Annotated in this window: 51 protein-coding genes and 3 pseudogenes; 25 read left to right on the plus strand and 29 right to left on the minus strand. The window is 67.9% G+C overall.

Annotation, left to right across the window (positions count from 1 at the left end; all coding sequences use genetic code 11):
* Positions 1-1,006: S8 family serine peptidase (locus ABH933_RS43655; RefSeq protein WP_429455305.1), on the minus strand; the 1,006-nt coding region annotated here is incomplete at its 3' end.
* A gap of 7 nt (positions 1,007-1,013) precedes the next feature.
* A complete protein-coding gene (eccD, locus tag ABH933_RS43660; RefSeq protein ID WP_429421871.1) occupies positions 1,014-2,480 on the minus strand; it encodes a type VII secretion integral membrane protein EccD in 1,467 nt (488 codons plus the stop codon).
* A 173-nt stretch (positions 2,481-2,653) separates the two neighbouring features.
* Here eccD and eccCa point away from each other — a divergent pair, with 173 nt between their 5' ends.
* Both eccCa and ABH933_RS43670 read left to right on the plus strand, forming a co-directional pair.
* Positions 2,654-6,685, plus strand: coding sequence for a type VII secretion protein EccCa (gene eccCa / locus ABH933_RS43665; RefSeq protein ID WP_429421873.1), 4,032 nt, complete (start codon positions 2,654-2,656; stop codon positions 6,683-6,685).
* Positions 6,685-8,115: a type VII secretion-associated protein gene (locus ABH933_RS43670; RefSeq protein ID WP_429421875.1), complete on the plus strand. Its 1,431-nt coding sequence runs from the start codon at positions 6,685-6,687 to the stop codon at positions 8,113-8,115. The genes eccCa and ABH933_RS43670 overlap by 1 nt, the downstream gene beginning before the upstream one ends.
* A gap of 10 nt (positions 8,116-8,125) precedes the next feature.
* Here the strand turns inward: ABH933_RS43670 and ABH933_RS43675 are convergent, their stop codons facing one another.
* The 3 genes from ABH933_RS43675 to ABH933_RS43685 all read right to left on the minus strand — a co-directional run bounded on the left by ABH933_RS43675 (position 8,126) and on the right by ABH933_RS43685 (position 10,912).
* On the minus strand, positions 8,126-8,470 hold the full coding sequence (locus tag ABH933_RS43675) for a hypothetical protein (protein WP_429421877.1): 345 nt from the start codon (positions 8,468-8,470) through the stop codon (positions 8,126-8,128).
* Between the two features lie 18 nt (positions 8,471-8,488).
* Entirely contained in the window at positions 8,489-9,778 is a 1,290-nt protein-coding gene (locus ABH933_RS43680) for an amidase domain-containing protein (RefSeq protein WP_429421879.1), read from the minus strand.
* Positions 9,779-9,991: 213 nt separating this feature from the next.
* A complete protein-coding gene (locus tag ABH933_RS43685; protein WP_429421881.1) occupies positions 9,992-10,912 on the minus strand; it encodes an NADP-dependent oxidoreductase in 921 nt (306 codons plus the stop codon).
* A gap of 78 nt (positions 10,913-10,990) precedes the next feature.
* On the opposite strand from ABH933_RS43685, the gene ABH933_RS43690 reads away from it, so the two are divergent.
* Complete coding sequence (locus tag ABH933_RS43690; RefSeq protein WP_429421883.1) at positions 10,991-11,599, plus strand: TetR family transcriptional regulator; 609 nt, start codon at positions 10,991-10,993, stop codon at positions 11,597-11,599.
* Here ABH933_RS43690 and ABH933_RS43695 read toward each other — a convergent pair.
* Positions 11,596-11,769, minus strand: a complete 174-nt coding sequence (locus ABH933_RS43695) for a hypothetical protein (protein WP_429421885.1) — start codon at positions 11,767-11,769, stop codon at positions 11,596-11,598. The genes ABH933_RS43690 and ABH933_RS43695 overlap by 4 nt on opposite strands.
* A gap of 95 nt (positions 11,770-11,864) precedes the next feature.
* Here ABH933_RS43695 and ABH933_RS43700 point away from each other — a divergent pair, with 95 nt between their 5' ends.
* Entirely contained in the window at positions 11,865-13,691 is a 1,827-nt protein-coding gene (locus ABH933_RS43700; RefSeq protein ID WP_429421887.1) for an ArnT family glycosyltransferase, read from the plus strand.
* Between the two features lie 49 nt (positions 13,692-13,740).
* Here the strand turns inward: ABH933_RS43700 and ABH933_RS43705 are convergent, their stop codons facing one another.
* From ABH933_RS43705 to ABH933_RS43720, 4 genes are all read right to left on the minus strand, one after another.
* The gene (locus tag ABH933_RS43705) at positions 13,741-15,663 is read right to left on the minus strand and encodes an ATP-binding cassette domain-containing protein (RefSeq protein WP_429421889.1); all 1,923 of its coding nucleotides are present in this window, start codon (positions 15,661-15,663) and stop codon (positions 13,741-13,743) included.
* Positions 15,664-15,697: 34 nt separating this feature from the next.
* On the minus strand, positions 15,698-16,900 hold the full coding sequence (locus tag ABH933_RS43710; protein ID WP_429421969.1) for a type III polyketide synthase: 1,203 nt from the start codon (positions 16,898-16,900) through the stop codon (positions 15,698-15,700).
* A 91-nt stretch (positions 16,901-16,991) separates the two neighbouring features.
* The gene (locus ABH933_RS43715) at positions 16,992-18,458 is read right to left on the minus strand and encodes a fatty acid desaturase (RefSeq protein ID WP_429421891.1); all 1,467 of its coding nucleotides are present in this window, start codon (positions 18,456-18,458) and stop codon (positions 16,992-16,994) included.
* Between the two features lie 322 nt (positions 18,459-18,780).
* On the minus strand, positions 18,781-19,560 hold the full coding sequence (locus tag ABH933_RS43720; RefSeq protein WP_429421971.1) for an LppX_LprAFG lipoprotein: 780 nt from the start codon (positions 19,558-19,560) through the stop codon (positions 18,781-18,783).
* Positions 19,561-20,015: 455 nt separating this feature from the next.
* On the opposite strand from ABH933_RS43720, the gene ABH933_RS43725 reads away from it, so the two are divergent.
* Positions 20,016-22,346 (plus strand): MFS transporter, encoded by a 2,331-nt coding sequence (locus ABH933_RS43725; protein WP_429421893.1) that lies wholly within the window; start codon positions 20,016-20,018, stop codon positions 22,344-22,346.
* 19 nt (positions 22,347-22,365) lie between these two features.
* On the opposite strand, the gene ABH933_RS43730 is transcribed toward ABH933_RS43725, so the two are convergent.
* Both ABH933_RS43730 and ABH933_RS43735 read right to left on the minus strand, forming a co-directional pair.
* Positions 22,366-22,650, minus strand: coding sequence for a hypothetical protein (locus tag ABH933_RS43730; protein ID WP_429421895.1), 285 nt, complete (start codon positions 22,648-22,650; stop codon positions 22,366-22,368).
* A gap of 45 nt (positions 22,651-22,695) precedes the next feature.
* Entirely contained in the window at positions 22,696-23,538 is an 843-nt protein-coding gene (locus ABH933_RS43735; RefSeq protein ID WP_429421897.1) for an alpha/beta fold hydrolase, read from the minus strand.
* A gap of 95 nt (positions 23,539-23,633) precedes the next feature.
* On the opposite strand from ABH933_RS43735, the gene ABH933_RS43740 reads away from it, so the two are divergent.
* Positions 23,634-24,035 (plus strand): winged helix-turn-helix transcriptional regulator, encoded by a 402-nt coding sequence (locus tag ABH933_RS43740; protein ID WP_429421899.1) that lies wholly within the window; start codon positions 23,634-23,636, stop codon positions 24,033-24,035.
* 42 nt (positions 24,036-24,077) lie between these two features.
* Here the strand turns inward: ABH933_RS43740 and ABH933_RS43745 are convergent, their stop codons facing one another.
* Positions 24,078-24,950 (minus strand): PaaX family transcriptional regulator, encoded by an 873-nt coding sequence (locus ABH933_RS43745; protein WP_429421900.1) that lies wholly within the window; start codon positions 24,948-24,950, stop codon positions 24,078-24,080.
* A gap of 246 nt (positions 24,951-25,196) precedes the next feature.
* Here ABH933_RS43745 and boxC point away from each other — a divergent pair, with 246 nt between their 5' ends.
* From boxC to ABH933_RS43760, 3 genes are read left to right on the plus strand one after another with little or no spacing between them, the layout of a single operon-like run.
* Entirely contained in the window at positions 25,197-26,915 is a 1,719-nt protein-coding gene (gene boxC, locus ABH933_RS43750) for a 2,3-epoxybenzoyl-CoA dihydrolase (protein WP_215923160.1), read from the plus strand.
* Positions 26,916-26,920: 5 nt separating this feature from the next.
* Complete coding sequence (gene boxB / locus ABH933_RS43755) at positions 26,921-28,342, plus strand: benzoyl-CoA 2,3-epoxidase subunit BoxB (protein WP_429421973.1); 1,422 nt, start codon at positions 26,921-26,923, stop codon at positions 28,340-28,342.
* Between the two features lie 11 nt (positions 28,343-28,353).
* Positions 28,354-29,931, plus strand: a complete 1,578-nt coding sequence (locus ABH933_RS43760; RefSeq protein WP_429421902.1) for a benzoate-CoA ligase family protein — start codon at positions 28,354-28,356, stop codon at positions 29,929-29,931.
* On the opposite strand, the gene ABH933_RS43765 is transcribed toward ABH933_RS43760, so the two are convergent.
* A complete protein-coding gene (locus ABH933_RS43765) occupies positions 29,922-30,212 on the minus strand; it encodes a hypothetical protein (RefSeq protein ID WP_429421904.1) in 291 nt (96 codons plus the stop codon). The genes ABH933_RS43760 and ABH933_RS43765 overlap by 10 nt on opposite strands.
* Positions 30,213-30,428: 216 nt before the next feature.
* On the opposite strand from ABH933_RS43765, the gene ABH933_RS43770 reads away from it, so the two are divergent.
* On the plus strand, positions 30,429-31,151 hold the full coding sequence (locus tag ABH933_RS43770) for an SDR family NAD(P)-dependent oxidoreductase (RefSeq protein ID WP_429421906.1): 723 nt from the start codon (positions 30,429-30,431) through the stop codon (positions 31,149-31,151).
* A gap of 59 nt (positions 31,152-31,210) precedes the next feature.
* Here the strand turns inward: ABH933_RS43770 and ABH933_RS43775 are convergent, their stop codons facing one another.
* The gene (locus ABH933_RS43775) at positions 31,211-32,572 is read right to left on the minus strand and encodes a DUF2252 domain-containing protein (protein ID WP_429421908.1); all 1,362 of its coding nucleotides are present in this window, start codon (positions 32,570-32,572) and stop codon (positions 31,211-31,213) included.
* 68 nt (positions 32,573-32,640) lie between these two features.
* Entirely contained in the window at positions 32,641-32,901 is a 261-nt protein-coding gene (locus ABH933_RS43780; protein WP_215923156.1) for a metal-sensitive transcriptional regulator, read from the minus strand.
* Positions 32,902-33,053: 152 nt separating this feature from the next.
* Here ABH933_RS43780 and ABH933_RS43785 point away from each other — a divergent pair, with 152 nt between their 5' ends.
* The 3 genes from ABH933_RS43785 to ABH933_RS43795 all read left to right on the plus strand — a co-directional run bounded on the left by ABH933_RS43785 (position 33,054) and on the right by ABH933_RS43795 (position 34,754).
* Positions 33,054-33,461, plus strand: coding sequence for a carboxymuconolactone decarboxylase family protein (locus ABH933_RS43785; protein ID WP_429421975.1), 408 nt, complete (start codon positions 33,054-33,056; stop codon positions 33,459-33,461).
* Between the two features lie 170 nt (positions 33,462-33,631).
* Positions 33,632-34,051 (plus strand): DUF302 domain-containing protein, encoded by a 420-nt coding sequence (locus ABH933_RS43790; RefSeq protein ID WP_429421910.1) that lies wholly within the window; start codon positions 33,632-33,634, stop codon positions 34,049-34,051.
* Between the two features lie 91 nt (positions 34,052-34,142).
* Positions 34,143-34,754 (plus strand): TetR/AcrR family transcriptional regulator, encoded by a 612-nt coding sequence (locus tag ABH933_RS43795; RefSeq protein ID WP_429421912.1) that lies wholly within the window; start codon positions 34,143-34,145, stop codon positions 34,752-34,754.
* A 70-nt stretch (positions 34,755-34,824) separates the two neighbouring features.
* Here the strand turns inward: ABH933_RS43795 and ABH933_RS43800 are convergent, their stop codons facing one another.
* From ABH933_RS43800 to ABH933_RS43825, 6 genes are all read right to left on the minus strand, one after another.
* Positions 34,825-36,105, minus strand: a complete 1,281-nt coding sequence (locus ABH933_RS43800) for an oxygenase MpaB family protein (RefSeq protein ID WP_429421914.1) — start codon at positions 36,103-36,105, stop codon at positions 34,825-34,827.
* Positions 36,106-36,251: 146 nt separating this feature from the next.
* Complete coding sequence (locus ABH933_RS43805) at positions 36,252-36,443, minus strand: hypothetical protein (protein WP_429421916.1); 192 nt, start codon at positions 36,441-36,443, stop codon at positions 36,252-36,254.
* 23 nt (positions 36,444-36,466) lie between these two features.
* Positions 36,467-37,333 (minus strand): N-acyl homoserine lactonase family protein, encoded by an 867-nt coding sequence (locus tag ABH933_RS43810; RefSeq protein ID WP_429421918.1) that lies wholly within the window; start codon positions 37,331-37,333, stop codon positions 36,467-36,469.
* On the minus strand, positions 37,330-38,799 hold the full coding sequence (locus ABH933_RS43815) for an MFS transporter (protein ID WP_429421920.1): 1,470 nt from the start codon (positions 38,797-38,799) through the stop codon (positions 37,330-37,332). Before ABH933_RS43815 ends, ABH933_RS43810 begins: the two co-directional genes overlap by 4 nt.
* Positions 38,800-38,882: 83 nt before the next feature.
* On the minus strand, positions 38,883-39,188 hold the full coding sequence (locus tag ABH933_RS43820) for a hypothetical protein (protein WP_429421922.1): 306 nt from the start codon (positions 39,186-39,188) through the stop codon (positions 38,883-38,885).
* Positions 39,185-40,195, minus strand: a complete 1,011-nt coding sequence (locus ABH933_RS43825; protein WP_429421924.1) for an RNA polymerase subunit sigma-70 — start codon at positions 40,193-40,195, stop codon at positions 39,185-39,187. Before ABH933_RS43825 ends, ABH933_RS43820 begins: the two co-directional genes overlap by 4 nt.
* A 196-nt stretch (positions 40,196-40,391) precedes the next feature.
* Here ABH933_RS43825 and ABH933_RS43830 point away from each other — a divergent pair, with 196 nt between their 5' ends.
* Positions 40,392-41,138, plus strand: a complete 747-nt coding sequence (locus ABH933_RS43830; protein WP_429421926.1) for an SDR family NAD(P)-dependent oxidoreductase — start codon at positions 40,392-40,394, stop codon at positions 41,136-41,138.
* Between the two features lie 385 nt (positions 41,139-41,523).
* Complete coding sequence (locus tag ABH933_RS43835) at positions 41,524-42,981, plus strand: alpha/beta fold hydrolase (RefSeq protein ID WP_429421928.1); 1,458 nt, start codon at positions 41,524-41,526, stop codon at positions 42,979-42,981.
* A gap of 104 nt (positions 42,982-43,085) precedes the next feature.
* Here ABH933_RS43835 and ABH933_RS43840 read toward each other — a convergent pair whose 3' ends face one another.
* Entirely contained in the window at positions 43,086-43,319 is a 234-nt protein-coding gene (locus tag ABH933_RS43840; protein WP_429455307.1) for a hypothetical protein, read from the minus strand.
* Positions 43,320-43,351: 32 nt separating this feature from the next.
* Here ABH933_RS43840 and ABH933_RS43845 point away from each other — a divergent pair, with 32 nt between their 5' ends.
* The 3 genes from ABH933_RS43845 to ABH933_RS43855 all read left to right on the plus strand — a co-directional run bounded on the left by ABH933_RS43845 (position 43,352) and on the right by ABH933_RS43855 (position 44,483).
* Positions 43,352-43,864: a hypothetical protein gene (locus tag ABH933_RS43845; protein WP_429421929.1), complete on the plus strand. Its 513-nt coding sequence runs from the start codon at positions 43,352-43,354 to the stop codon at positions 43,862-43,864.
* 98 nt (positions 43,865-43,962) lie between these two features.
* Positions 43,963-44,304 carry a DUF3467 domain-containing protein gene (locus ABH933_RS43850; RefSeq protein ID WP_429421931.1) on the plus strand — a complete coding sequence of 114 codons (342 nt, stop codon included), beginning with the start codon at positions 43,963-43,965 and terminating at the stop codon, positions 44,302-44,304.
* Positions 44,305-44,321: 17 nt separating this feature from the next.
* Positions 44,322-44,483 (plus strand): hypothetical protein, encoded by a 162-nt coding sequence (locus ABH933_RS43855; protein WP_215923140.1) that lies wholly within the window; start codon positions 44,322-44,324, stop codon positions 44,481-44,483.
* Positions 44,484-44,536: 53 nt separating this feature from the next.
* Here ABH933_RS43855 and ABH933_RS43860 read toward each other — a convergent pair.
* Positions 44,537-44,866 (minus strand): annotated as a pseudogene (locus ABH933_RS43860) (transcriptional regulator); the annotation flags it as partial.
* Between ABH933_RS43860 and ABH933_RS43865 the strand changes: the two are divergent.
* Complete coding sequence (locus ABH933_RS43865; protein ID WP_429421977.1) at positions 44,747-45,673, plus strand: helix-turn-helix domain-containing protein; 927 nt, start codon at positions 44,747-44,749, stop codon at positions 45,671-45,673. The pseudogene ABH933_RS43860 and the gene ABH933_RS43865 overlap by 120 nt on opposite strands.
* Before the next feature lie 224 nt (positions 45,674-45,897).
* Positions 45,898-46,089 carry a hypothetical protein gene (locus ABH933_RS43870; protein ID WP_429421933.1) on the plus strand — a complete coding sequence of 64 codons (192 nt, stop codon included), beginning with the start codon at positions 45,898-45,900 and terminating at the stop codon, positions 46,087-46,089.
* Between the two features lie 130 nt (positions 46,090-46,219).
* Here the strand turns inward: ABH933_RS43870 and ABH933_RS43875 are convergent, their stop codons facing one another.
* Positions 46,220-46,423, minus strand: a complete 204-nt coding sequence (locus ABH933_RS43875) for a cold-shock protein (RefSeq protein ID WP_429421935.1) — start codon at positions 46,421-46,423, stop codon at positions 46,220-46,222.
* 315 nt (positions 46,424-46,738) lie between these two features.
* Between ABH933_RS43875 and ABH933_RS43880 the strand changes: the two are divergent.
* Positions 46,739-47,800, plus strand: a pseudogene (locus ABH933_RS43880) (RNA polymerase sigma factor); the annotation flags it as partial.
* Between the two features lie 58 nt (positions 47,801-47,858).
* Here the strand turns inward: ABH933_RS43880 and ABH933_RS43885 are convergent.
* Both ABH933_RS43885 and ABH933_RS43890 read right to left on the minus strand, forming a co-directional pair.
* Positions 47,859-48,926, minus strand: coding sequence for a fatty acid desaturase family protein (locus tag ABH933_RS43885; protein ID WP_429421937.1), 1,068 nt, complete (start codon positions 48,924-48,926; stop codon positions 47,859-47,861).
* A gap of 213 nt (positions 48,927-49,139) precedes the next feature.
* A complete protein-coding gene (locus ABH933_RS43890; RefSeq protein WP_429421939.1) occupies positions 49,140-49,946 on the minus strand; it encodes a PucR family transcriptional regulator in 807 nt (268 codons plus the stop codon).
* A 276-nt stretch (positions 49,947-50,222) separates the two neighbouring features.
* Here ABH933_RS43890 and ABH933_RS43895 point away from each other — a divergent pair.
* From ABH933_RS43895 to ABH933_RS43910, 4 genes and pseudogenes are all read left to right on the plus strand, one after another.
* Positions 50,223-50,669: pseudogene (locus ABH933_RS43895) on the plus strand (acyl-CoA dehydrogenase family protein); the annotation flags it as partial.
* Between the two features lie 319 nt (positions 50,670-50,988).
* Positions 50,989-51,459, plus strand: a complete 471-nt coding sequence (locus tag ABH933_RS43900; RefSeq protein WP_429421979.1) for a DUF4126 domain-containing protein — start codon at positions 50,989-50,991, stop codon at positions 51,457-51,459.
* Between the two features lie 8 nt (positions 51,460-51,467).
* A complete protein-coding gene (locus ABH933_RS43905; RefSeq protein WP_429421941.1) occupies positions 51,468-52,847 on the plus strand; it encodes an FAD-containing oxidoreductase in 1,380 nt (459 codons plus the stop codon).
* A 105-nt stretch (positions 52,848-52,952) separates the two neighbouring features.
* Positions 52,953-53,306 carry a GNAT family N-acetyltransferase gene (locus tag ABH933_RS43910; protein ID WP_429421943.1) on the plus strand — a complete coding sequence of 118 codons (354 nt, stop codon included), beginning with the start codon at positions 52,953-52,955 and terminating at the stop codon, positions 53,304-53,306.
* Between the two features lie 139 nt (positions 53,307-53,445).
* On the opposite strand, the gene ABH933_RS43915 is transcribed toward ABH933_RS43910, so the two are convergent.
* The gene (locus ABH933_RS43915; protein ID WP_429421945.1) at positions 53,446-55,071 is read right to left on the minus strand and encodes an ATP-binding cassette domain-containing protein; all 1,626 of its coding nucleotides are present in this window, start codon (positions 55,069-55,071) and stop codon (positions 53,446-53,448) included.
* On the minus strand, positions 55,068-56,822 hold the full coding sequence (locus ABH933_RS43920) for an ABC transporter ATP-binding protein/permease (RefSeq protein WP_429421947.1): 1,755 nt from the start codon (positions 56,820-56,822) through the stop codon (positions 55,068-55,070). The genes ABH933_RS43915 and ABH933_RS43920 overlap by 4 nt, the downstream gene beginning before the upstream one ends.
* Positions 56,823-56,850: the final 28 nt, after the last annotated feature.

A 56,850-nucleotide genomic window follows, 5' to 3' on the forward strand; every position in this document is an offset into this window, starting at 1 on the left:
CGGTCGTGGTGCCCTTGCTGCCGGAGTTGTTGTAGTTGGCGTCCAGCGAGGTGATGTCCTCGCCCGGGGCGGCGACGCCGACCCACGGCCCGGGCACGGTGAACTTCGACGGAGCGCCGGTCGAGGGGTTGATGGAGCCGACCGAGAGCACGTAGTCGTCCCAGCGCGCCGGGGAGACGTTCATGTTGACCTTGCTCCACAGGTCCGCGGAGGGATCGGTGGGGTCGAGCACGGGGTTGGTGCCCTTGCACACGTCGTTGTTACCCGCGGCGACCACCACGACGACGTCCTTCTGCAGCGCGGCGTACTGCACCGCCGCACCGATCTTGTCATCGGCCAATGTGCCTGTGACGCAGGTGACTTCGGAAATGTTGATCACCCGGGCGCCCAGATCCGCGGCATGACGGATCGCCGAGGCCAGCGTGTCCAGGTTGCCGTAGCTGAACCCGGCGATGTCCTGCTGACTCGCCCCCACGGACTGGCCCTTGAGTTCGAAATATCCGCTGGTCTGGCGGATCGCGACAATGCGCGCGTCGGGTGCGACACCGGCGAAGCCCTGTCCTTCCACCCGGCTGGCGCCGATGAGTCCCGCGACGACGGTGCCGTGGCCGTCGCAATCCTGGGTGCCGTCGCCGTTGCTGACGTAGTCGCCCCCGGCGACCAATCCGGGCAGCCGGGGATGCCGCACGACGCCGGTATCGATGACCGCGACCGTTTGCCCCGCTCCCGAGGAGAACTTCCAGGCATCGGGAAGGTCGAGCACACGCTGGGGCAGCGGGATGGCGGCGCCGTCACCGCCCGGAACGGAGCTGACACACGGGGTGTTCGGCTTGGCCTCGGTCTCCTGCGGCGGGTGCGGTGTCCCGTCGCCGGGCAGCGCGCTCGGATTCACCGCGGGCGGGCGATCGGCGAATGCCGTTCCCGCGCCGACGGATACGCTCAGACCGAGCACCGTGGCCGCCGCGACTATGCGAATGAGCTTGTGCCCGAACATTTTCGGATTCATGCCCGGCCTACAGCGAGAGCGATCGGATGATCGAGTACAGGTTCGCCACCCAGAACGCCAGCGGCAGGACGGCCGCGACGAAGGCGTACTCGAGCAGTTCCACCGCGCGCCGCATGGGCGGGGTCGCGGTCTGGTTGGGAATGATCAGGCCGCAGATCAGGGCGCCGATCAGCAGCACCATCGCGGCGCCGAAGACGGCCAGCGGCTGGGCCTGGGTGACGGCGGCGCCGAGCATGACGGCCAGCAGGATGGCCGCGCCGCCGCTGATCAGCACGATGGACAGTTCGGCATTGGTGTAGGTGCGGCTGCGGAACAGCAGCACGGCCGCGGCCACCAACGCCAGCGCGATGCCGGGCCAGAACGGGCTGCGTGCGCCCGGATCGCAGCCGGCCAGCGCGCCCACGACCGTGACCAGCGTGGTCGCCGCGACCATGCCGTCGAGGTACATCCGGGCGTGCTCGGACTTCTCCTTCAGCACGTCCATGGTCGGCAGGGCGCGATGGTCGTCCGGATCGTCCTCGGTCGGATCGATCGGCGTGCCCGGCGAGGGCACCGGCGGCAGTGGCAGCTTGGCCAGCAGCATCGACACTCGGGGTGCGAGCGACAGCGCACCCAGCGCGAGCACCGCCGCGCCGGCCCCGAGGGCCCGGGCCGGCTGATGAACCAGCAGCCCGACCAGGGTGGCTGCGATCGCGAACAGTGAGACCGTACTCGTACCGATATATACGGCCAGCCCGACGCCGCTGACCCGCCAGGCCAGAATGGCCGTCGCGCCGACCAACACCGAGCCGAGCAGCATGTTGGCCCAGCCGTAGTGATGGTGCTGCAGCGGAACGAGCAGCATGCCCGCGGCGAACGCGCTGGGCAGCGCGCTGCCGCCGATCACCAGCGCGGTCGAGGTGTCGCCGTACATGCGGGACATCACGGTGCCCGCGACCACGAGCAGGACGGTCAGCAGCGCCGCGACCGCGCCGGTGATCCAGCCCGGCATGGCCTCGGGCGCGCCGAGCAGGCCCGCGCAGCCCACGATCATGGCCAGTACGGCGATGACCGAGGCCGAGAGCCGGGCCAGCTTCGGCGACCAGGTGCGGAAGGAGTCCTCGTCTGCGATCGCGACGTTGTACATGATGTCGTCGAACAGCGGCGTCGGCGCGACGTGGTCGGCGCTCTCGAGCATCAGCAGCTCACCGTCGCGGACCCCCTGCTCGCCCAGGCTGAGCGAATTCGAGAACGGCGGCTGGCCGATGCGCGCGAGCACCCATTCCGCGGGCTGGAATTGTTCGCCCCCGGTATCGAAATCATTGTGGCGGCTGTTTTGCGCCACCATGTCCACGACGCTCGGGATGACCAGGGCGACCGGCACATCGACCGGAATCGCCATATCGACCTGAGTGTGCTTGGCCAAGATTGTGACTCGGGCAAGATCCGGGGCCCGTACGATCCCCCGGCTCGCATCATCTTCGATGTGGCTCATTCGCGCGTGCGTCACGCTGCCCCCAACTCCGTCTCTACCTGGTGTTTCCGCAAGCGCGCGAGTTGCGGTCGCGCGGTTGACCCGTGCAGAATGCTGGTCGAACTGTACGACATGTCGGCGCTGACCTCTACACTGAGGCCCGCACCAGGCTGTTGAAGGGGGAGCGTTCGTCGATGAGCACAGTCAGATTCCAACGCCGCCAACGCCGTGAGGTTCCGCGCACGCCCGGTGGCGAGGTAACTCTGCAGCCACCGCCCGAAATCCCCCGCGCCGTACCCGGCGGACTCATGGGCAAGCTCATGCCCGTCGTGATGATGGTCGGCATGGTCGGCATGATGGCCATCATGTTCACCAAAAGCGGTGGCATAGGCTCGAATCCGACGTCGTTGATGTTCCCGATGATGATGGTCTTCTCGATGGTCGGCATGTTCGCCAACGGGGGCGGCAAGGGCCAGAAGGCGGCCGAGGCCAACGAGGACCGCAAGGACTATCTGCGCTATCTCGACCAGGTCCGCAAGGATGTCGACGAGACCGCCACGCAGCAGCGCGCCGCGGTCGAGTGGAGCCACCCCGAGCCCGGCCTGATCTGGATGCTCGCGGGCACCAGCCGCATGTGGGAGCGCCGCCCGGGCGACAAGGACTTCTGCCACGCCCGCATCGGCCTGGGCGGGCAGCGCCTGGCCACCCGCCTGGTCTCGCCGGAGACGGGCCCGGTCGAGGAGCTCGAGCCGATCGCCGCGGTCTCGCTGCGCCGGTTCGTGCGCACCCACTCCACGGTTCCGGATCTGGCCACCGCCATCGCGGTGAAGGGTTTCGCGGCCATCCAGCTCAACGGCGATCGTGCCCAGGCCCGCGACATGACGCGCGCAATGTTGTTGCAGCTGTGCATGTTCCAGGCGCCGGACCAGGTGCTGGTCGCGGTCGTCTGCGGTGCGGACACCATGGCCGAATGGGAGTGGACCAAGTGGCTGCCGCACACCCAGCACCCCGAGTCGCAGGACGGCGTGGGCACCGAGCGCATGGTGTACGGCTCGATCCGCGAGATGGCCGCGGGCCTGGCGCCGTTGCTGCACAACCGGGTTCGCTACTCGCGTAACCAGCCCGCCAACCAGCATCTGACGCACATCATCGTGGTGGTCGACGGCGGCCTGCTCGAGGCCGAGGAGGATTCGCTGCGGGAGTCCGGGTTCGAGGGCGTCACGGTCCTGGACCTGTGCAATTACGCTCCGCGCCTGTCGGTTTCGCGCGGTATCCAGATGGTGGTGGAGAACGGCGAGTGCACCGGCCGCGGCGCCACCGGCAATATGGAGCGCTTCGCGATCATCGACCGGATCAGCGCCCGCCAGGCCGAGCAGGTCGCGCGGCGCCTGGCGCCGTTCCGGGTGGTAACAGCGTCCGGTGCGGACACCTCGGCCTCGGAGAGCCACGAGGCGATCACCTCCTGGGCTCAGATGCTCAACCTCGGCGACATCGGCACGTTCAGCCCGGACAGCCAGTGGAAGCCGCGCTACGGCCGCGACCGGCTGCGGGTGCCCTTCGGCCTGGGCGCCGACGGGCAGCCGGTGTTCCTGGACATCAAGGAGGCCGCCGAGTTCGGCACCGGCCCGCACGGCCTGTGCATCGGCGCCACCGGTTCGGGTAAGTCGGAATTCCTTCGCACCCTGGTGCTTTCGATGCTGGCGATGCATTCGCCCGACCAGCTGAACCTGGTGCTGGTCGACTTCAAGGGTGGTGCGACCTTCCTCGGCCTGGACGGCGTGCCGCACGTCGCGGCCGTCATCACCAACCTCGAGGAGGAGGCCGACCTGGTCGGCCGCATGCGCGACGCCCTCGACGGCGAGATGAACCGGCGGCAGGAGTTGCTGCGCGCGGCGGGCAATTTCGCCAACGTCAGCCAGTATGAGGAGGCCCGCGCCGCGGGCGCCGATTTGGATCCGCTGCCCGCGCTGTTCGTCGTGCTCGACGAGTTCTCCGAACTGCTGCAGCAGCATCCGGACTTCGCGGATCTGTTCACCATGATCGGCCGCCTGGGCCGCTCGCTGCAGGTGCACCTGCTGCTGGCCTCGCAGCGGCTGGAGGAGGGCAAGCTCAAGGGCCTCGAGTCCCACCTGTCCTACCGCATCGGCCTGAAGACCTTCTCCGCCAACGAATCCCGGCAGGTGCTGGGTGTGCCCGACGCGTTCAACCTGCCCGCCAGCCCCGGTGGTGGCTACCTCAAGACCAACGACGGCGAGATCCGCCGCTTCCAGGCGTCCTACGTCTCGGGCGATTACGTCGGCGGCGGCTCGCAGCGCGAGGTCACCCACGCCGGCATCGTCGGCGGCGAGATCGACATCCACGCCCGCGCGTTCACCGCCGGTCACGTCGACTTCCGGCCCGGCGACCGGTTGCAGACGGCGTCCACGCCGAGCGGGCCGCAGGAGACCGTGCAGGACGAGAACGGCGAGAAGATCTCCAATGTGGGCATGCTGGTGTCGCGGATCCGAGGGCACGGCCGCCCGGCCCACGAGATCTGGCTGCCGCCGCTGGACGACGCGCCGACCATGGACCAGCTGCTGCCGCGCTCGCTGCTGACCGGCGACGTCCTCCCGATGGCCACGCTGACCGCCCCGATCGGCATCGTTGACCGGCCCTACCATCAGCGCCGCGATCCGATGGTCGTGGATCTGTCCGGTGCGCGCGGCAACGTCGCGATCATCGGTGGTCCGCAGTCCGGTAAGTCCACCGCGCTGCGCTCGCTGATCATGGCGATGTCGCTGACTCATACCGCCGAGCAGGTGCAGTTCTACTGCCTCGACTTCGGCGGCGGCACGCTGACTGGTCTGCAGGGCCTGCCGCACGTCGGCGCGGTGTCGGGCCGGCTGGACGAGGACCAGGTGCGCCGCACCCTGTCCGAGATGCAGGGCATCGTGCGCTCGCGCGAAATGCGGTTCCGGCAGCTGGGCATCGAATCCATGCAGGAGTTCCGCCGCCTGCGCGCGAGCGATCCGTCCACCAGCCCGGCCGCCGCCGGTGCGCACGAGGATCCGTTCGGCGATGTCTTCCTGGTCATCGACGGCTTCGGCACCATCCGCCAGGATTTCGACGTGCTCGAGCAGCACATCATCAACCTCGCGGTGCAGGGGCTTTCGTACGGTGTGCATGTCGCCATCGGCCTGAACGCTTGGCGTGAAGCGCGCCCCGCGCTCAAGGACCAGATCGGTACACGCATCGAGCTGCGTCTGGGCGATCCGATGGATTCGGATCTGGGCCGTAAGTTCGCTTCCCTGGTCCCGATCGGACGCCCTGGCCGAGGCATGACGGCCGAGAACCTGCACATGCTGACCGCGCTGCCGCGCATCGACGGCGACTCGAACCCCGAGACGCTCAGCTCCGGTGTCGCTGCCGCGGTGGCGGCGCTGCAGAAGATGACCCCGGGCCGTCCGGCCCCGCGGGTGCGTATGCTGCCCGAACGGCTGGACCGGCAGGAGCTGCTGCAGGTGGCCGGGAACTGGCAGGGGGATCCGTCGCAGAAGTGCCTGCGGTTCCCTATCGGCATCAACGAATCCGAGCTGGCGCCGGTGTTCATCGACTTCGATGTCAGCCCGCACTTCGTCATCGTCGGCGACAAGTCGGGTAAGTCGACGCTGCTCCGCTCGATCGCGGAGGGCATCATGGCCTCCAACACCCCGGATCAGGCCCGCATCATCATGGGTGACTACCGCCGCGCCCTGCTGGGTCTCATCCCGAAGGAGTACACGGCCGGATACGGTTCCACCGCACCGCAGTTCACCGATCAGATGTCCGCTCTGGCGGGCTATGTCGAGAAGCGCACGCCGGGACCCGACGTGACGCCGCAGCAGCTGCGCGACCGGTCCTGGTGGAGCGGGCCCGAGATCTACGTGCTCGTCGACGACTACGATCTGGTCGCCAACTCCCAGGGCAACCCGGTGCAGGCCCTGCTCCAAAGCCTGCCGCACGCACGCGATCTCGGTTTCCACGTGATCATCGCGCGGCGCGCGGGTGGCGCGAGCCGGTCCATGTACGAATCGACGATTGCCAGCATGCGCGACCTCGGCTCGTCGGCGCTGATCATGAACGGCAGCCGCGACGAGGGCGTGCTGTGGGGTAAGGCGCGGCCGTCGGAGATGCCCGCCGGCCGCGGCATCTACGTCACGCGCGGCGGCGAGGAGCTGATTCAGACCGGCTGGATGCCGCTCACCTGATGAGCGTCGTAGATGTAGTACTGAGCGATAACCGGCTGTGGGCCCGCAGCGAATCGACACACTGGGATGGTCCGCCCTCGATCGTGCCCGCCAGCGACGGCACGAGTTTCGTTGTGGGGGAACAGCTGCGGCCGCAGTATCCGGCGGTGTCGATGGTGCGACTGGCGGCGGCCGACCGGATCGCCTTCTCGCGGTCGCAGCTACCGCCGATCACGGACGCCTGGGCGGTGACCCTCGGCGCGGTTCTCAACAACCTCAGCCTGCCGACGCCGTGCGAGCAGCTCACCATCGTCGGCCCGTCCGACTGGGGTCGTCGGCGCCGGGCCGCGGTGGAGGCGGCCGCGCGCCGCATGGTGCAGCGGGTGAACATCGAGCCACTGGCGCGGCGTGCGGCCTCGCTCGGCGCGAGCACCGCGCAGCAACAGCGGATCGCGGTGCTGGAGCTGAATCCGTTGTCCACCACCGTCACCCTGGTCGGCCGGTCCGGACAGGACACCTGGATTCAGGCGTGTGAGCACGAGCCGGCCGTCGGGCTGGCCGATGTCGACGAGGGGCACGGCCTGCCGGACGTGGTCGCGGTGATCGCGCGACTGCTCGCCGGGCAGCCGCCGACCTACCTACTGGCCGCGGGTGTTTCGGACCCGGCCCTGCTCGAGGCGCTGTCGGCGATCCTGGCGCAGCAGTGCGGCTTCCCGGTCGACGTGCGCCCGCTCTCGGGCGTCGAACTCATCCGCGGCGCGCACCCCGGAATGTCGATGCCCCCCGCCCCGGCGGCCCTGGCGCCGCCGGTGGAGTTCGATTCGCTGCACCAGCAGGCGGTCGCCACCCGTCCGCCCGAGACCCGCCGCAACGCGCTGTACATCGGGATCGCCACGGCGGCGGTCCTGGTCCTGGTCCTGGTCGGCGCGGTGATCGCGCTGACCGCGGGTTCGAAGTCCAAGCCCACCGCCGCGTCGACCTCGACCGCGGTGCCGTCGCCGGGCGCGGTCACCACCACCAGCGCACCCCCGCAGCCCCCACAGTCGTTCGGCCACCTGCAGATTCGGATCCCCTCGGGTTGGCACGTGTCCAAGCAGGTCGGCGACAATGTCTACCTGTCCCCGGACGACGGGTCCCGCCAGCGCATCACGATCGAGCAGAAGGCCCTCACCGCGGGCGCGACCGTCGACAATGTGGCCGATTCCCTGGACGTGCAGATCAAGCACAGCCCCACGGGCAGGTTCAGCGAGCTGACTCGCAACGCCGTCTTCGCCGACCGCTCCGGACTGTCCTACGAGGAATACCCGGGCGGCGGCACCACCGTCCGCTGGCAGGTGCTCGTGGATTCGGACGTCGAGGCCAGCATCGGCTGCCAGTATCCCCAGGACAAGTGGCAGGCCCTCGCGCCCACCTGCGAACAGGTCGTGCGCGATGTGAAGGTCACGCAGTAGGTTCGCCGCGTCACCGGCCGGGCAGCACCGGTTGGGTCAGGCCGTTCAGCGCGCCGATCTCACGAATCAGTCCGGCGGTGTCGTCGTCCGAGGCCGGGTAGTTCTGGGCGCCCTGGACGATCTGCTCGGCATTGGTGGACAGCGCGGTGATGAAACCGTTGATCTCGCCGTGCAGCTTGGTCGAGAAATCGATCAGCGCCTGGCCGGTGGTGAAGCCGGGATTGTTCTTCGCGGCCGTGGCCTGGGAATCGAAAAACTTGTTCGTGTCGGTGATCGCCTGGCTTGCAAGGTCTTTCAGGCGACCGCCGATCTTCGCGACGTCGGCGGGTTTGATGGAGATGTCGTCGGCACTCACGGATGAAGATCCTTTCCCTCACCACGTAACCTTGGGCTGCACGATCTGTGTGTTCTGCTTGCCCAGGCCCTGCTGGAATTCGGGCAGCCGGCCGTAGAGCGGATAGTTCTGGGCATCGCCCGAATGCTGGGTGTACAGCACCTGATTGTCGGGCAGGACCCCGGTGACGATGACGGTGTGGTGGGTGTCGCCGGCGTGCAGATGCGCGGACGGATCGTTCTGGGTCATGGTGTAGTACATGACATCCCCGGGCCGAGCCTGGCTGGGCGAGACGACGGTGCCGCCGTTGCCGAGAAAGAAGTCGTGGTTGTTCTGGGCGGCGCCCCAGGTCGGGGTGTGCGAGAGGCCCGGCAGCGGATCGCTGCCGTTGGCATTGCTGCCATCGCTCCAGCCCTTGGTATCCCAGTGGCGCGGAATCAGCCCGTCCCAGTCCTCCTTGAACGGCATATTGCCGCCGTAGGCGAGGGCATCCGAGGCGAAGTTGGTGCAGTTGTCCTTGTTCTTCCAGTCCAGGCTGGAGTTGTTCCAATTGCTCAGGGCGTACGCGACGGTGCCGACCGAGCTGTAGCCGAGCCCGGGCCGATCGATGTCCTTCTTCACCGAGTCCGGAATCCCCGGCAGGTTGTAGATCTGAACCGGGCAGGCCCTTTCCAGATCGAACTGTTCCTCGGGCGTGAGGCCGTTCCACCAGGCGGCGTTCTCCTGGGGTGACAGCCCGGCCGGAATGGTGTCGGTCAGTTCCTGCAGGGCCTTTTTCGTATTGTCGGCCTGAATCTGCTGGGCCTGATCGACACTGGTCTTGGTGATGTCGGGCTTCGCGGCCGCGTTGAGCGCCTGGGTGCACAGCGCGTCGGCCTCGTTGGCGGACTTGATCGCGTTGTTGATCAGTTTCTGCGCCTGGTCCTTCGCCGTGGTCATCCTGTCCAGGGCCGAGGTCGAATACGGACCTATGGGCAGCGAGACGGTGCCGGTGCTCTGATCGATGTACAGACCGTGGCTCGTCGCGAGGTGGACGCCCTCGCCCAGTTCGGTCTGTGCCGTCTGGATCGCGTGATTGAGGGTGTCCAGCGGATCGACCGCGGCCCTGGCCAGAATCGAGGTCACCTCCGCCTGGTCCGCGACCGTGGTGAGGACCGAACGGGCCTGGCCGGCCGCCCAACTCGACCAGGCGCCATCGAGCGGCTTGACGCCGTTGTCGTGGATATCGTCCTTGATTCGCTCACACTGCTTGGCGGCGGACAGCGTGTCGTCGGCAGCGGTAGTCCACGACTGCGGTTGTGCGTCACGGAGTTCAGCGAAGCTCACCATGCGATTCCCCGTTGTCGATCTTCACGCCTGACAGTGTAGAACCGGGCGAAACGCACTGTCCTGCTAGAGGAAATCGGGGGTGCCCATCGCCTTGACAGCGAATTACACTGGTCAGCAACCAGTTTGGGAACGCCATTGTGAACGAAGAGTGGCCGCGGTCACCCTCGATTCGGCTGCCGTTCACAATGGCGCAGGCCGGATCGGCTCGGTGAGCTACAGCGTGACCACCACTTTGCCGTGGACGTGGCGGGCGGACTGCAGTGCCACGGCGTCGCGGATCTTGTCGATCGGGAAGCTTGCGGCGATCGGGACGGTGAGCTTGCCCGCGAGGATGGCGGCGGTGATCCGGTCCATGGCGTCGGCTGGTGCGTCGATGCCGCCGGTGGCCCGCACGCCGCCGGGTGGGGTGGGGCCCGCGGCGACCGTGCAGATCCGGTGCGGCGGGATGCCGAGAGCGAGTGCGGTTTCGGCGGTTTCGGTGCTGAACAGGTCGGCCGCCGCGGTGACGCCGAGGGCTCGGACCCGGTCGGCCAAGCCGGGGCCGTAGGTGACGGGTTCCGCGCCCAGCTTCCGCAGGAACTCGAAGGTGCTCTCCGAGGCGGTTCCGATCACGCGGGCGCCGGTGAGGGTCGCGAGCTGAATCGCGAAGATGCCGACACCGCCCGCGGCCCCACCGATCAGGACGGTATCGCCGGAGCGCAGGTCGACCGCGGCAAGCGCGGCGGACGCCGTCATGCCCGCGATCGGAAGCGCGGCGGCCACCTCGTCGCTGATGCCCTCGGGCGTGTGCCACAGATTCTCCGATGCCGAGGCGACCGTCCCGAGTACCACGTGGTCGGCGACGGCACGGCCGAGCGCGCCGCCGTAGACGCGCTCACCCACGGCAAAACCCGTTGTGCCGCTGCCTACCTCGTCGACGACGCCGGCGAAGTCGAAGCCGAAGCCCGCGGGCAGGGTGACGCCGAACCGCGCCGCCGCCTCGGGATTCGAGGCGATGCCCCAGTCCACGGGATTCAGCCCGGCGACGGTGACGCGGACACGCACCTCGCCCGGACCAGGGTGCGGCTCCGGTACCTCCCGCACTTCCAGTACCTCTGGGCCGCCGAACTTTTCGTAGATGACAGCGCGACTCATGCGAACCTCCAACGAGTGATAAGACTTGGTCCCATCACTCTACTCCAGTGATGGGACCAAGTGCCATAGACTGTTTTCATGGCCCGCTGGCAACCCAACGCATCCGAACGACTCGTCGTCGCCGCCCTCGACCTGTTCGCCGAGCGGGGCTACGAGAACACCACCGTGATCGAGATCGCCGAGCGCGCCGGGCTCACCAAGAGCACCTTCTTCCGCTACTTCCCGGACAAGCGCGAGGTGCTGTTCGGCGCGAGCGTGATGGCCGAATTGGTCGTCGAGGGGATCGCCGCGGCGCCGAGCACGGCCACCCCGCTCGACGCGATCGCCCATGCCCTCGACATGATCGGCAGGGAAGTCTTCACGCCCGAACGACGCGAATTCGGCGCCAAGCGGCGGGCCGTGATCGCCGCCAATCCCGAACTGCGGGAGCGGGAGGCGCTGAAGGGACTGAGCCTCGTCGCCTCGATGGTGGACGCGCTCGAGCGCCGCGGTGTCCCGGACCTGACCGCGCGCGTCGCCGCCGAGCTGGGCGCGGTGGCCTGGTCGATCGCTCACCAGCGGTGGAGCGACGGGGGGGACGGCGAGGGGTTCGGCGAGGTCGCCCGGCGAACACTTGGCGAGGTGCGGGCGGCCGCTACCCGGGTACTGACCGCCGAGCAGTTGGGTGCACCCGAAGCGATCGCCTAGATCGGCTCCCAACCGGGCCATCTTCGGAAGCCGGAGTCCCCGCGCAGACAGGAAAAGCGCAGGCGCGCCTGATCGACCAGGGACAGGTCGCCGGTGGCGGCGCGGGCGGCCCGGACAAGCAGGCGGAATTCCAGGATGTCGCGCAGGAGATAGAACGTGGGCCGGCGCATGACGTTGATGATCCACGGCTTACGTCCGGTTTGGTGACCGGCGTTAAGGAATCTCCCACTTTCCGCACAGCGACCCGCAGGAACACTGTGAGTGAATGGGGCACGTGCTGACTTCCCCCGCGCCGACGATCGCACCCGAATCACCGCCGACCGACCGGGAGGGCCCCAGCACCTGGGATCGCGTGGGCTTGGCCCTGCTGCTGGGCGGTACCGCGGTCGCCTACCTGTGGAACATCACCGTCAACGGCACCGCCAACGCGTTCTATGCCGCCGCGGTGTGGTCGGCGACGCGCAGCTGGAAGGCGCTGCTGTTCGGATCGCTGGATCCGAACAACGTCATCACCGTCGACAAGCCGCCGGTATCGCAGTGGGTGATGGGCCTGTCGGCGCGGGTGTTCGGCTTCGGCAGTGCCGCCGAACTCGTGCCCCAGGCGCTGATCGGGGTGGCGACCGTCGCGCTGCTGTACGGCGCGGTACGGCGGCTGGCCGGGCGCAATGCCGGTCTGCTCGCGGGCGCGTGCCTGGCGCTGATGCCGGTGGGTGCGCTGATGTTCCGGTTCGACAAGCCCGACCCGGTGATGGTGCTGCTGATGACGGCCGCGGTCTACGCGCTGGTGCGGGCGCTGCCCGCCGCGAGCACGAAATGGCTTGTGCTGGGCGGGATCGCGCTCGGGTTCGCCTTCCTGTCCAAGATGCTCGAGGGCCTGATGGTCGCCCCGGCGCTGTGCCTGACCTATCTGATCGCCGCGCCGAATCCGCTGCGGCAGCGGTGTATTCAGCTGCTGGCGGCGCTGGCCGCGCTGGTGGTGTCCGCGGGCTGGTATGTGGCGCTGACGATGGTGTGGCCTGTCTCCTCGCGGCCCTATATCGCGGGCTCGACGGACAACTCGTTCATGAATCTGGTGTTCGGCTACAACGGATTCGGCCGCCTGCTCGGTCACCGCCCCGCCGGTCACGCGGGCAAGGCCCGGCCGTTCGCCGACGGCCCGGCCCGGCTGTTCACCGGCGAATTCGGCTTCGAGATCGGCTGGCTGCTGCCCGCGGCGCTAATGGCCCTGGTACTGCTGCTGGTTGCGCGCCGCGGACGGCCGCGCACCGATTCGATTCGGGGCGCCGCCATCGTCTTCGGTGTCTGGCTGATCATCGACGGCGGCGTGCTGAGCTATATGAGCGGGACCGTGATCCCTTACTACACACTGTCGATCGCGCCCGCGGTTGCCGCGCTGACCGCGATCGGCCTGCACGAGATGTGGGGTGCGCGCGATACCTGGTTCGGTCGCGGCGGTGCGGCCGCCCTGGTACTCGTCAGCGGCGTCTGGGGTTTCGTGCTGCTGCACCGCAACGCCGGGTGGCTGCCGCCGCTGCGCTGGACGCTGCTGGCGGTCGATGTGATTGCGGCCGCGGCGCTGCTGTTTCCCCTCATGCCGCGGCCCGGCGCCCGGATCGCGCTGGCCGCGGGGCTGGTGGGTGCGCTGGGTGGCGCGGGCGCGTATACCGTTGCGTCGCTGGGGCAGCCGCATCAGGTCCGGCTCGTGGCCGGGCCGACGGTGCACGGGAACGGCGCGCCCGATCCGGCGGCGAATTTCCCGCTGATCGCGATGTTGAAGGGCACCCGGACGGACTGGTCCGCGGCGGTCGAGTTCTCCCAGGACGCCGCCGTGCTGGAATTGGCCTCGCGCACACCGGTCATGGCGATCGGCGGCTTCCGCGGGACGGACGGGGCGCCGACGTTCCGGCAGTTCGTCGGCGATGTGAGCGCCCACCGGATCACCTACTACGTCACCCTCGGCGGCAAGCGGCGGTCCAGGACGCATGCGGACATCAGGACCTGGGTGACAGGGCATTTCAAGCCCATCCACCTCGGCCGGGCCACCGTCTACGACATGTCCGGATACCACGCGGCGGCGGCACCGCGAAAATGACAGTGGCCCTTGGTGTCTCGCGCACCAAGGGCCACCGGGCGCCCCGGCCCTACCGGAGCGCGGCCGAATCCTCGGCGACCCGCCCGAAATCGAGCTTCACGATCTGGTCCGCGCAGTGGAAGTAGCGGTCGTCGTGGGTGATGACGATGACGGTCTTGTTGCGCCGCTTGAGATCCGCGAGGATCTCGGTGTAGAACACCTCGCGAAAGCGGGGTTCCTGATCGGCGGCCCACTCGTCGAAGACGTAGATCGGCCGGTCCTCGAGCAGCGCGGTGAGCAGGGCCAGCCGCTTGCGCTGGCCCTGGGACAGGGCCAGGGTCGACAGGCGCCCGTCCTGCACCGTCACCTTGTGCGCGATCTGCAGCTGTTCCAGATAGCCGCGCACCTCGTCGTCGATGCCCGGGCGATCGAAGCCCAGGTAATCCTCGAACAGGTGGAAATCGGTGAACACCGCCGAGGAATTCTGCCGGAACCACTCGATGTTCTCGTGGTCGATCGGCTCGTCGTTCACCGTGAGCGCGCCCGTGCGCGGCACGTACAGGCCCGTGATCAGTTTGGCCAGTGTCGATTTGCCGCTGCCGTTGCCGCCGATGACGAACGAGACCTGGCCCGGTTCGAACGTCAGATCCAGCGGGCCGAGCGCGAAACCGGAACCCTCCTCGCTCGGCGGCGGTAGCGGAACCGGCAGATCGTGCCGCAGGCCGTGGTCCACCGTGCGATTGCCGTTGACGTCGGGGCGCAGGCCCTCGGGCGCGCCGTGCGGGGGCGCGCCCGGAAGATCGTGCCGCGGTGCATGATCCGGTCCGCGATGTCCGTTCGGATGCGGCCGGTGCGGCGGGGGCGGGCCCCCGGCGGGTCGTGCGCCCGGCGCCGCCTTCCCGCGCCCGGGGACCTTGCGTTCCCGCATCGGCGGCATCCCCGGCCCGCCGGGGACGGGCGGGATCGGCGGCGGCGCCTCGGTCCGGTAGCTGTAGCTCACATCCGTCAGCCGCAACCGGGCCTCGGGGACGAGGGGCCGCTCGGTGTACGGCAGCAGCTCCTCGTTGTGCATGGTCTCCATGGACAGGTTCATCGCGCGGATCTTCGCCAGGGCGACATCGCCGCGCACCAGATCCGGGAGGCGGTGCATGAAGTTCTGCATCGGCATCGCCAGGAACGTCGTCACCAGCACGTAGCCCACCATCACGTCCAGCGACAGGTGTAGCGCCGAGGCGATCGCGAACAGGATCGCCGCCATGGTGCCCAGCTGCAGCAGCTGCCCGAAGCCCTGCGCCAGTGAGAATTTCGACCCGGCCTCGACGTTCTGCGCGCGCAGTTCGCGGGCCGAGCCGAGCAGATGCCGGTCCATGAACTCGCGCCGCCGCCCGCGGTGCAGCTTGAGCTCCTTGATGCCCAGCGTGACCGCCTGGAACGAGCGCAGCAGCCCGTCCTCGTTCTCGCGCGCGGCGCGGTACAGCGTGCGCACGCGCTTGAGAACCAGTTCCACGCAGCCGATTCCGATCAGCGTCCCGGCGACGGTGACCGCGAAGATCGGGCCCGACACCATCGCGAGGAAGACGAAGCAGCCCACGATGGTGGCCACGTCGACGCAGATGCTGGGGATGGCGGTGACCGCCTCGGACAGCGAGCGCACGTCCTCGGTCAGCGTGGCCATGAGCCGGTGCGTGCCGAGCACCTCGAGGTGTTCCAGTGGCGCCGAGACGATTCCGGTGCTCAGGTCCGAGCGCAGCCGGTAGATCGCATCCTGGGCCAGGCGGATCAGCAGCAGCTGCGAGAGCACCCCGCTGATCAGGATCACCAGCGCCGCGAGGGCGAAGCTCGTGACGGTGACGGGTGGATGTGGGGGCGGTGAGACCACCCCGCGAATCAGCGTCACCAGATAGGTGTTGGCCACACCGCAGACGAGGCCGGCGATGATGACCGCGGAGATCCGCAGCCACGAGATGGAGACGAGATATCGGAGGAGTTGCATGGTTGCCGCGTCTTTCGGATACGGTGTCGCCGGGCTACCGGCGAATGATGTCGAAGATCATTCCCTCGAGGGTGACCCCCGGCGCGAAGGAGAACGCGACGCCGGTCGAGATCGGCCTCGGACTCTCCTGCTGAATCAGCCCACCCGTCGCCCGACCACCGCCCCTCATCGAGTCGCTTCGCGACACAAACTCTTCGAGCACGAAGATCAGCGAAACGCTGAGCATGTTCCCGTATCGCGCGAGCACGTCCCAGCTCGGCGCCGCCTGCTCGGCGGGAATGCCCAGCGACCGCACGGACTCCTCGATGATCTTGGGCCCGCCTGGATGGATCGCCCACAGATCGATGTCGGACTTGCGTAATCCGTTGCGGCCCAGCATCTCCACGATCACCGGATCCACACCGGCGTAGATGTAGCCGGGCAGGCTCGGGGACAGCTCGCAGGTGATGCCGTGGTGGTTCACCCCGAGCACGATCCCGTCCTCGGCGTCGTCGAGCAGATGGCTGAAGCCGTCGCGGATCACCACGCTGCCCGGCGCGAGCGGCTGGTGCACCTGGCTCGCGCCGACGACCACCGCGCCGCAGCCGTCGCCGAAAAGGCTGTGCGTCACCACGTCGTTCACGTCGTCCTCGAAGACGGCGTTGACCGAACTCAGCTCGAGGCAGATCACCAGCGCCTTCTTGTCCGGATGCGCGCGGACGAAGTCCACGGCGGTGCGCATCGCGTTCATCGCGGCCGCGCAGCCCATGAAATTCACCATCACCCGGCCGATCTCGGGCGAGAGGCCGAGCTGTTTGACGACCGCGACATCCACGCCGGGCGCGATGAATCCGGTCGAGGTCGCGAAGACCAGCAGCCCGATATCGGCCGCCGGATCGCCGAGGCCGGCCACCGCGCGCCCGGCGACGTCGACCGCCAGCGGCACTGCGTGCCGGTAGAACAGATTCATCCGCTCCCGGATGGTCGCGGGGCGGCGGCTGAAGTCGAGGAATTCGTCGTCGAGCGGGTCGACCGCCAGGCTCCGGGTCCGGACTCGGGTCTTGGAGTAGATCCGCGGAATGCGGTCCCGCTGTGCCGGATCGGCGAACAGCGCGGCGACCCGCTCGGCGGAGGCGGCCTGGTCCATGACCCGGTCCGGCGCGCCCGTGGCGATGGATTCGATGACGCCCACCGTGGTCGGCGGCGCCGGGGGCAGCTGGGCGAGCGCGCGCTCGCCGTCGACCGTTTCCCGGATCACCTCCGCCGTACGGGCGCCCCCCTCATCGAATGTGAAACTCACGAAATTCTCCAGTTCCTGTTACTCGTAACGAATCTTGCGCGGGGACGGGTCAGACCGTCCCGATGCCGGTGAATCCCTGCACCATGTAGACCACGCAGGTCTTGAGCGCGTGCGGCGCGAAATGCTCACGCGCGAAACCCCATTGCCGCTCCTCCGCATCGCGGGAGGGCGCCAGCAGGTAGGTGCGGAACTGCTTGGGGAACCGGTCGGTGAAGAAGCTCTTCGCCGGAAGCCATTCCACCCCGAATTCGGCCGCCTCCTCGCGCACCACGTCCTCGGTGGCGATGTTGGCGAATCCGGAACGCTGATAGGGCAATACGTGATGCACGCGGTGCGAGCTCAGGCCCGCGGACAGGAAGCAGTCGATGTAGCGGTTGCCGACCAGCTTCAGGTCGTAGGCCTGCTCGAGCTGGTTGACGCCCCAGTCCTCGGTGTCGGCGGCGGGCAGCTCGCCCACCTCCTCCTCGAAGTCGTGACTGGCCACGACCAGGAAGGTGCTGATCCACAGCGTGATCACGAATTGCAGTGCCCAGGCCCAGAAGTCGCCCGCGACCGCGAACGCGACGAGCTCGCCCAGGAGCAGGAATCGCACGGCGAAGGAGCCGATGAAGTGCGGCAGCGCGCCGCCCCAGGTGCCGTACATCTCCGCAATGCCGACCTTGCGGGTCAGGCGGCAGACATCCAGCAGGCGGATGGTCATGCCGGTGACCGTGTGCCCGAACTTGTGGATTGTGTGCACCGGTACCCGGTACACCCGCGGAATGCGCATCATCATGGTGAAGACGTTCTTCTTGATGTCGACTTCACTCTGGGTGTGCGGGTGGTGCAGCAGGGCGTGGCCGTCGGCGGTCACGAACGACAGCGCCACGTAGTTGAAATCGAAGGCATTGGTGAAGATCTTGTTCATGCCCTTCTGCGCGCGGTGAATCCCGTAGTGGCCGAATCCGGCCAGGGAACTGCGCAGCAGCACCATGGCGATCACGAAGACCGGCAACGGAATCCAGCTCCGCTCGAACAGCCGCAGGCCCTCGACCGCGAAGTACGCGATCGCCAGCACGACCGCAACGATGTTGAACAGCTTGTCCATCCGCTGCAGGCGCGCTGCGATCTCGGGCTCGGTCAGCCGGGCCTTGATCTTGTGCAGCAGATCGTTCTTGTCGTCGAAGCGGTATTTCGGGGTGTCGGTCCAGCTGTCGAAACCCTCGGTGAACAGGAAGTCCGGCGCGTTGTTCTTCGGGTGGATGTCCTCGGGCAGGGCCTGGCGGTCCAGCGAGTAGCGCTCGAGCATGCGGGCGATCCGCTCGGGTTCGCGATGGTAGGACCCGATGATGGAGGTGATGTCGCGGTTCTTGGTGCGTCCGATGAAGAACTCGCCGCCGGGATGCTTGGAGATCCAGTCGCTCAGGTCGTAGGCTTTGCCGTTGTAGATCCACACATTCGACACCGGCGGTGGGCCCTCGGGCATGGGAGGTCGACTGAACTCCCGCTCCTGTATATCCGGGCGGTCGATAGTCATTCTTCCCTCCATGTCTGATCGGCACTGCGATGCCGCTGCCGCCGATCAGGTCTACCGGTCGATGCTGCGTCGGGCTCGGTGACTCAGAGTCGCTGCAGCACCTTGTATTCGACTGAATATTCGCTTAAGCGCTTCGGCGCCCCTCGACGGGCGCGGGGAAAACACAGGCGTGCGGCCGGGTTCGGCTCATCGATGCCGAAGCCGGTGCGGCGGAACGGATTTCCGGTCCGAAACGGCCGCAACCGGTCCGGGAGGCGCTGCGCGGCGATTGCCGATGCGCCTTCCGGACCGGTTCGGGCTTGCACAGGTCACGCGTTGCGTTTTAACCCGCCGGCTTGGTGACGGTGACGGGCTTGGACCAGTTGGACAGATCGATCTTGGCGCTGCCCTGGTCCTTGGTGACCACGGCCTGCACCAGGTTCGGGCCGGTGCCGGGCGAGGCGGCGGTGGAGGGCAGGGTCGTCGCGGCGGACGAGCTCGCCGGCGGCGCGACATCGGTGATCCACAGGGTGATGGGCATGGCGCCGGCGGCGGAGTCACCGCCGATCTTCGGCACGACCGGGTCGATGGTCGTGGCGTCGATGGTTCCGGTCACCTTGACGGTGTCGACACCGTTGACCTTCTCGCGGGCGACGGCCTTGGCCTTGGTCACGTGCGCGATGACGTTGCCCAGGCCCTTGTCCTTGTCCAGGATGACGCCCGGATCGTAGATCTTCTCCGCGCCGCCGACGGGGACGTAGGTGCTGCCGTCGGTGGAGGTGTAGGCCTTCTTGTCGACGACCAGGAACTTGGCCTTGGTGAACGGAGCGTTGGGCTGCAGGCGCACGCTCGCATCGCCGATCGCCTGGCCCGAGGGCTGATTGGTGACGTCCGCGGAGATGGTGTCGATCGGGAGCTTGGGGATGTTGGTGACCGCGATGTCGAGGTGCACCGAATGCAGGGTCTCGGTGGTCTTCGAGCACTCGGACACCAGTTGCGCGCCGTCGGGCAGCTGCGCCGGCGGCGGCGAGGACGGGGAGCTGGAGCCCGCCGCGGTCGTGGTGGAGCCGGAGTTGGAGCTGCAGCCCGCGGCCAGTGCCCCGAACACCGACACCGCGACCATCACCACCCCCAACTTGGACGGACGGCGAGCGGAACCCACGTGCCGAATGATGTCGTTCAAGGTCAACCCCCGGAGGTTAGTTTCAGTGCTCGGTCGGCCGCGGACGCAGCGACTCGCGTCGTGGTATCCGGCGGATTCCCCGTGTCCGCTCGGCGAGCGGCTCGCGGGCATTCAACCAGCATGGCGGCGTCCATGTCGACCGGTTACCCGAAGAGCCTGGTGGGCAGGGGCTTACGTCAGCATCCGGCCGTGGGAATTTCATCGGATAAGCGCTTGTTGACCTTTGGGTTCGGCGGCGGGCGAAGCGCGCCTATTCGACAGTCCCGCAGCGCCGATTGGAGCAGCTCGCGCTGAGTTGGAGATCACAAATCGAGCGGAGCGAAAGCTCTCAGCTTCTGTTAGGCTACTAAACGGAGATTGACTCCGTTTGCTTTCGTGGGAGGGTTCCACAGGTCATGGCGATGTTGAAGACTCGCCCGCACTACAACGTCGTATTTGCCGTACTGCTGCTCGGAATTGCCGCGTACGGGCTCTTGCAGTCGTTGGTCGTGCCGGTGTTCTCGTTGTTGATTCCGGCGTTGCACACCTCGCAGAGCACCGCGACGTGGCTGATGACCGGTTATCTGTTGTCGGCCTCGGTGGCCACGCCGATCCTCGGGCGGATCGGCGACAAGGTCGGCAAGGAGCGCATGCTCGTCGTCACCCTCGTCGCGCTCGCGGTGGGCTCGCTGATCGCGGCGCTGACCACCTCGGTGAGCGTGATGATCGTGGCGCGCGTGATCCAGGGCCTGGGCGGCGGCGTGATTCCGCTGGCGTTCGGCATCATTCGCGACGAGTTCCCGGTGAAGAAGCTGAACGGCGCGGTGGGCATCGCCTCCTCGCTGATCGCGGTCGGCTCCGGAATCGGCCTGGTGCTGGCCGGTCCGATCGTCCAGCACCTGAACTACCACTGGCTCTTCTGGATTCCGATGATCCTGACCGCGATCGCCGCGGTGGCCGCGGTGGTGTTCGTGCCCGAGTCGCCGGTGCGCAGCCCGGGCCGGATCAACTGGGCCGCGGCGATTCTGCTGTCGGCCTGGCTGGTGGCGCTGCTGCTGGCGGTGAGTCAGGGGCCGAAGTGGGGCTGGGCCTCGGGCTGGACCCTCGGCCTCTTCGCGGCGGCCGTGGTGTGCGCGATCGCGTGGGTGGTGGTCGAACTGCGTTCGGACTCACCGCTGATCGACATGCGGACCATGCGTTTCCCGGCCGTGTGGACGACCAACGTCGTGGCCGTGCTGACCGGCGCCGCGATGTACGCGATGATGACGTTCCTGCCGCAGCTGCTGCAGACCTCCAAGTCGGTCGCGGGATACGGCCTGTCCCTGAGCATCACCAAGTCCGGGCTGTACATGCTGCCGCTGTCGGTGGCGATGTTCCTCATCGGTTTCGCGATCGGGCCGATGGCCGCGCGCATCGGCTCCAAGGCGATCGTGCTGATCGGCGCCGTCATCACGACGGTAGGCTTCGGGATCCTCGCGGTCGGGCACGACCAGAGCTGGGAGATCTTCCTGACCGCCGTGCTGCTCGGCCTGGGTATCGGCATGTCGTTCTCCTCGATGCCCGCGATCATCGTCGCGGCGGTGCCTCCGGCCCAGACCGGCGCGGCCACCGGCATGAACGCCAATGTGCGGACGGTCGGCGGCGCGATCGGCAGCGCCGTCTCCTCGGTCATCCTGACCTCGGGCACGCATGTGGCGCACGGGCTTCCGTCGGATTCGGGCTACACGGGCGTGTTCTGGTTCCTCGGCGGTGTTTCGCTGCTGGCGGTGCTGGGATCGATCGTCATCCCGTCCGGCCGGACGCGGAGCGAGCAGCACTCGGAGGTTGTGATCGAGTCGCTGTCGGCCCCGGATTCCATTCCGGTGGCGGAGTTCGCGCTCGCGGCCACACCGTCGGTCAACGGGACGAACGGATCGGGTCCGGCGCATCGGGTGGCCAATTCGACCGGCACGGTGTCGGTCTCGGCGCGGCCGGTGTCGAACCGCGCCGCCGATCCCGCGGGGCACTCGATTCAGGGCGGCGTGCGCCGGGACGGCGGCGGCATCGTGACCGGTGTCGTGCTGACGCTGATCGGTCCACGCGGACAACAGGTTTCGCGGACGGGCACCGATGCGGACGGCGAGTTCGCCATCGACGCCCCGAACCAGGGCAGCTACGTGCTGATCGCCTCGGCCCCCGGGCATCAGCCCGCCGCGGTGAGTGTCCTGGTCGGCGCGCGGCCGCAGCGGGTGGAGATCGCACTGCCGAGCTCGGGCGAGCTCACCGGCACGGTGCGTCGCGCGGGCAGCGGGGCGCCGATCGCGGAAGCGACTGTCACGCTGACGAATACCCGCGGCGAGGTGGTCGGGGCCGCGGTCACCGGCGAGGACGGCGCCTACGCCTGCGGCGTGACGCCGGGCGTCCACACGGTCGTCGCGGTGGCCGCGAACATGCGCCCGGCCGCGGGCACCTTGACCGTGCCCGAGAGCGGAATGCTGCGCCACGACATCGAATTGGAGCCGACGGCAGTGCTCGCGGGCGCGGTGCAGGCCGGTGACCGGCTGGTGCCCGACGCGCAGGTGAGCGTGCTGGATGCCGACGGCGATGTGGTCGCGGTCGCGCGCACCGACGCGAACGGCCGCTACCTGGTGCCCGATCTGGCCGAGGGCCGCTACGCGGTGGTCACCCGCGGCTACCCGCCGGTGACCAGCAACGTGACGGTCGAGGGCAACCGGATCACCCACGATGTGGACCTGAGCTACAACTGACCCCATCGGCCCGACCCCCTCACACCCTCTGCTGTGCCCACATCAGCCAGGCCAGACATGCCGCGGCCAGGGCAGCGACGTAGAGCAGCTGGCGGGTCGGGCTGCCCAGGGGCGCCAGGACCGCCAGCACGAACGACGCCGCGAAACCGACGTAGGTCAGGGCAAACCGGTTGCCACGGTGCCGATTTCGGATCCCATCAGCCCGCTCCCGGTCGTCATCGCGCACGCCGAGGGGCATCTGCTGCTCACCCGGCGGGCGCAGGCCGTGGCCTCCTACTGCCAGGAGGTCCTGTCCCGGACTCACCGGCTGGGAGTCTCCTAGGGCCGCAGCGCGATTCGACCTCGTAGATCAGGTCAGGAAGGGCAGCAGCAGTTCGAGCAGTTCCCGCGGGCGGTCCAGCGGGATGATGTGCCCGCAGTCCGGAATGATATGGGCGGCAAGGTCGTCCGCGATCGGACGGAGTTGGCGCGCGGTGGCGTCGCCGACGGGGTGCGCGCCGATCGCCAGGGTCGGCATGGTCAGGCGCCCGCGGGCCGCGGCCCCGCCGAGCTGAGCCGCACTCGCGGGCAGCGCGCGGTAATAGGAGAAGGCGCAGCGCAGCGCGTCCGGTCCGGCATAGGCGGCGGCGAACGCGTCGCGGATCGCCGGCGGCACGCCGCGGCCCCGGGTGCCGATGTCGAGAAACCAATCGATGTATCGCGCCTCGTGTCCGGCCAGCACCGTTTCGGCCAGGCCCGGAACCGCGTGGAATCCGAACCACCAGGGCGGGCCGGCGGCGAGGAACTCCTCGGCCCCGGGCAGCGATCCCAGCATCGACTCCATGACGACGAGCCGCCGGACCCGCTCGGGCGCGCGCAGGGCCAGCAGGGTCGCGACGGGCGCCCCGGCGTCGATGCCGGCCACGGCCGCGTCGGGCACGGCGAGCGCGTCCAGGATGCCCGCGAGATCCTCGGTCAGGGTCTCCGCGTCGTAGCCGTCCGGCGCCCGGGTGCTGGCTCCGAACCCGCGCAGGTCCGGGGCGATCACCCGGAACCGGGCCGAGAGCGGCCCGATGATCTCGCGCCACAGCTGCCACGTGTGCGGAAAGCCGTGCAGCAGCACGACCGCGGGACCGGTTCCGGCCGTCGCCACGTTCGCCTCGATGCCGTTCGTGGCGATGCGATGGAGTTCGATCGCGGGGGTGGATGCCATGCGGTTCTCCTGGTTACTATTGGTTACCAGGAGACGATAGGTAACTATCGAAAGCGTGCCAAGAGGGCACTTTCGCGATAGGTGGTGAGGTCGAAGTGACCGCTCGATCGGGGCGCGCGGCCGGATCCGCGCGCGGTGATCTGTTCGATCCGGAGTGCCCGACCCGGTGGCTGCTGGATCGCATCGGGACGAAGTGGACCTCGATGGTGGTCAACGTGCTCGGCGAGGCCGCACCCGGGGAGGTGCGGTTCGCCGAGTTGCGCCGCCGGATGCCCGGGGTCTCGCAGAAGATGCTCTCGGTGACCCTGCACGGCCTGGTCCGCGACGGCCTGGTCGCCCGGCGGGTGGAGCCGACCGTGCCGCCGAGCGTGCACTATCGGCTCACCGAACTCGGTGCGACGCTGGAGGGGCCGCTGGCAGTGCTGCGGACCTGGGCCGAGGCGCACATGGCCGAGGTCGACCGCGCCAACGAGATCCACGACGCCGGAGTCGTCTGAACACCCGATACCGTTGTTCCGGAACGCGATTCGGCTACCGCGTCAGCTGTCGGTCGCTGCCAGCTCGGCCCAGTGGGGGCCGGCCGTTTCCGCCCACGCGCCGTGCTGGTCGTGGAACAGGGTCGTCGCGGCGGTGCCGCTCCAGGGCCGGGGTAGCAGCGTCTGCGGTAGTTGCGGGTCCAGGAACGGGAAACGGCGCCACTCCTGGACGAGCCGGATCTGTGCGGTCAGGATCTCGTCGGGGGTCGCGGGGGCGAGGTCGGCGAATCCGGCGATGAAGTCCTCGTAGTGCCGCTCGACCTCGTCGAGATCCCATGCGGCGGTGACCATGTCACGCTGATTCCCGAGCGTCCCGTATTCGGCGACGAACGACATGGCCTTGTCGGCCAGGTCGAGATCTTCGATCACCGTGCGGGCCTCGGCCTCGGTGGCGGTATGCGGGGTGATCCACACCCCGGGTGACGGGGATCCGAAACCGGCCCAGCTGAATTGGGTCCGCAGCTTGTGCCGCAGCCCCCGCATCGATTCCGGGATCGAGATGAGCACGACGAGCCAGCGCCCGTCCCAGGACTGCTCGGCGGAGCCGAACGAGTAGATGCGCTCGGCGCCCTCGACCAGCAGCCGCCTGCCCGCGTCGGTCAGATTCCAGCGCACCCGGCGCCCCACCCGATCCGGGGAGAGCCAGCCCTCCGCGGCCGTGCGGGCCAGTGACTGGCGTGCCGACTTCTCCTCTACCCCGGCGAGTCCGAGCACCCGGACCAGGGTGGAGGTCCAGACCGGCTCGCCGGACGGCAGCGCGAACTCGCCCAGGATCGTCATGAGCAGCGACCGCGCGCTGGCCTCGCCCACCTCGCGCCGGCGGCTGAGCGCCGGAACCGCGCCGGCGTCCTCGGTACTGCGCGGTGTACCGGTCACGCCGTCACCTCGCTGGCGCTCGGCTCCGCCGTGCCCGAGGAGGGCTGTGTCATGGTTCCCTCGCTGCGCTCGGTCACGGGACCCCCTTTCTCTCCGATGCTCTTGAACAAGAAAGTGTCGCACCCGGCGCACGCGACTCGAGCGCGGCGTCGGGTGAACAATTATCTACATAATACTGACGATACAACGGGTCGATGTAGCATATCGGCATGGGGGAGAATGTGATGATCACTACAAGGAGGACCCATGGCAGTCGCTACCGACGAGCCCGCGGTCTCGACGCCCGGCGCCGCCGGCATGCCGGAGGTCTCGTTCGACACCCATCCAGACCGGTACCGGCACTGGACGCTGCGCCCCGATGGTGAGATCGCCTGGCTGACACTGGATGTGGCCGAGGACGGCGGGCTCGCGCCCGGATACGAACTGAAGCTGAACTCGTACGACCTCGGCGTGGACATCGAGCTGTACGACGCGACCCAGCGGTTGCGGTTCGAGCATCCGGAGGTCCGGACCGTCGTGGTCACCAGCGGCAAGGATCGAATCTTCTGCGCCGGGGCCAACATTCGGATGCTGGCCGCGTCGCCGCACGAGTGGAAGGTGAACTTCTGCAAGTTCACCAACGAGACCCGCAACGGCATGGAGGATGCCACCGCGCACTCCGGGCAGACCTACCTGGCCGCGGTGAACGGCACCTGCGCGGGCGGCGGCTACGAACTCGCGCTGGCCTGCGAACATATTCTCCTGGTGGACGACAACTCCTCCGCGGTGTCGCTGCCGGAGGTGCCGCTGCTGGGCGTGCTGCCCGGTACCGGCGGGCTGACGCGATTGGTGGACAAGCGATTCGTGCGCCGGGATCTGGCCGACGTCTTCGCCACCCGCCCGGACGGCGTGCGCGGCAAGACCGCGCTGGGCTGGAACCTGGTGGACGAGCTGGCCCCGCCGCGCCGGTTCGACGAGGCCGTGCGGGAGCGCGCGGTGGAGCTGGCCGCCCGGTCCGATCGCCCCGGGGACGCCCACGGTGTCGAGCTGACGCCGCTGGCGCGCACGATCGAGGGCGACATCATCCGATATCCGCACGTGAGTGCCGAATTCGATCGCCCCCGCGGTGCGGTGACGATCACCGTGCACGGGCCCGACAATCCGGTGCCGGAGGATATGGCGGCCGCCGCGGCGCAGGGCGCGGAGTTCTGGCCGCTGGCAATGACGCGGGAGCTGGACGATCTGATCCTGCGGCTGCGTGCCAACGAGACCGCCGTCGGCACCTGGATCCTGCGCACGGCGGGCGCGGCCGATCGCGTCGAGGACCACGAGCGGCTGCTGCTGGACAATGCCGCAAGCCATTGGCTGGCACGGGAAATCGTGCATTACTACAAGCGGGTACTCAAGCGCCTGGATGTCACCAGCCGCAGCCTGATCGCGGTACTCGAGCCGGGAGACTGCTGCACCGGCATGCTCGCCGAACTGGCGCTTGCGTGCGATCGGCAGTACATCCTCGACGGCCCACCCCTGGACGACGAGGACAGCGACGAGCGCGCCTGGATGCGGTTGAGCGCCGCGAACTTCGGTGTATTTCCCATGGGTAACGGCCTCTCGCGCCTGGAATCCCGCTTCTACGGCCATGCCGAACAGCTGAACCGGCTGCGCGAGAACGACCTCGGCGCACGACTTACCCCGGCACGGGCGCTGGAGCTGGGACTGGTCACCGCGGCCCCGGACGACATCGACTGGGAGGACGAGGTCCGCCTGGCGCTCGAGGGCCGCGCGGCCCTGTCGCCGGACGCGTGCACCGGCATGGAGGCCAACCACCGGTTCGTCGGTCCGGAAACCCTCGAGACCAAGATATTCGGCCGCCTGTCGGCCTGGCAGAACTGGATCTTCATCCGGCCCAACGCATCCGGACCCGAGGGCGCGCTGCGCCGCTACGGCACCGGCAGCAAGGCCGTGTTCGACAGAAAGCGGGTGTGAGCGACATGACCACGGCCATCAACTACGAGGACAAGATCCCCAACAATGTCGACCTGTCCTCGGATCGCCGGCTGCAGCGGGCCCTCGAGGGCTGGCAGCCCAAGTTCCTGAACTGGTGGGGCGAGATGGGCCCGACACTCGAGACGCACGGGGTCTACCTGCGCACCGCGGTCGCGGTCGGCCAGGAGGGCTGGGCACACTTCGATCACGTTGTGCCGCAGGACTATCGGTGGGGAATCTTCCTGGCCGAGCGCAAGCCCGACCGGCGCATCGCGTTCGGTGAGCACCAGGGCGAACCGGCCTGGCAGCAGGTACCCGGCGAATACCGCGCCGATCTGCAGCGGCTGATCGTCGTCCAGGGCGATACCGAACCCGCATCGGTGGAGCAGCAGCGGCTGCTCGGCCTGACCGCCCCGTCGCTGTACGACCTGCGAAACCTGTTCCAGGTCAACGTGGAAGAGGGCAGGCACCTCTGGGCGATGGTCTACCTGCTGCACGCGTACTTCGGCAGGGAGGGCCGGGAGGAGGCCGAGGCGCTGCTGGTCCGCAACTCCGGCAGTCCCGACTCGCCGCGGATTCTGGGCGCCTTCAACGAGAAGACCGCCGACTGGCTGGCGTTCTACATGTTCACCTATTTCACCGACCGCGACGGCAAGTACCAGCTCGGTACGCTGAAGGAGAGCGCGTTCGATCCGCTGTCGCGCACCTGTGAGTTCATGCTCAAGGAGGAGGCCCATCACATGTTCGTGGGCACCACCGGCGTGGATCGGGTCGTGACCCGCAGCGCCGCGCTCATCCGCGAGCACGACACCCTCGATATCGCCTCGCACGGCGGTATTCCGCTGGAGATCATCCAGAGGTACATCAACTTCCACTACAGCGTCTCGCTGGACCTGTTCGGCAGCGAGACCTCCACCAATGCGGCGAACTACTTCACCGCCGGGCTGAAGGGGCGCTGGCACGAGGAGAAGCGCGGCGACGACCACCGGCTCACCGACGACAGCGTCACGCTCGACGACCCCCGGGCCGACGGCACGTGGGGCACGCGGGAGCTGTCCGCGCTGCTGGCACTCAATCTGGACCTGCGCGGCCGCTACGCCGCCGAGTGCCGCCACGGCCTGGACCGCTGGAACAAGATCCTGTCCGACAACGGGATCGAGTTCCGGTTCGCCCTGCCGCACATCGGATTCAACCGCGGGGTGGGCGCCTACTCCGGGTTCCACATCAGCCCGACCGGCACGATCCTCGACGCCGCGACCTGGGAGGCGGCGCGGGGGAAATGGCTGCCCACCGACGAGGATCTGACGTTCGTGCGCTCGCTGATGCATCCGGTCTACGAGCGCGGCAAGATCGCGAGCTGGGTGGCGCCGCCGGTGCAGGGCATCAACGGCAAACCGTTCGACTACGAGTACGTGCACCTGTCCTGAGGGGTTCGGTAATGAGTTCTGCCGCAGCGGTTTCGCCCTTGCCGTTGTTCAATGCCGCCGACCATCTGGTCGATCGGCACCTGCGGGAGGGGCGCGGCGGGCACACCGCGGTGATCGCGTCCTCCCGCACCCTCACCTATGCCGAGCTCGCCGACGAGATGCACCGTGTCGCGGGCGGATTGCGGCGCCTCGGAGTGCGGCCGGAGGAACGGGTGATGTTCTGCATGGCCGACGACGCCGAGTTGTTCACCGGGATCCTCGCCGCCATGTACCTGGGCGCGGTCCCGGTGCCGGTGTCGACGATGCTCACCGGGCCCGAGCTGGCCAAGGTGCTGGTCAACTCGCGCGCCCGGATCCTGTGCTGCTCGGTGGAATTCGCCGCCGCGGCCGCGGCCGCCGCCGCGCTGGCCCCGGAGGTCACCGACGTCGTGCTGGACGGCCCGGCCGATCTCGACCTCGCCACCGGGCTCGCCGTGCACCCGTGGAGCGATCTCGCCGCGGCCGATCCACTCCCGAAAGCATATGAGACATGGGAGGATTCGCCCGCGCTGTGGCTGTACACCTCCGGCACGACCGGTACACCGAAGGCCGCGATGCATCGGCACGCGGGCATCCGCGACATCGGGGAGTTCTACGGTCGCGGCGTGCTCGGCCTGCGGCGGGGGGATCGGTGCCTGTCGGTGGCCAAGCTGTTCTTCGCCTACGGACTGGGGAACTCGTGTTTTCTGCCGCTGGCGGCCGGGGCGACCGGCGTGCTCGAACGCGCTCGTCCCACTCCCGATGTCATCGGGGCGCGGGTGCTCGAGCAGCGCCCCACCGTGTTCTTCGGGGTGCCGACCTTCTATGCCGCGCTGCTGGCCAGCGATCTGGATGAAGGCACGTTCGCCAGTGTGCGGCAGGGTGTTTCGGCCGGGGAGGGCCTGCCGCCGGTGCTGTTCGAGCGTTTCCGGGACCGGTTCGGCGTGGAGGTGCTCGACGGTATCGGATCGACCGAGGCCCTGCACATCTTCCTGTCGAACCGGCCGGGGCGGGTGCGGCAGGGTTCCTCGGGCGTGCCGGTGCCCGGATACGAGGTTCAGCTGCGTAACGATGCCGGAACGGTCCTCGAGGAAACCGGGCGGCCCGGCACCCTGCACCTGCGGGGCTCGTCCCTGGCCGTCGGCTACTGGTGCCGCACGGAGACGACTCGTCAAGTGTTCCAAGGGGAGTGGCTGTGCACCGGCGACGCCTACGTCCGCAACGACGACGGCACATACAGCTGCCTGGGCCGCACCGGCGACATGCTCAAGGCGGGCGGCATCTGGGTATCCCCGGCGGAGGTGGAGGAGCGCCTGCTGCAACATCCCGACGTGCTCGAGGCGGCCGTGGTCGCCGCGCCGGACGAATCGGGCCTCGACAAGCCGGTCGCCTGCGTGGTCACCCGGACCGAGCTGGCGGCGGACGCGCTGATCGACTGGTGCCGTTCGGGTCTGGCGGCCTTCAAGCGCCCCCGAGCCGTGGTGGCGATGGACGAGCTGCCCAAGACGGCCACCGGGAAGATCCGCCGTAACGTGCTGCGCGATCTGGTGTCCGCGGTGCTTCAGCGATAAGCGCCACTGCCGCACAGGATTTGATTCGCGGTCTGGTAGACGTTCACCGAGCTCTGACCGTGCTCCACCTCGGAGGGCTGAAACTGGTCGTGCCCCTCGGCGACGCCGAGCGAGCGGGCCGTCATGCCGCCGGCGTTGTAGCCGGATCCGAGGAACTGGTGCAGTTCTCCCTCGGTTTCGAACGTCGTCTCGACCTTCGCCGACCCGCCGTCGACCGTGAGTACCCGGCGAACAGTGAGCCGACCCCGCTCCTCGGTGAGAAGCCGACCGATAGAAGTCATGACGGTCCCTTTCCGTAGTTACTTGCATGATGCAATCAGAACGTTAGCAACGGCGCTTGCATCATGCAAGTGCCATGAATAGTCTTGGTGCAGTGGTGTCGAAGCGGTCGGTGAGACTGCGGGCCGCAGGGCCGCGATGAGTTCCGGGATCGCTGATTGTCTCCATATGTGACCGGCGAACGACATCGACAATTACTGCAGAAAGGGATCGCTGACATGGCGAAGATCGCGGACAGTTCCGTAATGGTGACCGGCGGCGGCCGAGGTATCGGACGCGCTCTGGTCGAGGAGGCGCTGAAACGGGGCGCGCGGCGCGTATATGCCGGGACGCGAAGGACTTTCGCGCACTCCGATGCCCGGGTGGTGCCGCTGACCCTGGACGTGACCGACCGGGCCCGGATCCGGCGGGCCGTCGAGGAGGTCGAAGCCCTGGACATTCTGATCAACAATGCCGGGATCACGACCTTCGACGATCTGAGCGATCGCGCGGTGCTCGAGCAGCAGCTCGCGGTCAACCTCTTCGGCCCGCACGCGGTGACCCAGGCGTTCCTCCCGATGCTGACCCGCTCCGGCGGGGCGATCGTGAACATTCACTCGCTCGCGGCCATCGCCCCGACCCCGTTCAGCCCGTCCTACTCGATCTCCAAGGCCGCGGCGCTGTCCATGACCCAGGCGCTGCGCATGCACCTGGCCGGTAGCGGGGTGAGCGTCCACGCGGTGCTGCCGGGGCCGGTGGACACCGAGATGAACGCGGGCCTCGACATTCCGCTGCCGATGGCGGCTCCGGGGACCGTCGCGCGCGCGATTCTGGACGCGGTGGAGGCCGGTGAGGACGACATCTTCCCCGACCCGGTGTCGGCGGAGCTGGCCGAGGGCTGGCGCAACGGTGTGGTGAAGCTCCTCGAGAGTCAGTTTGCGACGCTGCCGAAGAGCATGTGAGGCACCGTGATTCGGCATGCCGGGACTCGTCGTCCGGCATGCCGGGCGGGTGGGCGCGGTCAGTACGGCTCGGCGGCCACCTCGACCCGTCCGGCGTCGATCGCAGCCCGCATGGCCTGCTGGTCGGTGAGCGTCTGGTCGGCGTACGACAGCCCGAAATCGGCCATGGCCGTATCGAATACGTCGTTCGTTCCCAGGTAGGCGGCGATGGCGACGCGGTCGCCGGAGCGAGCGTGCGCCCGGGCCAGCACCGCCCCGCACAGCGCGGAGTACACGGCCAGATCGGCGTCGGACAGGGCGCCGATCTCGGCCGAGCCCTTCATATCCCGCAGCTGGCGCACATAGAACCAGGTGTCGTCGGGGCCCGCCGACCAGCCCAGGAAGATATCGCTGACCGACTGCATGAGCCGCTGTCCCACCACCACCCGCTGCCCCTGGTGCCGGTATTCGCTCGGGCCCAGATGGGCTGCAAGAACCGATGATTCGGCCTGCTTCACCTGGAGGAACAGCGGGTTTGCGGTCTCCCGGTCCTGGAGCAGGACCACGAAGCAGCGCGTGCCGACGCTGCCGACGCCGACCACCTTCAGCGCGAAATCGACTATCTGGTAACGATCGAGCAGGACCCGGCGTTCGTCGGGCAGGCTAGCGCGGTAGTCGTCGAAGGTCGCCTCGACCAGGCGCTGATCCATCATCTCGATCGGCACCAGCAGCGGCGGCTGATTTTTGATCCGCGGGATGCCGTGCGGGTCGGGTTCGGTCAGTTTGTCCAACGCCTGCAGGCTGGTTCGCCGCCGGGCGCCCGCCATCGTCTTCGTGGCCAGCTTGCGCTGTGCGGGTGTATCGATCAGGCGCGCCACTTCGTCGGCGGCGGCGAGCTGATACCAGACCGCCAGGCTGTCCATGCCGGCCAGCTCGTGCATCGTCTCCCGGTAGGCGGCCGCGGCCGCCCGCGCCGCGGCGGCGGCCTGCTGATCGGAGAACCCGTTGTCACGGGCGGCGACCACGACGCTGGCGGACAGCCGCTTGACGTCCCATTCGAACGGGCCGGGCAGCGTCTCGTCGAAATCGTTCACATCGAATACGAGATTGCGCTCCGGTGAGGCGTAGAGGCCGAAATTCGAGACGTGCGCGTCGCCGCACAGCTGGACCTCCAGGCCCGTGTGCGCACTCCGCGCCAGATCCGCCGCCATGACCGCCGGCGCGCCACGCAGAAATGCGAACGGCGACTGCATCATTCGCGCGTAGCGTATGGGGACCAGCACCGGCAGCCGAGTGCGTGCCTGTCGTTCCAGGATCGCGACCGGATCCTCCCGGCTACCATTCGGCGCCCAGACGCCCGCGTCGGTGCGGGTGAGGCGCTTGCGGGCCGCCTTGCCCGCGCCGACAGATTCGAGCTGCATCTCCGCTACCGGATTCGCCATCCGGCAATTCTTTCGCTATCTCGCGGTCGCGGCAAGCACCCCGCTGCGGAAGTCGTCACGGGGAGGCTCTACGCGAGGGACAGGAACAGCTTTTCCATCTTCTTCGTATCGACGCTGTCCGGCCCGCCGGTGGTCAGGCAGTGCTGCAATCCGGTGGCCACGAGTGCGTAGCCGCTGCGGCTCAGGGCCTTGTTGACCGCTGCGAGCTGGGTGAGGACGTCCTCGCAGTCGGATCCGTTCTCCATCATGCGGATGACGGTGGCCAGGTGGCCGTGCGCCCGCTTCATCCGGGTGATCACGGACTTCATTTCGTCGGGCTCGAGCCGCATCGGGGTACCTCCGGTTCTCGGCGGCCGGTCCTGGCCGCGCACCAACGATTGTATATCCCCCCGGGGGGATGGTACCGTCGGAGTCATAACCCCCTGGGGGGATACAACAGACACCGACGCGGACAATGAAAGGAATCCCGATGTCATCACCCATCACGCACGCTTCCCGTCACGGCGCCGAGGTGCTCCGCGAACTCACCCCGCAGCACCGCGAGCTGCGCCGCGCGATCCCGGGGGTCTACCAGGGCTTCGGCGAGCTCAGCCAGGCCGCGTTCGCGCCCGGTGCGCTCGATCGCAAGACCAAGGAGCTGATCGCGCTGGCGATCGGCGTGGTGGAGGGCTGCGACGGATGTATCGCCTCGCACGGCCAGGCCGCGGCGCGAGCTGGTGCGACCCGCCAGGAGGCGGCCGAGGCCATCGGGGTGAGCTTCCTGATGCACGGTGGTCCCGCCACCATTCACGGCGCCCGCGCCTACGAGGCGTTCTGCGAATTCGCCGACGCCCTGGACGATTCCGGCGCCCCCGCGCAGGCCACGGAGCGGGCGGCCGCCCGTGTGTAGCCCCGTCCGGTGCAAAGCCTGCGGCAAGACCACCTGGTCCGGCTGCGGCCAGCATGTCGCTCAGGTCCGGGCGCTGGTCCCGGCCGAACAATGGTGTCCGGGCCACCCCGAGTCCGTAAAAGAGGGCGGGTGGCGTCGCTTGTTCGGCCGGACAGGAAGCAGGTGAGGCGATGAAGACCGACAGTCAACTCTCGGCGACGCTCCACGCATCGTTTCGAGACGCCGTCGAGCGAACCCGAACGGCGTTGTCGCAACAGGGTTTCGGCGTCCTGACCGAAATCGACATGCGAGCCACCATGCACGCCAAACTCGGCGCCACCATCGAGGACTACGTCATCCTCGGCGCCTGCAACCCACCCCTGGCCCACCGTTCCCTCGAACTCGACCGCCGCATCGGCCTACTCCTCCCGTGCAACGTGGTGGTCCGCACGACCGCCCCCGACACGGTCCTGGTTGAGGCCGCGGACCCGGCCATGATGGCCGAACTGGTTGCCGCCCCGGGCATCTCCGAGGTAGCCGCCGACGCCACCGGCCGCCTCCGCGCGGCCATCGGCTCACTCACCGACGAGCCGTCCGCGCCCACCGTCTGACGAAGAACTGATCAGGCTGCGATTGCCAGTGCGTTCGCCTCCGGCTCGATTATGTTCGATCGGAGGAGGTGGCCGGTCGAGGAGGGTGTGCGTGAGTGGTTCGGCGCGGCGGCGGCGGCCGGTGCAGGAGCGGGCGCGGGAGTCGCGGGAGCGGATTCTGGCGGCGGCGGGGGAGGTGTTTGCCGAGCGCGGGGTCGTGGGGTCGTCGACCAATCGGATCGCGGCGCACGCGGGGGTGAGTATCGGGCTGCTGTACCGGTACTTCGGGGACAAGGACGAGATCGTCGTCGAATTGCGGACGCGGTTGCTCGCGGAGGTGGAGGAGCGGTTCACCGCGGCGGTGGTCGGGGGCATGGGGCTGCCGGTGCGGGAGCAGATCGGCGGGAGCATGACCGCGATCATGCACGTGCTGAGCGAACGGGAGGCACTGGTGCGGGCGCTGATCGCCGAGACCGAGATGCAGAGATTCGCGCCGATCGATCTCGAGCGGCGGCTGTTGCTGCTGACCCGCGCGTATCTGGTGCATCAGCTGGGGCCGGTCGCGGAGGAGGTCCTGGACCGCAGGGCGCAGGTGATGGTGACCACCGGCCTCGCGGCGTGCTTCCGGATCGCGCTGGGGCCGCTGCCGTCCGCGGACCGGGACGGGCTGATCGATGAGACGGCGCGCATGATCGGCGCCTGGATCGACGCCGACCGCGCCTGATGGGCGCCGTCGGCGAAGCCGTCGATAGACCGCGCATGGCCGGAGCGAATGCGGAGGTACGCCCAGCCGGTCAGCGCCGGAATTCCTCCACCGGTTGGAATTCGGCGTTCCGGTCGCCGATTTCGTTGCGGTACCAGTGTTCTCGACGACGGCGCTGCACCCGGTCGGCCACCTGATCGAGCCCGGGGATGAGGCGCCGGGCGGTTTCCATGCCGAAGATGGCCGGTGCCTGGACGAGCGGATGCAGTACCCACGGCAGGCGGCGCGGCATGCGGTGCCGGTTGTATGTGGCTGGGAGCAGCCAGAATCCGGTATACCCGATCTGGATGCGGTAGTTGATCTCGTCGCGCAGGCGCTTGCGCCAGCCGCTGCCAGGGGTGGGGGCGAAGGCGGGCAGGTAGGACTCGACGAGCTCGGCGCCGTCGGCTCCGGCGGTGTAGGCGCGCTTGACGAATGCGGCGAACATCAGCTGCACCGACTCGGCGAAGTCGCGCGGATACCAGTCCGGCTGTACTCCCAGCAGGTGCCCGACATAGCGCCAGAAGTGCAGTGTCGCTTCGATTTCGGCGCGCGTCGTCTGATAGCCCAGGCTCCACAGGGCCAGACCCGGTACGACGCTGCCGCCCATGAGCGTGAGGGTCGCGTCGCCGACGCTGATCGGCACGCCCCACTTGCCGAGCTCCCATTCGGGGCGCTGCATGAGCTTGCGGCGAATGAACACGTGCATGATCCGTACCCGCATCGCGGTCTGCCGCCCGCGCCCGCCGGGCTCGAGTCCGCCGGGATCGGAGACGTCGATCCAGAAGCGAACCGTCTCGAGCTGCCGCTTGTGCGCGCGTTCCCCGGTGTACGCGCCGGTGTACGACAGCGGTTTGGCGATCGAGGATTCGGAGTACATCTCCAGCGTGCTCGTGGTGGCGAAGGCGAACACCGAGGTTCCCCACCGCCGAAAAACCCTGGCTCCCAAAGCTACCTGCGCCGGGTCGAGCCATTCGGGAGTGGACTCGAACTCCTCGAACAGCCGCATCATCGACGCCGGCGCGTCCGGCACCGCGTCGATCCCACGTTCGAGCGCCAGATCCAGCATCTCCCTGCCGCGCTTGGGCCCGATCTCGCCCAGATACACCTCGTCGACAAAGGTTTCGGCGACCGGATCAGCGTCGTAGTAGGCATGCGCGAAAGCCCGCACCAGCTCCTCCGATGGCTGCGGATCGAAGCCCGCCACCCGCTTCAGGGCCCGTCGAGCTCGTTGCACATCCGCGTCATCGATCTTGTCCCAGTACCGGAATTCGGCCGGAATCGTGCCCTGACCGCCGAGCTCGATTCGCGCGGCCCGAGTGTCGCTGCCCATGATTCGAAGAATAAGCTGAGCTACCGCTCACCTTCTACTCTAATCTCCGTCCTCGTCACCGTCTGCCCGAGTAGGGAACTACCAGGTATTTCAGGACCCTTGCGGCCTCTTGGCTGCCCGATCGATCGGGTCCCGCCCGAAGGTGCTCACTTCTTCGGCGCGAAGACCGTGATCCCCGGGGACGACTTGGGATTCTGCGGGGCCAGTACGAAATTCCCGTTGGGGGCCTTGGTCAGCACGGCCGTTTCGGGGTCGATGTTGCCCGGCAGGACGTCCTGCTGGGCCGGCTTGCTGGTGGCGGGGTCGAGCTTTTCGATCGGGGAGGGGGTGCCGAACATGTTGAGGTAGTTGGTGCGTGTCTTCAGATGCGTGCCGCGGTTGCGGTCGCCAGACGGTGTGCTGCCTCGGGGTCGTGGGCGGGCAGGATCACCAGGTCGGGGTGGGTTTCCCGGAGCTGGTTGATCTTGTCGGTTGCGTTCTTCATCTGGTGTTTGTGCCCCATTCCCGGCAGGTGTTTCTCGTCGAGGAGGTGGACGTCGTAGGTGAGGTCTCCGACCATGAGCAGTGGCACGGTGCCTGGCTGGCGGACGAGTAGCGACATCGACCCCGGGGTGTGCCCCGGGGTGGGTAGCAGGGTGAGGGTTCCGTCGCCGAACAGGTCATGCGCCTCGGTGAACGGTGCCAAGGACGGGTCCGTGGTGGGTTCGAAGGTGATCCGGTCCCACCGCAGGCCGGTGAGGTCGACGTGGTTGCGCATGAGCCCGATCATCGCCGCCTTCGGGCCTACCAGCGCGTCCCATTCGTCTTGGCTGACCACCAGGTTGGCGTGCCGCAGCTGAGGAACTCCGCCGGCGTGGTCGGGGTGAAGATGGGACAGGATCGCGGTGCGTACCTGCGCAATGTCGTACCCGAGGATCGCCAACTGGGCGGACAGGGTGTCTTCGGGTTCGATGGTGAAGCGTCCGATTCGACGGTAGATGAAGCCGGTGAATCCGCCGGGGTTGTAGTCGGGGTCGGTGACCGCGGCACGGTCCTGTCCGGTATCGAACAGGATCAGTCCCCTGTCGTGTTCGATGACGTAGGCGTTGATCGGCAGCGGGTCGGTCCAGCGGCGAGATGTCAGGAGCCACCACATCTGGGGGGTGCCTTCGGATCGCACGTGCTGGGGGTGGATCACAACGCTTCCGGTACTGAGTACGGACACTCGTTTGATCGGGTTGGTCGTCATCGTTTCTCCTCGTGTTGTTTCTGCGCGACAGAGGTGACGCGCGTCTTGTCCGGACGGTTGGTTCGGCGGGGCGCGATGAAGATCGCCGCGATCCCGGCCGCTAGGGACAGGCCGGCACTGACCTCCAGCACGCGTTGCATGCTGCGGGGGAAGTCCGCGAATCCCCCGGCGCCGGTGAAGACCGCCGTCAGAACGGCGACTCCGACAGCACCCCCGGTCTGCCGCATCATCGAGTAGATACCGCCTGCCATCCCGGCTGCCTGCGGCGGGACTGCCCCCGTGACCGCGGCCTGCGCAGCCGGTAGCGCGAGGGAGACGCCGAAGCCCGCGACGATCATCGGGAGCACCATTCCCGCGTACCCGTGGCCGGTGGCTTCGTGGCTCATCCAGAACATCCCCACGGCCTGGACGCTCAGGCCGATCGCAGCGAACGGCCGCTCGCCGACCCGGTCGATCAGGCACCCCGCGATCGGCCCTACGACGAACAGCGATCCGGTCCACGGCAACAGCTGAAGACCGGACTCGAGCGCGCCCGAACCGTAGGCGGCGTGCATGTACTGCGCGGCGAAAAAGACCGTTGCGAACATCGAGGCGGTGAGCAGGAACCCCGCGGCATTCCCGGCGGAGAAGCTCGGGTTGGCGAAGAGTCGCAGAGGCAGCATCGGATGCTCTGCCTTCGTCTCCCAGCCGATGAAAGCAACCAGCAGTAGTCCGCCGGCGGCAAGAGTCGTGACGGCCTCGGTGCCGGCCCAACCGACGGTGCCGCCGCGTACGACACCCCAGACGATCCCGACCACCGCAGAGGTGATCAGCAGCGTTCCGATGACATCGAGTGGTCGCCGTGTGCCGCGGCTCTCGGCGACCTTCAGCACAGTGAGCGCCATAACAACCAGACCGATGGGTACGTTGATCCAAAAGATCCCTTGCCAAGCGACGCCCTGGGTGACTGCTCCGCCGACGATCGGGCCGGCAAACACCCCCAAGCCCGTGATCCCCGCGAAGATCCCCGTCGCCCAGCCGCGTCGCTCAGGCGGGAAGCCGGCCACCAGCAGCCCCATCGCCATCGGCATGATGAACGCCGCCCCGGTGCCCTGCACCGCCCGTGCCGCGATAAGGGCGCCGATCGTGGGGGCGACTGCGCACACCGCTGATGCGACTGTGAACACCGAGAGCCCGGTCACGAACATGCGCCTGCGACCCCCTCGGTCTCCGAGGACCGAGGCGACCATCAGCATCATCGCGACGCTGAGGGTGTATGCGTTCGCGGTCCATTGGAGTTGGTCGATCGAGGCGTGCAGCTCGCGGCGGATGGTCGCGAACGCAGAGGCGACCACCAGCGCGTCGAGCGTCACCATCAACGCCCCGAGCGAGGTCAGTGCCAGGAGCCACTTCTCGCTGGTTACCGCTGCGGTCGTCGATCGGTCCTCGGTTGCGGCGGCGACCTGGTCCTGCGGTGCGACTGCCATGAAGGCGTCCCTCCCAGTGATGGTTGAGCTGTTCACTCATTGAGACGCCGACCTGTTTCCGATTTAGTCGGCGAGGTCGATGCTCATCGAGGCCGCCCTGTGGTGGAGCGGGGCGACAGGAGCAGGAGAATCACCGGGTCGTGGCCTGCAGCACCGATGCTGGCCAGCGGGAGTCCGGAGAGATGGACGATCGCACCGGCCGGGAAGTCGGCTTCGCGACCGGATCGGCAGGTCAGCCGTAGCACGCCCTGCTGCACCATGACCAGGGTTCGATCCCACGCATCGGGGTCGTAGCCCACGGGTGTTCCGGCCGGGAAGCTGACGTGCGTGCAGTGGGCTCTCGAGGACGGGCGGACGGGGAGGATCAGGCCGTCCGGCTCACCGGTCATGCCGCCGAGGGCAGATCGAACAGGTCGAACAGTGCCGGGTTCAGCATGAACACCGCGATCTCGTGGATGCCCTCTGTGTCGAGGGTGAGGACACCGATGCCGAACGGTTCGTAGCGGGTCCGGTCAGCTGACTGGAGATACAAACCGAAGGCAGGCTGGCCGTTCGCCGCGGTCGGCAGGAGTCGCGTGTGGCTCCCCACCTTGGCTCGGGCCAATGAGTCCGGCATCGGGCTCGCCAAGAACATGGCGATGGCGGCCGGTCCTTGGTACCACGTCTGATAGGGCGGCATGACCAGCCGTGCATCGTCCGCGAGCAGGCTTACCAGCCCGTCCATGTCGGCGCTCTCCCATGCCTGCACCAACTTCTCCAACGTCGTCCGGTCGGTGCCCGTCGAGGAGGTGAGCGCGTCAGCGCGGTCGGGTACGCGTGCGGCCAAGGTGGCTTGGGCGCGACGAAGGGCCGAGTACACGGCGGTCGGGGTCATGTCCAGGGCGGTCGCTGCTTCCTTGGCCGACCAGGAGAGGACATCACACAGGAGGAGCACGGCACGCTGGCGCGGCGGAAGTTGTTGGATCGCGGTGAGGAACGCCAACTGGATCCCCTCCCGGGCTAGGACCGAGTCCTCGGCCGAGGAGGCTCGGCCGAGCAAGGAGTCCGGGTAGGGCTGCAACCAGGGGATGTCGGTAGGCGCACCGGGCACGCTTCCCGCTTCGGCTGCCTCGAACACATCGGTGGGCCACGGTCTGCGCTTGCGGCGACGCAACGCATCCAGACACACGTTGGTTGCGACCGCATATAGCCAGGCACGGAACGTGCTCGTGCCCGCGAACGTCCCCACCCGGGTCCAGGCACGCAGCAGCGTCTCCTGGACAGCGTCCTCAGCATCCTCGGCAGAACCGAGCATGCGGTAGCAGTGCACATGTAGTTCGCGCCGGTGCGGTGACACCAGCTCCTCGAATGCCCGCTCGGCCCCCGCCTGGGCCTGCTGGACCAAGAGCTCACTCATGTCTGTGTGACGTCATTTCGGTCGAGGATTCGTCGGTCCTCCCTACACGTTTCTCGCGCCTGTCGCATCGGGTCAACTCTGTCCGACCAAATGAGTCAGCGGTCGACGTCATATGAACGACACCACTCTTCCGGCTACGGCCCACGGCACTTTCGTGCGGTCGCCAGCCCTTCTCGAGACTGCGAGGAACTCTGCGATGAATCCCTCGAGCAACCGAACTATCGCGATCATCGGAGCGAGCCGTGGCTTGGGCCGCGGGGCTGCGGAGGCCTTCGCTGCCGCGGGAGCCGATGTTGTTGCGATTGCACGTGATCAGCGAGCCCTGGAGGACTTGGCCGCCGGCCACGACCGGGTGCGACCGCTCGCCATGGACGTCACCGCACCGAATTCACCCGATGCGGTCATCACTGACCAGCAACCCGATGTGCTGGTCCTGGTTGCCGGCATCACGCCACCGATTGCGCCGATCAACGAGCTGAGTTGGACCGAGTTCTCCGCGACCTGGGAGACGGATGTGAAACTCACCCATGTGTGGCTCAGCGCGGCGTTGAACGCACCGATGCGGCCGGGCAGCCGTGTGATCGTGATCAGCAGCGGCGCGTCGCTGAACGGTTCACCCCGCTCGGGCGGCTACTCGGGTGCTAAGGCCATGCAACGCTTCATGGCAGCCGATGCTCAGGTCGAGTCCGACCTGCGCGGGCTCGGGATTACCGTCACCTCGGTGCTCCCCAAGCTCACCCCGCTGACCGCTGTGGGTGCGGTCGGAGCGCTGGCGCACGCGGGGGTGGCCGGCATCAGCGTGGCGGAGTTCACCGAGCAGTTGGGCGAGACGTTGACCCCCGGGATCTTCGGTCAAGCCCTGGTGGACCTGGCCGGACGGCCGGCAGCGCAAGCGGCAGGCAGTTTCCGGCTTACCGTCGACGGGATTGCACCGTTGGTCTGAGGACCACGACATCGGGAGACGGGCTGCAACGGCATCGGCCGACGTCTCGCCCATCGCCTGGTCCGCGACGGGTCGTCCGAGATGAGGGGCGATCGGGCCACGCCGATGAATCGACCTAACCAGGCATTTGCCGCGTGGTCGGCTACGGTTCGGCGTCGAGGGTTCCCTGTAAGACAGCCACGCATTTTCACCCTGAAGATAGCGAGGATCTGTGACGAACCGCGCGCATTTCACCCGATGCATAGTGGTATCCATGATGGTGGCCGCGGCCGTGGTCTGCGGCTCCGCGCCCGCCACGGCTCAGCCGTCGGATGACGCGCCTGGGGCAACGCCTGCCCCGGTCTGGACCCCGTGCCCCGGCCAGCCGGGTTTCGAATGCGCCACTGTGCCGGCACCATTGGACTACCAGCATCCCGCCGTGCGCACGATCGAGTTGGCGGTCATCCGGCACCGGGCAACCGACCCCGCACATCGGATCGGCAGCCTGCTGTTCAACCCAGGCGGGCCGGCAGGAGCAGGCACCACAAGCCTCCCAATCGCATATCCGCTCTTCCCACTCCGGGTCCAGGAACGGTTCGACATCGTCAGCTGGGATCCGCGTGGGGCCGGCGAATCGACCTCCGTCCAGTGCTTCGCCGATAAGGCGGAGTACGACGCCTGGTTCGCGCAGTTGCCCGTAGGGTTTCCGGTCGGTCTCGAGCAGGAGCGGCGGTGGATCGACCAATACGCCGACCTCGGCCGGCGTTGCGAGCGGCGTGACCCGGCCTTGTTGCGATTCGTCTCCACCACCGACTCGGCGTACGACATGGATCTGCTGCGCAGAGTCCTCGGCGAGAAGCAACTGACCTTCCTCGGGGTCTCCTACGGAACGCTGCTCGGCGCCACCTACGCCAACCTCTTCCCCGACCGGGTCCGCGCGATAGTGTCGGACGGCAATATCGATCCGTCTGCGTGGTACGACCAGAAGCCGTTGCCGACCTTCCTGCGGCAGACTTCCGACCTGGGAACGGCCAAGACGCTGGAACAGTTCTTGAACCTGTGCAGCCAAGCGGGCTCGATCCGCTGCCCGTTCTCGGCCGGCAGCGCGGTGGCAACCAAAGCGAAGTACGACACACTGCTGCACCGCCTGCTCATCCACCCGCAGGACGGGTTCACCTACGCCGCCACCGTCAACGCCGTGCGCGCTAATCTATATACCGTCCATGCCACCGCCGGTTCCCCAGCGAACTGGACGGCGCTGGCCAAACTGCTGCAGCAGCTGTGGCTGGGCGAGACGCCGCAGATGCCCGAGCCGGGCGAGAATCGCCTGGTGGACTGGTTTTCGACAGCGCTGAGCGACTCCTCCCGGGAAGGCTCGGCCTCACAGCAAAAGTACACTGGCATCGACCAGCTCTTGGCGATCGTATGCGGCGAGAGTCCCAACCCGCGCGATCCGGGCAGCTACGGCGCCCTGGGGGAGTTCAGTACCGCTCGTGCCGGGACGGTCGGGCCCTTCTGGGTGTGGGCGACCGAGGGGTGCTCCACCTGGCCGGCCACCGCCGTCCATCGCTACACCGGCCCGTGGGGCCGGTCCGCGACACCGGTCCTCACCATTAACGCCACCTACGATCCCGCCACCCCGTACGACAGCGCCCTGGCCGCGACCGCCCAACTGCACAACGCCAGGCTGCTTACCGTCGCTGGATACGGGCACACCACGCTGTTCAACCCGAGTAGTTGCGCGAAGGCCTACGAGAGCGACTACTTCATCCGTGGCACGCTGCCTCCACCTGGCACGGTCTGCCAGCAGGACGTCCCACCGTTCACCGGCACCATCTCGAGCACATCCACCCCGACAGGCTGACGCCACCGATCGAGGACTTGTGGCCCTGTCCGGCCTTCTCCGATCCCGGCACGATCGTGGTCGGGTTGAACCGCGACAACTCGGCCAGCCCGGTCACCGCCGGATCAGAGATGCTGAGCGGTGAGTACACCTCTCTTCTTTCCCCATCGAACAGTGCCGGCACAGTGCGGGTAACTGGCGAACACGCCACGCGTCTGTGCAGATGCTTCAGCGAGATCGGTTTGCGGATGTTTCGTCAATGTTTCTAACTTGTTGCCATAAAGTTGCCGCGGATCGGTGGGGTTCGGTGAGAATTGCTTCGGCACGCGCGTTCGGCCAGCAACAACCTTCAGCGTCAATCCACACATCCATCAATGGAAGGGGTTCGACCATGGCGGTACAGGAGAGCAGCAGCGCGACGCAGAGCCGGGAGATCCGGGAGATCGATGTGCAGGCGGAAGTGGAGATGCTTCGGCTACGAATGGACGAGGCCCGGCAAGAGACGCAGAACGCCCGCCAGTACGCGATGCAGGCAGCGGGTCTCGCGCGCCAGGCGCAGGCGCAGGCGCGGCAGGTGCAGCATCAGGCCCAGCACGCCCAGCAGGACGCCAACCAGGCCAACCAGCAGGCCCAGCAGGCCCGCCAGCAGGCGATCCTGGCCACCAACCAGGCCCAGCAAGCCCAGACCGAAGCCGACCGGGCCCAAAGCCAGGCTCAGCAGGCCCAGGGTGAGGCCAATCAGTCCCAGCAGCGGGCCGGCAGCGCCCAGGAGCAGGCCGACCAGGCCACCCAGCTGGCGCAGCAGGCCGAGGACCAGGCCAGCCGGGCACAGGACCGGGCCGGTCAGTGGGAGATGCAACTCCACCAGATCCGCCAGCAGGCCCGGCTCCAACAGGGCCGCTGACCCGGCGAGGATGACGCAGTGATCGCAGTGCTGGCGACCGGCCGTACCCGACACCTGGTACGGCCGGTTCGTCAGGCCCGCAGCATGGGATATCCGCGGTGAGCGGCCCGGTTCCGCCGCCCGCGGACGAACCCCCCGCGGACGAACCTGATGTCGATGTCGATGTCATCGTGCCGGAGATAGTCGGTGCCGGGGTGTATGCCAACGGGTTCACCTGCTGGTACAACCGCACGGACTTCACTCTCGATTTCCTGGTCTATCTCCCCAGCGGACCCGGTGGGGTGAGCGAGACCGGGCAAACGGCAGTGCGGCAGCCGGTGCAGGTCACCTCCCGGGTGAAGTTCCCGCCCGCGCTGATCTTCCGGCTCATGCAGACACTCAACGACAGCATGAACAACTACGAACGACAATTCGGCCCCATCACCCACCTCGGTGAATAACCCCGCCCGGAGAGAACATGCAAACCCCGAAATCAGGCCCTATCACCCTTATCGCCTGCCCACGCGACCGCCTCATCATCTCCGATCCGGCCGTGCGGTACCGGCCCGAGCAGATCCCCGGCCGCCATTACCTCGTCACCCCCGTCTCGCCGAGCGAACAACCCGAACCCACCGAATAGCCCGAGCCGACCAGACACCGGTACCGTCGTCCGCCCCGACGGTGTGCTTGCGGCTACTCCCTGCCCGACATCTCGGCGGGTTCGGCGGCCAGGGTTGCCAGCAACCGCAGGGCGTCGGCGCCGGGGGAGCCGGGCTCCACATGGTGGGCGACCAGGGCTTGGTCGGGATCGTCCGGGAGCCGGAAGGTTTCGTAGCCGAGTTCCAGCCGCCCCACGATCGGGTGGCGGTAGATATGGCGGCCGTGAGTCTTGTCCTTGAGTTCGTGCCGCTGCCACAGGTCCGCGAATTCTGGGCTCAGTGGGTACTGATGGAGCACGTCATCGGCAACGAGGCGGGTGTCCGGGCCGCCGATACGGCCGGCTACGGGCGACTGCACGTCTGGGACTACTTGTTCAGCAGTGCCCCGACGCTGGTGGAGGGTTTTCGCGATGCGGCCCGGTTCAGTGACGTCATCTGCGATCCGGCCGCCCGGCTGCAGGTCACCGAGCACGGGTCCGGGCTCACCGTCGGGTATTGCGGCACGACCTACGGCGAGACCCGCAGCATCATCAACGAATTCGGGGTCACCGTGGCGGTCCGGCGCGCCCGGGATGCCTTCGGCGCAGCGGCAGTGCCGGTTCGGGTCGACTTCGCGCACCCGGCGCCCTGCCGGCACCGATATCTCGAAGACGCCCTGGGCACCGAAGCGATCCACTTCGAGCCGGCCGACCTCATCCACTACCGGCTCACCGGCTCCCACACCGCACCCCGGGCGCATGATCCCTGCCTGCGCCGGATTCTCCACACCGCCGCCCAGCAGGCCATCGACGACGCCCGGCCCGTCCCGGGCTGGATCGATTCCTTCCGCGCGGCGCTGCGCACCGAGATGACCCAGCGAACCGGGCCGACGGACAGCTCACCGAAACGCGGTCCACGGATCGGCGCCGTCGCCGGGCGACTGGCGGTCGCCGACCGCACCCTGCAACGACGCCTGTCCGCGGCGGGCACGTCCTGGAGCGAGGAATTAGCGGCAGCGCGTTGTGAACAGGCCAGTCACCTACTACGCCATACCACCCTTACCGTGCAGGCCATCGCCCTGCGGGTCGGCTACAGCGACGCTCGTGCCCTCAGTCGCGCCTTCAACAGCTGGACCGGCCTGTCCCCGGATGCCTACCGTGACGCCGACCGCCGGGGGCACGCGCGACGGTAGGCCGACCGGCATTCTCAGCGCGACCGGCGGCCGGCCGCGGGCCACAGGAAGAACCCGACCAGTCCGCCCCACAGCGTGAGGGTGTCGAACGCGATGCGTTCGGATATTTCGTCGTCCACGACCGCGGCGACAACTGGGCCGAGGTCACCGAGGGCACCGCCGCCGCCTGGGAGCGTGCCCGCTACCAGTGGAATCCGGACGGCGACACCGTCACGGTCACCACATTGGACTCCAAGCTCTTCGGCGCGGGCGGCGGCTGGGTCTTCCGGGTCACCTCCGAATCGGACGGCACCCGAGTCGATGTCGAACTCACCCGGACTCCGCGGGCGTTCAAGGGCAAGCTGCTGGCAGCCCTCCTGCCACTGGCCTCGTCCTCGCTGCGCAAATCGTTCTCCGGCCCGCTACGGGCGGCGTGATGTCCGTGCCACCGCCTGCTCGGGACGCCGGCCCGCTCGCACCCGGTGTCCACTGAAGCCGCGCAGGCCGCTCGAACAAAAAAGCTTCGCACCGTGGTCGGTGCGAAGCTCTTCACGAACTCGCGATGAATCAGATGACGCTGACGTCCACGGCTTGGGGGCCCTTCTGGCCCTGCTCCACCGTGAACTCGACACGCTGACCCTCATCGAGGGATTTGTAACCCGCGCCGCTCACGGCCGAGTAATGCACGAAGACGTCCGGGCCGCCTCCGTCTTGAGCGATGAAGCCGAAGCCCTTTTCACCGTTGAACCACTTCACGCTGCCTTGAGTCATGCTGTAAACAACTTCTCTTCTGTAGTGAGTCGGGCAAATTTCGGTAAGGAGCCCGTCCTCGACCCTCACTATGCCATGACCTCCGACGATCCCTCGCATCGTGCTTCGGCCGGCGGTCGCGCGGCGACCGGCAGGAGCGAGGCCCGTCCAGCAGATCACCCCGAAGCGGAGTGGAAGGTATGGGCTGGGGCCGGTAGTCGCTTCACTTCGTGTGTTGACCAGTACGCTGGTCATTGGTCCCGGTGATTGCCGAGCCGCTCGAGGCCTCTCTGCGGTCCTGTTTCTCGAATCGCGATGCCGCCCGAATCACTCGGAGAGGCGAATGTGGCAACGACCGCAGGCGAACCAAATGACCAAGATTCCACTGGCACCCAGCAAGATGACGCTGCGGAGGACATCTGGGATGAGGACGAGTCTCCGGCGCTGCGTCGGGCGCGCAAGGAAGCGGAGTTCACCTCCAGTGGAGACTCGATACGGGCGTATCTGAAGCAGATCGGGCGAGTTCCCCTACTCTCCGCGGCCGAGGAGGTCGATCTCGCGGTCCGGATCGAAGTCGGTCTGTATGCGGTGCAGAAACTGCAGGCCGAATGCGAGGGGCCCCCGGATCTCACGATCGCACGTCACCGAGACCTGACCTGGCTCGTACAGGACGGCATCGCGGCCAGAGATCATCTGCTCGAGGCAAACCTGCGGCTGGTGGTGTCGATCGCCAAACGGTACAGCGGGCGGGGCATGGCCTTCCTCGACCTGATCCAGGAGGGCAATGTGGGTCTGGTGCGGGCGGTCGAAAAGTTCGACTACAGCCGAGGATTCAAGTTCTCGACCTATGCCACATGGTGGATTCGCCAGGCGATTTCTCGCGCCATGGCCGACCAGGCCCGCACCATACGAATCCCCGTGCACATGGTGGAGATCATCAACAAGCTTGCGCGTGTAGAGCGCGAACTGCTGCAGCAGCTGGGCCGCGAGGCAACAGCCCAGGAGCTTGCCGCGGAATTAGGTATTACACCCGCGAAGGTTCTCGAGGTTCGGCAAATCGCGCGGGAACCGATCTCGTTGGACCAGACGCTCGGTGACGAGGGCGCGACCCAGTTCGGCGATTTCATCGAAGACTCCGAGGCTGTCGTGGCCGTCGAGAAGGTAGCGTTCACTCTGCTGCAGGAGCAGTTGCGGTCGGTACTCGAAACGCTCAGCGAGCGCGAGGCCGGCGTCATGCGCCTGCGTTACGGCCTGGGTGATGGGAAGCCTCGAACGCTCGACGACATCGGGAAGGTTTACGGCGTCACCCGTGAGCGGATCCGGCAGATCGAGTCGAAGACGATGTCGAAGCTACGTCACCCATCGCGCTCACAGTTGCTTCGGGATTACCTCGAATAGTGGGCAATGGTCCTGCGGATGGGCTGTAGACGTGAGATGCGGTGTAGTGTAGGAACTTTCATTCGGCGTTCTGCTGTGGGCCGGTGGTGCGCAGGGGCTCGCCGACGTGGTGCAGGTGCCTCAGTGCCTCGCGGTACGAGGAGATCAGCCCGGTCTCGTGGTAGGGCACGCCGATTTCGGCGCAGTAGTCGCGGACGATCACCTGGGCGTGACGCAGGTTCGGGGTTGGCATGCTCGGGAACAGGTGGTGCTCGATCTGATAGTTGAGTCCGCCGAGGGCGAGGTCGGTCAACACGCCGCCCCGCACGTCGCGGGAGGTCAGCACTTGCCGGCGTAGGTAGTCGGGGCGGTCGTCGCCGGTCAGAGTCGGCATGCCCTTGTGGTTCGGGGCGAAGATACAGCCCATGTACAGGCCGAACATCGCTTGGTGGACAGCGAGGAACGCGAACGCTTTGTCGGCGGGCAGAACCGCGAACAGTGCGGCCAGATAGGCGGCGAAGTGGCCGAACAACAGCGCCCCCTCCAGTCCGCGGTGTTTGACCGGTCGGCTTGCGAGCGCACGGACGCCGGACAGGTGGAGGTTCAGGCCCAGCAGCATCAGCAGGGGGAAGAACAGGAATGCCTGTACCCTCACGATGAGACGAGGCAGGCCACGGCTGGCCTGTGCTTGCCGTTGTGACCAGAGGAGAATGTCGGGTGTGACATCGGGGTCGAGTTCCTCGTGGTTCGGGTTGGCGTGATGCCGGGTGTGCTTGTCCTGCCACCAGCCGTACGCCAGGCCTATTCCGGCGTTGCCGACGACCCGGCCCACGATCTCCGTCGGCCGCCGTAGCCGGAAGACTTGGCGGTGCGCGACATCGTGCATGACCAGGGCAACCTGAGCGAACGTCACGGCCATGCACGCCGCAACCACGAGCGTCCACCACGAGTCACCGACCAGCACGAACGCCGCCCAGCCGACCGTGAACGCGATCCCGACGAGGCTGAGCCGGACCGTGTAGTAGAGGGGACGCCGGGTCATCAGTCCCGCGTCGGAGATCCGGCGCAACAGACGGGCGTAATCACCGTCGGCTCCGGGTCGCGCTGATCGTGGAAATGACTCTGGAACCAAGGCTGGTGTGGTCATGAATCTTCCTGAGAGCTGGGTCGGAGATGCCAACTTCGCCCGTCCTCGATGCCGATCGACCGATGTCGATCGGAGCTTCGATTTCAGCGGGAGCTGTTTGTGTGTCGAGAGCGGGAGTAACGATTCGAAGTTATCGACCGGATTCTCGTTCGATGTAATCCCTTGGTATGACCTGGAATCGGACTGAGGTGTGATAGCCGCGCGCACCCCAGCCTACAGGTCGGGGCGCAGATCCGGGAGCACCCGTTCACCGAGGGTGGCCACCACCCGGAGAGCCACCTCCAAGGCCATCTTGTGTTCGTCGAGCGGCTGTGGCGGTAATTCGTCGACCTGCTGCATCCGGTACAGCACTGGGTTCTTGTGCACGCTCAGCGCTTCGGCGGCCTTGGCCATACTGCCTTGTTCGAGGTAGACCAGGGTGGTTTCGCGCAGTCGCGCGGTGGCCACGCCTCGCTCCGCGAGGCCGCCCAGTTCGCGGCGCACCAATCGGGAGAGTGCGGCGATGTCGGCGGCCAGACAGCTGACGAGTTCGACATCGCGGTACAGGGTGACCGGCGCGGGCTCGGTCTCCGCGGCGATCCGGTAGGCCCGTAGGGCTTCCTGGTGGCTGACGCGGAACCCTTCCAGACCGGTCGCGGGGACCCCGGCGGCCAACTGAACGATCGGTTGATGCTGCTGAAATGCCTTCAGGTGAGCGATCTTCCGGAGATCGGGTGCTTCCGGTGTGGCCAGCCACGCCCAGAGCATCCGGCCGCCGGCGGGCAGCATCAGCGGACGTGGAGCGCCGAGGGCGGTGGCGATGTCGACGGCAAGTGTCTCCAGCGTCGCGCTCGAGTCCTCCTGGGGGCGGTCCAGAGTCCAGAGGATCAGGCCGGTCTGCTGGATGTAGAGGTTGTGCCCGAGTTGCCGTGTGCTGCGCTCGATATCGACCCTGTCCTCGTGCAGGATTGCCTCGACGAGCTCGCGCCTGCGGGTCAGCGCGGTGCTCGCCTGCCGCCGCAGCTCATTCGGAAAGGCCATTTCGGCGCGCTCGGTAGCAGCCTTGGGACCGCAAGGGTTACACCCTCCCGGGCGGGCGCGCCACCGAGGCCGAGCTGTCGCAGCAGGTGCTGGCGCTGACGGCCTCCGTGCGCAAGCGGCTCAAGGGAGCCGATCTGCCGGCCCCACGCAACCTGATCGCCGCCGCGGTCGAGGGCAGCCTCGTCGACTTCACCGCAGCGTCCACGATCGAGACCCGGTACCTGGTCAACCTGGCGATGAATCCGCTGACCGCCACTCGAACCGGGCGGCGGCTTCCACGGGATCATGCGCGAATTCGACCTCACCAGAACCCTGATCGGGCTCATGGTGATCGGCACCGCCCAGCGCGCCATCGACATGACCGTGGAATACACCAAGCAGCGCACCACCTTCGGGCAGCCGCTGGCGGTGAACCAGGGTGTGCAGTTCCCACTGGCCGAGCACAGCACCTACATCACCGCGGTCCGGGCGCTGGCCTACCAGACCCTCGGCCTGCGCACGGCCGGCGAGCCGCACACAGCCCAGGCGGCGATGCTCAAGTGGTGGGCGCCGCAGGTCGCGATGGCCGCCATCAACGACTGTGTCGTCCTGCACGGCCACATCGGCTGGTCCGAGGAAATGCCGCTGCAGGCCATGCTGCGCGACGTGTCGGGCTACCAGATCGGTGACGGCACACCGCAAATCCAGAAGATGATCATCGCCCGCGACCTGTACGCCCGGTGACGACGACGCCGGCCGCGTAGGCCGGCGCGTCTCCTCACCTGAGCCACGCCAAGGAGCTATCCCATCGCTGGCGATCCATGTCGGCGACGGCGAACATTTCGGCGGGGTGATCGCCAGCGGCCTGCACACTCTGTGCGTGTTCCAACGACTGGCCGTGGCCGGCGTCTACTCGCGATGGGCCGTCGTCGCCGGACGCGACATCAGGGGCATGACGCTGCCGAAACCGGTCCACCCCGGAGACACCCGGTCCGGCCGGGTCACGATCGTCGAGGTCGCGCCGACGTGGCGCGGGCGAGCGAGAGTCCGCGTCCACGGGGAACTGGTTTTGCTGTTGGCCCTGCTCATCGGTGTGGTTGCGGGCCTGCGGGCGTTCACCGCACCCGGGGTGGTGGCCTGGGGCGCCTGGCTCGGCTGGTTGCCGGTGGCACACATCTGGGCCGGCTGGGTCGCGCACCTGGTCGCCGCGATCGTGCTGACCATTCTGCTGGTGGTCGAGTTGATCACCGATCAACTACCTTCGACCCCGCCGCGGACGGTACCGTCGCAGTTCGGGGCACGGATCCTCACCGGCGCGTTCGCCGGTGCCGTTGTCGGTGCCGGGTGGCACCACACCTTCGCGGCGCTGATATGCGGAGTGGTCGGCGCGGTCATCGGGACACTGGGCGGGTATCGTGCGCGGCGAGGGCTGGTCGAGCGGACCGGCGGCCGCGACCTTCCGGTGGCGCTGGCCGAAGACGTCCTCGCGGTGGGTGGCGGATTCGTCATCGTCGCTCTGGCCATGAATCTGTAGGGAGCCGAATGTCAACCGAGGCAACGCCGTTCGACGCCATCATCGTCGGAGCGGGCCAGGCCGGACCGCCCCTGGCCGGCCGGCTCGTGGATGCCGGGCAGACCGTCGCCGTGGTGGAGCGGAAGCTGGTCGGCGGTACCTGCGTGAACTCCGGCTGCATTCCCACCAAGACGCTGGTGGCCAGTGCGCACGCCGCGCACCTGGCCCGTCGTAGCGCCGACTACGGCATCAGCACCGGTGCGGTCGTGGTCGACATGGCAAAGGTCAAGGGGCGCAAGGACGGCATCGTCACCGTCGACCGGGACGGTGTCGAGAACTGGCTCGAAGGCATGGACCGCTGCACCCTGTTGCGTGGGCACGCCCGATTCATCGACCCCCACACGCTGCAGGTCGGCGATCAAAGGATCACCGCTGAACGGATATTCCTCAACGTCGGCGGCCGGGCCTCGAGTCCCGATATCCCGGGGCTGGCCGACGTCGACTATCTGACCAATGTCGGCATCCTCGAACTCGATGTGGTGCCAACGCATCTGGTCATCATCGGGGGCAGCTACATCGGGCTGGAGTTCGCCCAGATGTACCGCCGGTTCGGCGCCGAGGTCACCGTGATCGAACGCGGAGCGCGCCTGGCACCCCGGGAGGACGACGACGTCTGCGCCGCTATCAAGGGCATCCTGGAGCGTGAAGGCATCACTATCCACCTGGGCGCCAACGATATTCGCGTCTCACGGGACGGCGACGGTGTGGCCGTGACCACCCGTGCCGACGGCCCGGTGGTGACCGGATCACATCTTCTCCTTGCGGTCGGCCGGGTGCCCAATACCGACGAACTGGGTCTGGATCTGGCCGGAGTGGCCACCGACGCACGGGGTTTCATCACCGTTGACGATCAACTCCGGACCAGCGTCGAGCACATCTGGGCGATGGGCGACTGCAACGGCAGGGGAGCGTTCACCCACACGTCCTACAACGACTTCGAGATCGTCGCGGCCAACCTGCTCGACGGTGAACCCCGGCGGGTCAGCGACCGCATCCCCACCTACGCGCTGTACATCGACCCGCCACTCGGCCGCGCCGGCATGACCGAAGCCCAGGTGCGGGCAACGGGGCGAAAAGCCCTGGTGGGCAAGCGCCCGATGACCCGAGTCGGCCGCGCGGTCGAAAAGGGGGAGACCCAGGGCTTCATGAAGGTGGTGGTCGACGCCGAGACCCGCCAGATTCTCGGCGCCGCGATCCTGGGCGTCGGCGGCGACGAGGTGGTGCACTGCATCCTCGATCTGATGTCCGCCAAGGCGCCATACACCACCATGACCCACACCGTGCACATCCATCCGACCGTCGCCGAACTGGTGCCCACCATGCTCGAGGGGCTCGAGCCGCTGGAATAGCCCGCGTCACAGGCACAATTGGTTGCCATGTCCACCAAATTCTGTCAAACTCGCTCCAGCGGCAGCGACTCCGAGGGCCGGATAGAACCACTGGAAGGGCGAGCGATGAACAACCCGATTGCAGACGCCGACCACACGACCGTCACGATCGCCGACTCACCCGAGCGTCGGCGCTACGAGATCCGTGTCGACGATGTCCTGGCCGGCTTCACCGCCTACATCGACCACGAAGACCAGCGGATCTTCTACCACACCGAAATCGATACACAGTTTTCCGGACGAGGGCTGGCCGGGCGCCTGGTAGCGGCCGCGCTCGCCGATACGCGTCCGCTCGGCACGCGGATCGTTCCGGTATGTCCGGTGGTGGCGGGCTTTCTGGCCAAACATCAGGAATTCGACGACATCGTCGATCCGGTGACCCCGCAGGCGCTAGCGGTCGTGGAACGGGAACGCGCGTGAAATCCGGCCGGGCCGAGCCGGTTTTCCTACGGCCGTGTCTCAACGCCCCCCTGGCCGGCGAACCGGGCGCCCGGCTGTAGCGGGACAAGAGCCGGCTGTCGAAGCAGATCAGCCGAATGTCGTTACGTGGCTTGGCTGATCACCTCAGGCGCAGGAGCCCTTCCGCAGGAAACGGCACGAGTTCCCGATGCTGGTCGTGTAGAGCGATGACGAGGACACAACCCGGCAGCGCCCGTCGAACCCCGTTCATGAGGCGGACCGCGGTGGCCGGATCGAGGCCGAGAACCGGCTCGTCCAGCAGGAGTATCGAGGGGTTGCGCAGGATTGCTCGGGCGACCCCCAGTCGGCGTCGCTGTCCCTGCGACAGGGCGCTGCCCATGACCCCGGTGGCGGTGTCGAGCGGTAGCTTATCGAGCGCGGCCGCGTCGAGCGCGGCGAGTAGCGTTACGTCGTCCGCATCCGGGTCGGCTTGGCGGAGGTTGTCGGCGATCGTGGTGTCCGCCAACCAGTCCTCGGCCTCCACAAGTGTGAGCCGCTGGGCCACGGCACCCGCCGGCAGATCACGCGGCGCTGAGCCGTCGAGCAGAACCGTGCCCGGGTGCGGCGGGGCAATTCGTCCGGCGAGAATGTTGAGCAGGGTGGTCTTGCCGCTCCCATTCGGGCCGCAGATCAGCGTGACGGTGCCGGATGCGAGCACGGCAGACCATCGAGCCTGTTCGACCCCCGATCCCACCGGAAGTCCCTGCACGACCAGCGGCGCCGAAGCGGAAACCGCGGGACCGGGAGTCGGAGCTGTGACCGGGCGCGTGGGCGTGAGAAAGGTGGTCAGCCTCGCTGCGCAGGCCCCGGCGGAGTCACTGTCGCGCAGGATGTGCGGGAGGCTTTCGACAAGCTCGTAGGCGGCGGCGACCAGGAGCGTCTCGCCGATTGCGGAGGCCACCGGCTGGATCGCCGAGTGGGTCGACAGTGCGAGGACCAGGATGCTCGCCTGTCCGATCGAGCCCAGCAGGCGCAGCAGGAGCCGGCCCCGGCGCACGGCGGCGAGGCAATCGGTGTCGAAACCCTCAGCGCGGGACACGGTCTGGAGGATCTGATCGCGGGCCCGGCCCACCATATCGAGGCACATCAGCTCGGGAAGCGATGCATGATCGCTGATCAGGGCGGACCGGGCCAGCGACCGGGCGCTACGGGCGCGTGCATGCAGCGCCGCGGCCCGGCTGTTCGTCCGGACCGCAATACCGCCGGCGACAACGAACAGGACCGCCTGGCCGGCACCGGCCACCGGGCTCGCGATCGAGATCAGCGCCACTACCACCGCCGCGGTGGCAAGAATGCCGGCCAGCGGGGCGAGGATCCTTGCCGGCGCCGCGCCCACGGTGGCGACGTCGTCGGTGAGCGTCGTCAGCAGAGCTCCGTCGCGCCAGTTGCGGAGTTGCCGGGCAGGCAGCGCGGCTGCGGCGCGGAACATCCGTACGCGCAGGGCGACCGTGGCGTCGAGCAAGGCCCGGTGGCTGGTGAGTCGTTCGGTGTAGCGCAGGCCGGTCCGGCCCAGCGCCAGCGACCGGACGGTTCCCGACGGGTACATCCACGACCACGTGGTGTTCGCCTGTGCGGTGACCAGCGCGCACGAGGTGAGGAACCAGCCCGATACTCCGAGCAGCGCCGCGGCGGCGACCTCTGCGCTCGCGGCCAGCAGTGCGCCCCACACCATCGCCCGGCGGCTGCGAGCACCGGCGGCAGTCCAGAGCAGGGCAATGGGTTTCATGAGGTCACCGCGACCGGGCGCCCGCGCTCGATGGCGACGACGACATCAGCGGTGCCGAGCAGGTCGGGGCTGTGGGTGGCCAGCAGTACCGTCCGGTCTCGGGCCAGCGTCCGGACCGCGGCGACGACCCGCGCCTCGGCTTCGGCGTCGAGGTGGGCCGTCGGCTCGTCCAGGCAGAGGACGGGCACGTCCCGAATCAGGGCTTGGACCAGGGTGACCTGTTGGATCTGGCCTGAGGACAGTCCGCTGCCGCGCTCTGCCACGACCGTGTCCAATCCGTGTGGCAGCGCCGTGAGCAGATCGGCGAAACCCAGTGCGGCGAACGCCGTTTCGAACGTCGCGTCGTCCGCGTCGGGGCGCGCCAGCAGCAGATTTTCGCGCACGGTGCCGGCGAACAGACGGGACGGTTGACCGATCCAGGAGACATTTCGCGGATCGGCCGGATGTTCCCCGGAGGCCGAGACGTGGATGCTCGAACCCGTGTCCGGCATCAGCAGCCCGGCTGCCACTGCCAGCAGCGTCGACTTGCCTGCTCCGCTCGGCCCGGCGAGCGCCACGACGCTGCCCGGCCCGGCGGTCACGGTGACGTTCGCCAGCGCAGGTTCTGTACGGCCCGGGTAAACAACCGAAACGTTGCGCAACTCCACGGTGAGAGGTGCACGCTGCGGCGGTCCCGGTATTCGAGCGTCCGGCTCTCGCGGCTGTTGCGTCGGCAGCAAGGCATCGATGAGCTCCGCTGCCGCGGCCGCCTCGGCCCGGGCGTGGTAGCCGCGCGCCAGCTCCCGCACCGGAGCGAAGTACGCCGGCGTGAGCACCAGGACGAACAACGCCGACCCGAGGCTCATGGACGAGGGGAGCCACGACAGCCGCAGGTAGTCGAGCAGCACCAGCCCGCAGAAGGTGGCGACCACCGCCACGGTGCCGGTGACCAGCAATTCCACCCATGCCGTCGACAGGAAGGCCACCCGCAACACGGCTTGGGTGCGACGGGCCAGCTCGCGGTCGTCGCGCTCGACGGCGAGGGCGGCACGCTCGTCGGCGCCCAGACCCACCAGGGTGGGCAGCCCACGCATCTGGTCGAGAAGCCGCGCGCCGAGGGTGCGCGCGGCGCTCAGCTGGGACTGGACCGCTGTGCGCGTTCCCATCCCGATCACCTTCAGGTTGGCCGGGAGTAACGGCGTGGCGAGCCCGAGAATCACCGCGACAACCCAGTTTTCGGCCGCGATCGCCGCAAAGGCCAGGCCGCTCGCGACCACCATCGTCCGGCGCGCCGGGACGTAGCCGGTCAGCCAGTCGGTGAGACGGTCGACTTCCTCATCGAGCGCTTGCACGAACGCGCCGACCGGTGCGCCGGTCGCAGTCGGCACCAGCGGGCTCGAGGGCAGTGCGGCGGCCAGCAGGCGGTCGCGCAGCGTGAGTCGCACGGCGGTCGCTGCCTCGTCCGCGGCGCGATCGCCGGCGGCGAGGAATCCGACGCGTAGCGCGAAACCCGCTATGACCAGAGCGATCGGAGCAGCGACCGAGACCGGTGCGAGGGTGTGGCGCTGCCCCTGCAGCGCGGTCTGGGCCGCCCACCCGAGCCCGGCCGCCCAGGCGACGGTTCCGAGGACCGACAGTCCCCGCAATGTCCCGGCCCGGCGGAATGCGCTCTGCTCGGGGTTCGCCCAGGCACGCAACCGCTCCAACGCGCGCTGCTGGTGGTCTGCCTCATCGTCGGACAGCTGAGCCAGCATGGAGGCCGTGGTGCTCATCGGAAACTCACTGCTCGACCTCGAACTC

The sequence above is a fragment of the Nocardia sp. GP40 genome (assembly GCF_050434125.1).
In the GTDB taxonomy this organism is placed as follows: domain Bacteria; phylum Actinomycetota; class Actinomycetes; order Mycobacteriales; family Mycobacteriaceae; genus Nocardia; species Nocardia albiluteola.

Coding starts and splice junctions, on each gene's coding strand:
- ABH933_RS43780 (WP_215923156.1), bottom strand. CDS start 32,901: ATGCGGCTCGAGCCCGACGAAATGAAGTCCGTGATCACCCGGATGAAG.
- ABH933_RS43820 (WP_429421922.1), bottom strand. CDS start 39,188: ATGACCGGTGAGCCGGACGGCCTGATCCTCCCCGTCCGCCCGTCCTCG.
- ABH933_RS43725 (WP_429421893.1), top strand. CDS start 20,016: ATGGCGATGTTGAAGACTCGCCCGCACTACAACGTCGTATTTGCCGTA.
- ABH933_RS43720 (WP_429421971.1), bottom strand. CDS start 19,560: ATGGTCGCGGTGTCGGTGTTCGGGGCACTGGCCGCGGGCTGCAGCTCC.
- ABH933_RS43815 (WP_429421920.1), bottom strand. CDS start 38,799: ATGGCAGTCGCACCGCAGGACCAGGTCGCCGCCGCAACCGAGGACCGA.
- ABH933_RS43810 (WP_429421918.1), bottom strand. CDS start 37,333: ATGACGACCAACCCGATCAAACGAGTGTCCGTACTCAGTACCGGAAGC.
- ABH933_RS43890 (WP_429421939.1), bottom strand. CDS start 49,946: ATGGCCTTTCCGAATGAGCTGCGGCGGCAGGCGAGCACCGCGCTGACC.
- boxB (WP_429421973.1), top strand. CDS start 26,921: ATGACCACGGCCATCAACTACGAGGACAAGATCCCCAACAATGTCGAC.
- ABH933_RS43915 (WP_429421945.1), bottom strand. CDS start 55,071: ATGAAACCCATTGCCCTGCTCTGGACTGCCGCCGGTGCTCGCAGCCGC.
- eccD (WP_429421871.1), bottom strand. CDS start 2,480: ATGAGCCACATCGAAGATGATGCGAGCCGGGGGATCGTACGGGCCCCG.
- ABH933_RS43875 (WP_429421935.1), bottom strand. CDS start 46,423: ATGACTCAAGGCAGCGTGAAGTGGTTCAACGGTGAAAAGGGCTTCGGC.
- ABH933_RS43845 (WP_429421929.1), top strand. CDS start 43,352: ATGGCGGTACAGGAGAGCAGCAGCGCGACGCAGAGCCGGGAGATCCGG.
- eccCa (WP_429421873.1), top strand. CDS start 2,654: ATGAGCACAGTCAGATTCCAACGCCGCCAACGCCGTGAGGTTCCGCGC.
- ABH933_RS43910 (WP_429421943.1), top strand. CDS start 52,953: ATGAACAACCCGATTGCAGACGCCGACCACACGACCGTCACGATCGCC.
- ABH933_RS43800 (WP_429421914.1), bottom strand. CDS start 36,105: ATGGGCAGCGACACTCGGGCCGCGCGAATCGAGCTCGGCGGTCAGGGC.
- ABH933_RS43905 (WP_429421941.1), top strand. CDS start 51,468: ATGTCAACCGAGGCAACGCCGTTCGACGCCATCATCGTCGGAGCGGGC.
- ABH933_RS43765 (WP_429421904.1), bottom strand. CDS start 30,212: ATGACTTCTATCGGTCGGCTTCTCACCGAGGAGCGGGGTCGGCTCACT.
- ABH933_RS43760 (WP_429421902.1), top strand. CDS start 28,354: ATGAGTTCTGCCGCAGCGGTTTCGCCCTTGCCGTTGTTCAATGCCGCC.
- ABH933_RS43705 (WP_429421889.1), bottom strand. CDS start 15,663: ATGCAACTCCTCCGATATCTCGTCTCCATCTCGTGGCTGCGGATCTCC.
- ABH933_RS43695 (WP_429421885.1), bottom strand. CDS start 11,769: ATGCGCCGGCCCACGTTCTATCTCCTGCGCGACATCCTGGAATTCCGC.
- boxC (WP_215923160.1), top strand. CDS start 25,197: ATGGCAGTCGCTACCGACGAGCCCGCGGTCTCGACGCCCGGCGCCGCC.
- ABH933_RS43680 (WP_429421879.1), bottom strand. CDS start 9,778: ATGGTGAGCTTCGCTGAACTCCGTGACGCACAACCGCAGTCGTGGACT.
- ABH933_RS43770 (WP_429421906.1), top strand. CDS start 30,429: ATGGCGAAGATCGCGGACAGTTCCGTAATGGTGACCGGCGGCGGCCGA.
- ABH933_RS43790 (WP_429421910.1), top strand. CDS start 33,632: ATGAAGACCGACAGTCAACTCTCGGCGACGCTCCACGCATCGTTTCGA.
- ABH933_RS43685 (WP_429421881.1), bottom strand. CDS start 10,912: ATGAGTCGCGCTGTCATCTACGAAAAGTTCGGCGGCCCAGAGGTACTG.
- ABH933_RS43920 (WP_429421947.1), bottom strand. CDS start 56,822: ATGAGCACCACGGCCTCCATGCTGGCTCAGCTGTCCGACGATGAGGCA.
- ABH933_RS43805 (WP_429421916.1), bottom strand. CDS start 36,443: ATGTTCGGCACCCCCTCCCCGATCGAAAAGCTCGACCCCGCCACCAGC.
- ABH933_RS43670 (WP_429421875.1), top strand. CDS start 6,685: ATGAGCGTCGTAGATGTAGTACTGAGCGATAACCGGCTGTGGGCCCGC.
- ABH933_RS43825 (WP_429421924.1), bottom strand. CDS start 40,195: ATGAGTGAGCTCTTGGTCCAGCAGGCCCAGGCGGGGGCCGAGCGGGCA.
- ABH933_RS43775 (WP_429421908.1), bottom strand. CDS start 32,572: ATGGCGAATCCGGTAGCGGAGATGCAGCTCGAATCTGTCGGCGCGGGC.
- ABH933_RS43690 (WP_429421883.1), top strand. CDS start 10,991: ATGGCCCGCTGGCAACCCAACGCATCCGAACGACTCGTCGTCGCCGCC.
- ABH933_RS43735 (WP_429421897.1), bottom strand. CDS start 23,538: ATGGCATCCACCCCCGCGATCGAACTCCATCGCATCGCCACGAACGGC.
- ABH933_RS43715 (WP_429421891.1), bottom strand. CDS start 18,458: ATGACTATCGACCGCCCGGATATACAGGAGCGGGAGTTCAGTCGACCT.
- ABH933_RS43700 (WP_429421887.1), top strand. CDS start 11,865: ATGGGGCACGTGCTGACTTCCCCCGCGCCGACGATCGCACCCGAATCA.
- ABH933_RS43855 (WP_215923140.1), top strand. CDS start 44,322: ATGCAAACCCCGAAATCAGGCCCTATCACCCTTATCGCCTGCCCACGC.
- ABH933_RS43885 (WP_429421937.1), bottom strand. CDS start 48,926: ATGACCACACCAGCCTTGGTTCCAGAGTCATTTCCACGATCAGCGCGA.
- ABH933_RS43830 (WP_429421926.1), top strand. CDS start 40,392: ATGAATCCCTCGAGCAACCGAACTATCGCGATCATCGGAGCGAGCCGT.